This is a genomic window from Pseudomonas sp. C32, assembly GCF_030417915.1.
Lineage (GTDB): Bacteria > Pseudomonadota > Gammaproteobacteria > Pseudomonadales > Pseudomonadaceae > Aquipseudomonas.
Genome location: NZ_JAUHUK010000027.1, coordinates 1 through 57,671 on the forward strand (window position 1 = coordinate 1; position 57,671 = coordinate 57,671).

Consider the following 57,671-nt stretch of genomic DNA (forward strand, 5'->3'; position numbering starts at 1 on the left):
GGTGGCGAGCAATGCCCAGAATGTGCAGGTGGCCTAGGCCGAAACACCGAGGTATCTCTTTGTTGCGGGGCGGCTGGTGGCTTCAGTTACAAAAAAGCCGACACTAATGTCGGCTTTTTTGTGGGCGTTTTCTGCATTAAAAGCCGCGGATGACTCGGGACTTGAGGTCGGCGTGAAAGCGATCCGCATTGGATTTGTTAACGCTGCGCACCGACTCGCTACCAGTCACCGAATCCAGTGACATCGAGCGCTTGAGCATCGACTCGTTGCGATAGGCATCGATGAAGAACTCGATGTCCCGGTCGCTGGTCAGCTTCGGCCATTTGTCGAGGTACAGCGGCAGCTCTGTCGGGCCGGTCTTGAATGAGCAGATGCGCCGGTTGGTGATGGTCGCTTCGCCGATTTCGAACGGCACCCACCAGGACAGTGCGGTTTTCTCCGACACCACTGCCAGCAGGTGTGTGCATTCGCTGATGTTGCGGGTGATCACCCCGGTGATGTCGTCGGTGGTCTGGGATTCGGCATCCAGTACGTCGAGATAGGTCTTGATGTTGGCCTGCATCAGGCGCGTGTTGATGTTGATCGCGTGGGCGCGGTCCATGTGGCGGTAGCTGATAAACACTGGCATCAGAAATGTCCCTTGATCGCGAGTTCGCGGTAATAGGCGCCGAGGGCGGTGAGGCGGCAGCCGGTGGAGTGGATGGCGGCGTAGTACATGTGTTCGGCGTCCACCGGTTCGACCAGGCTGTGGCGGTTGCACTTTTGCAACTGGGCGAAGACCTCGCCCTGTTCCGGGTTGAACTCGGGCTCGGTGGGCTCAAAGCTGGGGGCGAGGGGGTACACCGACTCTGCTTCGGCAAACCATTCGGGGAGTTTGCGAAGGATTTCCTTGGGGATCAGCGGTGACACTTCGCGCAGGGAAATGAACTGCGAGACATTGGTCTTGAACACCGGACGCTGTTCCCAGGCATCAAGGGCATTGTCGACAAACGAATAGAGGCTTCCGGGGGTGATCTTGCCCAGGATGTTCGCGGCTCCGCCGTGCAGGGCCTGGAGCAGCAATCCGGTGAACACGCCGTGCTGCATGCCCTCCATCGCCGGCTCTTCCTTTTTACAGGCGGTCAGAATGGTCATGCCTTCGCCGACCACGCTGCCTTCGCTGCGCAAGGCGCGCAGTTCGCCGGCCGAGCCGCTCTGGCAACAATCGAGAATGATCACTTTGTTTTTGATCTTGGTGGCCTTGCTCGCCCAGTTGAGGATGTCGCTGAGGCGAATCCCGTCCTTGGCGCTCTTGTAATCCTGCGGGATCAACATGCCTTCGTCGGTGTCGGTGTCGAAGCTGCCGTGACCGGCGAAGTACAGTAGCGCGACGTTGCAGTCACCGGAAAACAGCTCGCGAATCTGGTCTTCGAGTTTTTCCCTGCTCAGGAACTCCTCGGCGGAAGTCAGCACGATGTTCTTGAAGTTAGGATCGCCATTGGCGTCGGTTTTCAGCACGGAGGCCATGGCCATGGCGTCATTGCTGCAACCGCTCAGGCGTGACACATGGGTGTAGTCGTTGATGCCGATAAACAGTCCTTTGCGCATGATCAGGCCGCCGTATACAGGCGAATCGCCTTGACGATACTGCTGGTGTTCCACGCGCATTCGGCGTGGGCGGCGTCAGATTCCATCGTGCAGGGGCCGTTCCACGAGTGGCTGTTGGACAAATGACAGGTTTGCATGGGTGACCCTCGATGTCGCAGGCGTGCGAAGAGGGTTTGAACTTAGGCAATTTGACGACAGCCACAAGGGACTGGGACTTAAAGAGAAATGCCCTACAAGGGGGTGTGCAGGCGCCTACAGAAAGGTCTGACGTTCCAGTGGAGAGGGGAGGTTGCAGCAGAACCGCCGACCCACTGCCCGGTTGGGTTCCGGGCGGTGGGTGCAGCTGTTTAGTAGCCGTTTTCCGGCAGGCTGGCGATGATCGAGCGGTAGCTGTTCATCCGTTGTTGCTGAACGCGGCCATCTTCCAGGGCCTTGAGCAGGGCGCAACCGGGTTCGCGGTCGTGCTTGCAGTCGCGGAAGCGGCAGGTGCCGAGCAGGTCGTTGAACTCGATGAAGCCGGCCTCGACATCGGCGCGGCTGACGTGGCCCAGGCCGAATTCGCGGATGCCCGGGGAGTCGATCAGCTCACCGCCACCGGGGAAGTGGAACAGGCGCGCGGTCGTCGTGGTGTGAGTGCCCTGGCCGGATAGCTCGGAAAGCGGGCCGACGCGGGTTTCGACTTCCGGCAGCAGGCTGTTGACCAGCGACGACTTGCCGACGCCGGACTGACCGACGAACACGCTGATGCGGCCGTCCAATTGCCTCTGCAATTGTTCCATGCCGTTGCCGTGGTGGGCCGACACTTCGAGCACCGGGTAACCCAGCGTGCGGTAAACCGCGAGCAAGGCATTCAGCGCTGGCGCGTTGTTTTCATCGATCAGGTCGAATTTGTTCAGCAGCAACAGCGGCTTGATGCCTGCGTGCTCGGCAGCCACGAGGTAGCGGTCGATCAGGTTGGCATGGGGCTCGGGCAGCGGCGCGAAGACAATGACGATCATGTCGACGTTGGCCGCCACCGGCTTGAGCTGACCACGGCTGTCCGGGCGACACAGCTCGGTGTTACGCGGCAATTGCGCCACGATCACGCCGATGCCCTGGTTGCCGGCACGCCAGACCACCTGGTCACCGGTCACCAGTGCCGGGAGGTTGGCACGCAGGTGACAACGGAACACATGGCCGGCCAGCTCACCGTCGCGAGCCTCGACTTCGACCTGCACACCGAAGTGCGCGATCACCAGACCGTGCTGTTCCGGGCCCAGATCGCCGCCCTCAAGCGCCTCGACAGCCGAGGACTCGCGTTTGGCGGCGCGGGCAGCGCGTTCGCCCTGAATCTTTTCGATGCGCCAGTTTTGACGACGATTGAGTTGGCGTTTGGCCATGGGTGTTCCGTATATAGAATGCAGCGATTAGGTAAAACGGCCGCGAGTTTAGCACGCCCGGCCACTGGCCTAGGCTAAACTGCGCAGCATTGCCTAGGAGCCGACACATGCAAAATTCGCAGAACCTGATCTGGATCGACCTGGAAATGACCGGTCTGAGCCCGGACACCGACGTCATCATCGAAATGGCCACTATCGTCACCGACAGTAATCTGAACACCTTGGCCGAAGGTCCTGTGATCGCCATTCACCACAGCGATGCAGTGCTGGCCACCATGGACGAGTGGAACACCCGCACTCACGGCAACTCGGGCCTGACCCAGCGAGTGCGCGACAGCCGCATCAGCATGGCCGAAGCCGAAGCGGAAACCATCGCCTTTCTGGAAAAGTGGGTGCCCAAGGGCAAGTCGCCGATCTGCGGCAACAGCATCTGCCAGGACCGTCGCTTCCTTTATACGCACATGAAATCCCTGGAAAGCTACTTCCACTATCGCAACCTCGACGTGTCTACGCTCAAGGAACTGGCCGCGCGCTGGGCGCCGGACGTGCGTGACAGCTTCAAGAAGGGCAGTACCCACCTGGCGCTGGACGACATCCGCGAATCGATCGCCGAGTTGCAGCATTACCGCCAGCATTTCATCAAGTTCTAAGCCTGGAATCCGATCTGTAGGAGCCGGCTTGCTGGCGATGGCGCCATTGAGGACGCCATCGCCAGCAAGCCGGCTCCTACAAATGATGTCGCCCTCTTTTGGTGCTTGGGTGAAGTGAGTAGACTGCGCGCCTTTTCTGCAAGGACCGCCCCCCATGTTACTGATGCTCTACCTGATCGCCATTACCGCCGAAGCCATGACCGGCGCCCTGTCTGCCGGGCGTCGGGGCATGGACTGGTTTGGCGTGGTGTTGATCGCCTGCGTCACGGCGTTAGGCGGCGGTTCGGTACGCGATGTGCTGCTCGGTCACTATCCGCTGACCTGGGTCAAACACCCGGAATACCTGGTCCTGACAACCATCGCGGCGATGTTCACAGTCTTCACTGCTCGCTGGATGCGTCATCTGCGCTCACTGTTTCTGGTGCTTGATGCCGTTGGCTTGGTGGCATTCACCCTGATCGGCTGCATGACTGCCCTGGAAATGGGGCATGGCATGTTGGTCGCATCAGTCAGCGGTGTGATCACCGGTGTGTTCGGCGGCATCTTGCGGGATATCTTCTGCAACGATATCCCGCTGATCTTCCGACGAGAGCTGTACGCCAGCGTCTCGTTCGCGGCGGCGTGGTGTTACATGCTTTGTCTTTACCTGAACTTGCCGGGTGAACAGGCGATTCTGATCACACTGTTCGGCGGCTTCCTGTTGCGCTTGCTGGCGATCCGTTTCCACTGGGAAATGCCCAAGTTTGTTTACAATGACGAGCATTAAAGCTTGTCGCGTTGTCATTGTTTTCAGGGCGCGTGCGGTAGTTATGTAGTGCCTTGATGAGTAGTTGTTTTTATAAGCTGATTTTTTACTTCGGCTTATAGGCAATTCCCATGGCAATTCATGAAAAGTTCATAGAAGAAAGAATACCTGGCTGGCTGACCCACGCGTCGCCAGCCCGGCGCCAGGCGTTGCGACGTGTTGCGGTCAAGATTCCTGAATGGAGCCGAAACGCCGCTGCGGCGGCTCATGCGGAGCTGGCGCAAGCGGTCAAGGCCCGTTGGTCCTCGCAGGCGAAGGTAGATCGCTTGTTCGAGCGGTTGAGCGATGTCCGTCGGTTTGCCGACCCATTGCTTCGACAGGCGCTAAAAAACCGTTTTGGCGTTGAGGTTGATGTCAACCGAACTTACCTGCGGCTCTATCTACCCACCGGTATCGCCGTGGGCTATCAAACTAAAACCCTTTCCTTGCTTGATGCGGCCTTGCATAACTTCGAGAGCAAGGAATCGGGCGCTCACTACTTTGATAGCGCGTCCTGCTTTATCGATGAGCCCAGTACGCTTGGCCACTTCAACGTGCTGGCAATTAATGACCGCATCAGCGTCAGTGCATTTGTTTCCCTGTGCCGCGAGCTGGATATCGGCGGCCAATACGCACAGCAACTTGAAACATTGTTGCTGCCTACGGATGCCTTGGCCAAAGCGGTCTTGGCGTCCAAGGTCAAGACCAGTCAACAGGATGCATTCAGGGCCGCGGTGCTGCTTGCGCGGATGAAAGGGGATATCGGCTCTGATTGCCAGGCCTCGCTTTTGCAGTTACTCGATGACTCTGGCTCTGGGCCAACGCAGTGCTGCCAGTTGCAGATCTTTGAGGCGAGGCTGACGGGGATCATGGTGCTGGCGGGGGATTTTGAGCGTGCTTCCACGGTTATGCCGTTGGTCGTATACATCCCGGACGATCCGCAGCACCCGGTCAAGGAATATCCGTCGACGCTGGCGTTCAAGTCAGCTTTGACGGAGCGATTGCGCTCAACGGACTACCAGCGTTTTTTTGCCCGGTTTGTCGCACATGAGCATCGCGGTTCATTTTTTGCCGCCCTCGACCAGCATTTGCATGTTGTGATGTGGCATCCACCGCAACCTGGTGACCCGCGGCCTGCCTGGCGGCGTGCGCGAGTGGACAATCCCGCACTGCGATTTGATATGCACAGGATTCAGGGTGATCCGTGGCAATGGTTGTATCAGGAGAGCCTCAACAAGATTCTCAATGATGCTCGCGCCATTGCCGTGCCCACGGCGGACGCCGACCGCAAGTCGCGTTGGGCGCTGTGGGACAGCATTGTGAACGTGGCCTCTATCGTGCTGCAGGTGGCCAGTCTGGTCGCGATGCCGTTTGTGCCCTTGATGGGCGAATTGATGTTGGCTTACGCCACGTATCAACTGCTGGACGAAACGTTTACCGGCATTCTCGATTGGGCTGAAGGACAGGTCTCCGAAGCCGCCGATCATCTGCTGGCCATCGCGGAAAATCTGGCTCAACTGGCGACCTTCGGAGCGGCGGGAGCTGTGGCGGGGAAAATGCTGGCGATCAAACCTTCAGGATTTGTCGAAGGGCTCAAACCGGTGGCGCTTCATGATGGCCGCACACGGTTGTGGAATCCGGATTTACAACCTTACGAAGCACCCCTCTCGCCACCTTCGGAAGGTGCACAGGACGCATTGGGTCTTCGGCTCCACGCCGGCAAGACTGTCCTCACGCTTGAAAGTCGCACCTACGAAGTCGCTGCCAATCCTGAAAGCGGCGTCTACCACGTACGCCACCCGAAACGGCCGAACGCCTACCGACCTCGCCTGACCCACAACGGAGCCGGCGCCTGGGCGCATGAGGTCGAGCGACCAATGGAATGGCAGGGCGCGCAATTGTTCCGGCGGTTGGGCCATTCGGTCGCGGAGTTTTCCGACGAGACGGCACGCCGCATCCTCGCCGTCAGCGGTGTCGACGACGCCATGTTGCGGCATTTGCACGTTCACGCCCGGCGCCCACCGGCCTTGCTGGAAGACACGATTCGCCGGTTCAAACTCGATCAGCGCATCCAGGTTTTTCGCGAACAAATGCTCAGCCCCGATCCGGGCGTTTATGCCAAGGCCGATGTTCAACTGCAAAAACACCTGTTGCAGATGCAGCAGGTCAATCTGCCAGAAGTTCGGTTGCGTGCAGACCAGTTGATGGAGACCCTTTGGGATGTCTTTGGCGAGCGCGAGCAGAAGCAGCTGTTGGGATTGAGCCCTGCACCGGGTGACGCGCTGCCAGCGCGGCATGTCCGAACCGCCCTGCTGCGCGGCAGGATGGCTCGATGGGCAGAGGAAAACCGGGGACCATTGTTCCGCGTTCTTGAGGAATCGTTCGAATCGGCTGCAAGCGCCGAAACGCAGCAGATGCGCAGAACCTTCCCCGGTCTGCCTCGAACCGTCGCAGAAGAACTGTGGCGTGAAGCCAGTGCTGCCGAGCGACTGCTCCTGCATAACAGTCCAGGAATGCCGCGGCGAATGGCGCAAGAGGCGTTGTTTTATTTGCGTGAGTTACGCCTCACTCGCGCTTATGAAGGGCTGTACTTGCAGGCGGTATCCAGCGCAGACAGCGACAAGCTGGCCTTGCACATGCTCGAAACCCTTGAAGGCTGGAAAGCCGATATACGGCTGGAGGTGCGCGAAGGTCACTTCGAAGGCGCGTTGTTGGACAGTGTCGGGCCCATCGACGCACCCATTCGCAAAGTACTGGTCAGGCAGCAAAATCAATACGAGACGTTTGACGAGCATGGGCTGCACCTGCACGGCCGAGACGAACTGTTTGCCGCTATCCAGCGCGCGCTGCCGCAGGCACAACGCGAGGCGCTGGGGTTGCCACATGTCGGTCAGGTTCGCGAGCTTGAGCAAAAGCTCAGGCAGCAGGCGCTTTTGCCTCGTCCAGAACTGAGAGAGCTGTTCGGGCAACCACCGTTGGAGCCCCGTGCTCGTTCACCGATGGGGCTCGCTGTCAGGCGTTCTGGTTACTTATTGGGGGGAGGTGACCTCGAACCGCCCGAAGCACGACCGCTCGCACAACGCTTTCGAGCGCTTTTCCCGACGCTTTCCGAGGAGAACCTGGCAGCGTTGCGCCATGAGCGATTGACCGGGGATCCGTCGCTGGCCATGGCCCATCTGGAAATCGAGTACCTCTCGTTGGTCAATGATCTTGAACTGTGGGTCAAAGACGTACCCTCTCGGCACCCCGTGACCGGTGCGTTATTGGATGCCGGCACCGTTGAAGAGCAACGTTTCAACCGACAAGCGTTCATGGAAGAGCTAAAGGCCAGTTGGTCGCGTAAACAAACGTTGGCGAGCCCCTATGAGCCCCATCACTTTTACTTGTACCTGGACGTAATGGGGACGCTTCCCGAACTGTCTGCCAGCTTTGGGCACGTGACCGAATTGGTGCTGGGCAGCCGCACCCAGCCTTTGCGTGGACATGGTTTTCTAAAGAGTTTTACCGGGCTGCAGTTTCTTACGCTGGAGGGCGTCAATTTAGGCACTTTTCCTGAAGAAATTTACCAGATGCGAAGTCTGCAATCCTTGACCCTGAACGATTGCGCTGTCCAGCTCACCGACGCTACGGCGGAAGGCCTGTCTCGAATAGAAAGTTTGAAGTTGTTGAGTCTGAATGACAATCCACTCGGGCAAAGTCCACATGTGGGTTTTATGAAAGAATTACGCGATCTCTATTTGCGTAATACTCAATTGACCGAAGTCCCATCCGGCTTATCCGATTTAGAATGTTTGTCGAGGGTTGATTTGACATTTAATGCAATAGTCGAGTTGCCTGAGGAGCTTTTTGAGGTGCCGGATACTCGTGATGTCGACTTTAACTTAAGTGGGAATCCGTTGAGTCTGGTTAGTTTGCGTCAAATCGGAGCTTATCTCGATGGGTCGGGCCTTGATCGCAAAGTTTCGATTCGATTTGACGGACTGATTCCTGATGTCGAAGTCGTAGAAAGTGATTCTGAGGGTCCGTCTTCAGACAGTGCGTTAGGCAGTGAGGAGGGAAGCGACGAAGAACTGGATTGAGTTTTTGATTTTAGAGGTTGTCTACATATATTGACTCTTTTTTTGATGTGCGACTTTAGAGTGGGTGTTGTAGTTTCTTCAATTGGTGGGTCTGTCATGAACCTGGAATTGATCGATCAAAAGCACTGATCAAAAATAATCTAAAAGAGTCAATATTATGTCTGTGGAAAGTGGAAAACCTGCGCGGTTGTCGGTTTTTAAAGTTCAATTTGACGGAGGGGCCGCTCTCACGTCAAAAAAAATATATGCCAACGGAAAAATGCAGGTTCGAGTGCGGGTGATTCTTGCAGCGGTAGACGGAGGGGGGAAGCTTGCCATTTTAACGCCGTCTATCTATCACTCGTTGAGGTTGATCGACTATAAAACAGGAAAATTACTAGCGGACGGTTGGGTAGCAAGTGAACGGCCGAACGAGTATGCACAGGCGCTGTATGGCGTCTCGGCGGATTGGAAGGAAGAAGTCTCGGTCAATCCCTATACCCACATCAAGGAACTGTGGGTTAGCAGTTCAGTGGCGACAGATGCCCAGATAGGCGCAGTGGTAACGTTCAATGACAAGTCGATACGCTCAAATAATACGACTCTCGGCGCTAAGTTTGACAGCAGCGTAACGCTGGAGGCAGAAAATCCGGTGATTTATGAGCGCTCCAAATTTCGCCTGGACGCTGTTGAAAACAAGCTCGCTCATGAACGTGTGCTCACACATTTCTATTTGAGCTTATATGTTGCAGAGCGGCAGATTAAGCTAGTGAATTGGGCTGAGAAGGTGGCGGCTGCGCAGGGGGTCGTTTCTGGAAATCACACGGTATTTGATGCGCATGGCTATTATCCAGATAACGACTATTGGTGGCGTTCAGTCTGTATTTTTGCAGGTGTTGAAGAACAAGAAGTTGTCGTGAAGCTTCCACAGGAGCGGGGCTCGAATCAATCGCGATTTTTTCCTGTCAGGGTCAATGATCGAAACGGCGCGTTATCCATTATTCAAGGGGTGGCTCTGGAGTTTTCTGCGGATACGACTAACAGGCGCGGTGTGTTTTACTTTACGGCGTTCGATATTTACGGCACAGGGCACGATTTGTGTTTGCGCTTTAATGAGTCTGTTTTTCCAGGTGGTTTTATTCTTGAGAAGGCTTAGGGCTTTCAGTGTGCTGTAAGAACGGATATCTAATTAGAACTTAAAGTCAAGGAGAGTGGCATGCCCAAGGAGGCAGTTGTGTCGATATATTCCAGTGCCTGTAATTTTGAAGAATTTCTGAGTGGTGGTGTGGACCCTCGGACCGGACAGTACACGTTCAAATTGTCTATAGGCGGAATCAACTCAGTGGCACTGAACGGGCCGTCGTTGGGTTTTAATCTGCAATTCAACCCCCTCAATACCGTCGACTCCGGGTTGGGTGCCGGTTGGGCGTTGCCTTTGACTCGTTATGATTTGTTGCAGCAATCCTTGTCGTTATCGAGCGGCGACATCTACAAAGTGATACCGGTCAGCGGGGGGCTCAAATTTCCCGAACAACATGTGGAAAACTTTAAAGTGTTCAGTTCCGCTCCAGGTCACTATCAACTGAGTCACAAAAGTGGTTTACGAGAGGAACTTGAGACATTCCAGTCCAGTGACTATGCGGTACCCACACGAATTCTGGCAGCCAATGGTACAAGCATCACGCTTGATTACACCCTGCACCAGGGGAATCCCAGGTTGACTGAGGTCAAGGATGCCGAGCGGTCTTTGCTGAAGGTTACTTACGACGATGCGCAGGTCATCTTCACGAAATTCCCGGATACGACGTGCGAAGCCAAATTCATATTGACCCTTGCCAATGGTCGGGTAGGCAGTATCAGCTTGCCTACAGGGGATGAATGGCATTTTACCTACGAAAACAACGGGGGGCTGGTTTGCCTGACTCAAGTCGACTCGGCAATGGGCTCAAGCGAGTCGATTCAATATGTTGCAGATGGGCACGCGTTTCCGTCGGCGTCGCCTTTCTCAACCTTACCTCATGTGACTGCTCACACGTTGTTCCCAGGTGGTGACCAGCCAGCCATTGTTACGGAGTATGAGTTTTCCCAGCAGAACTTTCTGGGTTTCAATGGCGCAATGGGATGGTCGGAGGAACTGGACAATCTGAGTGCCGCGCCGGATGACTACCGCTACACCTCTACCGTGAATCTGATGCGCGGTTCAGAAGTTCACCGCAGTACGGTTCGGACCTACAACAAGTATCACCTGCTGCTCTGCGAAGAAACTCGGTGCGGGCAGGCCACTCACTCGCTAATGACTCAATATCATCTATCGCCCGGCAAGCACATCACCGATCAACCGCCGCAGTTTCGTTTGCCGTTGGTTCAAACCCGTCGCTATAAAAACCACAGTACCGGTACACATCGGGACGAAGTTACTCGCACGGAGTTTGATGAGTACGGCAATTTGCTCCGACAGGTCGACCCTAGCGGTGTGACTACCGTCAGTGAGTTTTTCCCTGTATCGAAAACCGATGACTGCCCTGCCGATCCCCTGGGTTTTGTCCGGTTCGAAAAACAGCGGACGGTTTATCCGGCCAAGGAACTTGCGGCGGCTCCGATAACCGTAACCCGATATGGGTACAAGCTGCTGGACGGTGTTGTCGGTAGCAAGGTGAAGCATGTCCTGCCTGTGAAAGAGCAGTTTTATGAGCGCACAACGGATGGCGAGACGTTATGCCTGCAGTCGGATCTGCAGTACTTCGAACTACCTGACAAGCCTCATCTGCACGGTCAGTTGAAGAAGCAGACGCGTACCTGCCAGACACTTGAAACCCATTGCGAATTTTCCTACTCACTCCAAGATGAGACCCGGAGTGTACAAACCACAGTCTCTGGGTTCGATGGCATTCAAACGGCGGAATTACGAGCGTATTCGACCTTGAGCGGGGCACTGTTGTCGGCCAAGGACGAAGAGGGTGTCAGCACCGATTTCGATTATGACGCTATTGGGCGGCCATTGACTGAAACCGTCGCGCCGGGGACCAAATTCGAGGCCAAACGTCATTCGAGCTACACGGTTGCGACGTCGAAGTCGCCCACGACCCTGCTCAATACTGATGCTAATGGCGTCCAGCAGCGAGTGACCTATGACGGCATCGGGCGGGTGGTGAAAGTCGAGGAGCAGGACAGCGATGCTTCAGCGGATGGTCCACTACGAGCTGTTTATTCGGCGCGATACGATTCGATCGGTCAGCTTGTGGAAGAAACTCGTACCGATTGGCTGGAAGGTGTCGCCTTACCCCTTAAGCAAAGTTTTATCTTTGATGACTGGGGGCAGTTGTTGACGACGGTTAGCGAGAAGGGACGGCGGCAACATGTTCACTTCGATCCAGTCTCCCGGAAGGAATCGCGCTGGACCGAAGGTGGCGGCAAGACTGTAACGCTCAGCAATGATTTCGCACACCCGGTCAGCGTCGAAGTGTTTGATCGCAAGGGGCAAAGCCTGGGCAAGACAGTAAACGTCTATGACGGCTTGGGCCGTACTGTCAGCCAGACCGATCCTGTCGGAAACACAACCACTTATTCCTATGACGTTTTCAGTCGCTTGAAACGCAGCGTGTTACCCGACGGCGCCTCTGTCGAGACCCAATACGCGGCTCACAGTCATTTGCCATTGCCCATTGAGGTCAAAGTTGGGGCTCACCCTTTGGGTAAGCAAACATTCGACGGCCTTTCACGCTTGACTCGAAGTGAGGCAGGTGGGCGGCAGACAGTCCTGCAGTACGAGGCGAGCGCAAAGCGCCCCTCCATTGAAGTCAAGCCTGACGGGGAGCGCGTTCAGTACAGCTATGAGCCAAACCTTGGCGGTAAAGTCGTCCGGCGTCAGATATTAGGCCCGCAATCCTCGCCACTGAAAGGCACGGGGCTGCGTGCTGATTACTCCTATGATTCCCGGCTGGGTGCGCTGATCAGTTGCAGTGAGCAAGGGTATGAGTCTCGCTTCGAGTACAGCCGCTCGGGCAAGCTTCAGCGTGAAATATCGACGCTGGGAGATGAAGCGCGGACTGCAACGTACACGCACTCGTTGGCCGGGCGGCCTTTGCTGTACACCGATGTGCTCGGCAATGAGCACAAGACGACTTATGACGACCAGGGACGTCCCAAGTCGTTGATGCAAAACCAGGTAGAGGCGGATTTTGACTACAACTCCCTAGGCCAGTTGGAGGCTATCCATACCCACGATCGCGCCAAGGGTCATTCGTTGGTTACTCGTTTGCTCTATGACGACCTGGGGCGTGAAGTTTCGCGTAGTTTTGATTCAGGTGGTGCGGATCTGGAAGCGTTGACGTCACGCTATACCCTGGCCAACAAGCTGGCACAGCGGACCTTGAAAGCTGGCGATAAGGTGCTTCGTGATGAGCTGTTCAGCTACGACGTGCGTGGCCGGCTCAAGGAGTATCGATGCGAAGGAACGCAAAAAGCGCGAGATTTTCAGGGCAACGAGATCATCAGGCAAACCTTCGTATTCGATGAACTGGACAATGTTCTGACGCTGGAAACAGAATTTCCGGGTTCCACAAACCTGGCTACATACACGTACAGCCCCATCGATCCGACCCAGTTGGTCGAGATCGCACATAGCCATGAAGACTATCCGGCCACGGTCACTCTGCAGTATGACGCCAACGGTCAACTTGTCCGGGATGAGCAAGCCCGTACGTTGACTTACGATTCGCTGGGGAGGTTGAAGCAGGTTGCCGCTGCGCAAGGCGCCGTTTTGCGTGGCTTTGGTTATGACGCGCTGGACCAGTTGGTCAATTTGTCATCGCCAGAGAAGTTGGCTACGCAGCGTTACTATCGTGCCGGGCAGGTCGCGCATGACGTGTGCGGCAGTGAGACGACCACTCGCTTGTGCGAGGCAGGCGTTTTGTTGGGGCACGCTCAATCGGGCCAAAACGCCAGCGTCAGGTTGTCGGTCATTGATCAGCAGCAAACGGTGTTGGGCGAAGTCATTGGAGACAAGCGCAATGCTATTGCCTACAGCCCTTACGGCCACAGTCAGGCCACAGATGGAATGTCCAGTTTGTCGGGGTTTAACGCTGAACCGTTTGATCCGCTGACAGGTTTGTATCTATTGGGAAATGGATATCGCGCTTACAGTCCAGCCTTGATGCGCTTTCATAGTCCGGACAGCTTGAGTCCCTTCGGTGCCGGGGGGTTGAATCCCTACGCATATTGCCTGAGTGATCCGATCAATCGTATCGATCCCACAGGTCACTTTTCCTGGCAGAGCATTCTGGGTATTGCTCTGTCTATCGTGGGGGTAGTAGCCAGCTTTGCCACTTTCGGCGCCGCGACACCACTTGCCATTCTCGGGATTGGACTGGGTACGGTTTCTGCTTTGACCGGGATCGCCGGCATGGTTGCAACGGAGGTGATGCCATCCTCCGTTGTGGGAGAAGTGTTGGGCTGGGTCAGTGTCTGGACCGGGCTGGGCGCTTTCACCTCAGGTGGGCTCGCGGCCAGTAAGGCATTCACCCAGTGGGGGAGTAAGTTACTCACTTCTCCCCCTACCAGAGTTTCTCAATTCGGCTATCGACCTGGGGCCCTTGCTGGCGGTGGACGAAGTTCAGCAAAAAGCGCAAAGGGCGCAGGTCGGGGTTCGCAAGCACCGTCCACCTCTGCACAAGCGGCTCGGCCTGAGAGGTGGACACTGATTGATGAGATTGGTGGAAGCGATTTAACGCCGAACGGAAAACCCGGAAATGTTGCCCGTGGCAAATTTGCTGATTTCAAAAGTGGGATAGAGAGCGGTATGAGCCCCCATGAGTCGTCAAGAGCTCATTTGGGCAACAGTTACGACCCGTATCCGGGTTACAGCGGTTACAACCGGATTGTCAGTGACATCAAGGCGCAAAACCAGGCTGCCGTGAGTGCCGCGAAAAAGGCCAAGGAAGTCCCGACGCTGATTTCCGAGCCCGCTCATGTCCATGCACGCCTGGGTGGATTCGATCGCGTTTTTTTTCTGGAATACAGAACTGAAATGAGAGTGGTCATAAAGCAGATAGGAGGGCACGATCCTCAATGGTAAAAGTCGGACTGGCAGGGTGACGAGCAACAGGCGCTAAACTTCACGCAATGCATGCTGCTTCAGCGCCCACTCCACATGCTCTCTAACCACCTGCGACGGAGAGTCCCGTCGCGCCTTCAGCGCTTCCAGCACCGGAATCGTTGAAGGCGCATTTCCCAAGCCCACCGCCAGGTTGCGCAACCAGTTTTCATAACCCGTCCGGCGCAGCGGCGAACCTTCGGTGCTGCTCAGGAACTTCTCTTCATCCCACATGAACAGATCCGCCAACTGCGCGTTGTCCAGGTTGTGCCGTGGCTTGAAATCGCTTTCATCGGTCGGTCGGGCGAAACGGTTCCACGGGCAGACGATCTGGCAGTCATCGCAACCAAACACCCGGTTACCGATCAGCGGCCGCAGATCTTCGGGAATGGCACCTTTCAATTCGATGGTCAGGTAGGAAATGCAACGCCGGGCGTCGAGCACGTAAGGGCCGACGAAGGCGTTGGTCGGGCAGATGTCGAGGCACGCGCTGCAGCGACCGCAGTGTTCGGTGGTGTGGGGTGGGTCCACCGGCAGCGGTAAGTCGACGAACAGTTCGGCGAGGAAAAAATAGCTGCCGGCCTTGCGGTTCAAGACCAGGGTGTTTTTACCGATCCAGCCGAGGCCCGCCTGTTCGGCGATGGCTTTTTCCAGCACCGGCGCACTGTCAACGAAGGCGCGGTAGCCAAACGGACCGATCTGCGCCTGAATTTTTTCTGCCAATTGTTGCACGCGCTTACGGATTAGCTTGTGATAGTCGCGGCCCAGGGCATAACGCGAGACGTAGGCCTTTTCCGGTTGAGCCAGCACTTTCGCCATTTGGGTGTCGCCAGCCAGGTAGTCCATGCGCAGCGAAACCACGCGCAACGTGCCGGGCACCAGTTCTTCGGGGTGCGAGCGTTTGCTGCCGTGGGCGCCCATATAGTCCATTTCGCCGTGGTAGCCAGCGGCGAGCCAGCGCTCCAGGTGCTGCTCATGCTCGGCCAGGTCGAGGCCGCTGATGCCGACTTGCTGGAAACCCAGCTCACGGCCCCAATCCTTGATGGATTGGGCGAGGGCGGGCAGGTCTGGGGTAATTGCGGGCATGAGGCGAGAGAAACCGGAGCTGAGGTGCGTATAATTCTGCCAGACATCGGAGCCCATAGACGCATGCCGCACACTAAAGATGAATTACCCGACGCGCTGTACAGCGCTGCGCAGGTGCGAGCGCTCGATGCGAGCCTGATCGCGGCCGGTACTCCGGGCTTCGAATTGATGCAGCGTGCGGCCCGGGCGATGTGGCGGGCGCTGGTGCGCCAGTGGCCGACAGCGAGCGAACTGAGCGTGCTGACCGGTCACGGCAACAATGCCGGGGACGGCTATCTGGTGGCGGTGCTGGCTCAGCGGGCCGGGTGGTCAGTCCGGGTGCTGGCGGTCGGCGATCCACAGCGCTTGCAAGGCGATGCAGCGTTGGCCCATGCCGAGGCAGTGTCCGAAAAGGTGTCCATTGAGTCCTGGGCGGCGCAGTCCGAATTGCGTGGCATCGTGGTGGATGCACTGCTTGGCACTGGCCTGACTGGCGATGTGCGCGATCCGTACGCTTGTGCCATTGCCTCGATCAATGCCAGCGAACTGCCGGTGGCAGCGGTGGATATTCCTTCCGGGCTGTGCACCGATACGGGCCGCATTCTCGGTTGCGCAGTGCGGGCCGATCTGACGGTCACGTTCATCGGTTTGAAACTGGGGTTGCTCACTGGCGATGCCGCGGATGTCGTGGGTGAGCTGGTATTCAATGACTTGCACGCCGACCCTCAGCTACTGCTGGGAACGCCGAGCAGTGCCCGGCGCCTGTCGGCCGGCAACCTGCCGCGTCTGCCTTCCCGGGCGCCGACTGCCCACAAAGGCACGTTCGGCCATGTATTGCTGATGGGCGGTGATCGTGGTTTCGGTGGCGCGATTTTGCTGAGTGCGCAAAGTGCGCTGCGCAGTGGTGCCGGTATGGTGTCGGTGGCGACCCGTAGTGAACACGTCTCGGCTGTGTTGGCCAGGATTCCCGAAGCGATGGTGCTGGGCACTTCGTCGGCGAATCAGTTGATGGGATTGCTTCAAAAAGTTTCCGTATTGGTCGCCGGGCCAGGCCTGGGGCAAGCTGCCTGGGGTCGCAGTCTGCTGTCGGCGGCCGCCCACGCCCCGCTACCGCAAGTCTGGGACGCCGATGCGTTGAATCTGTTGGCTGCGGAGCGTGTCAGTCTGCCCAAGGATTGCGTGATCACCCCGCATCCGGGTGAAGCCGCGCGGTTGCTCGGGACCAGCACGGCCGAAGTGCAAGTCAATCGCCCGGCGGCGGCCCATGCGCTGAGCAAAAAATATACGGCGGTCGTGATTTTGAAGGGTGCCGGCAGCCTGATCGCCCATCCCGACGGGCGGCTGGCGCTGTGTCATCAAGGCCACCCGGCCATGGCCACTGCGGGTTTGGGCGATGTGCTGGCCGGGCTGGTCGGCGCACTGTTGGCCCAAGGCATGGAAGCGTTCGACGCGGCCTGTCTGGCGGTCTGGCTGCACGCCAATGCCGGTGAGCAACAAGGTAAATCGGGCCGTGGGCTGGCGGCCAGTGATCTGATTCCAGCCATTCGTCAGTTGTTGGAGGAGCAAGCACCGTGTCTGAAGTAACCCTGTACCTGGCCGATGAACAGGCCATGAGCGACTTTGGCGCGCGTATTGCCCGTATCACCGAAGGCCACGGCCTGATCTTCCTCGAGGGCAACCTGGGGATGGGGAAAACCACGCTGTCCCGGGGCATTATTCGCGGGCTGGGGCATGTCGGGGCGGTAAAAAGTCCGACGTTTACCTTGGTGGAGCCCTACGAGATCGGCGACATTCGCGCCTTCCATTTTGATCTGTATCGACTGGTCGATCCGGAAGAGCTGGAATATCTCGGCATCCGCGACTACTTCGAGGATGATGCCTTGTGCCTGATCGAGTGGCCCGATAAGGGTGCAGGCTTTTTGCCAAAGCCCGACCTGACCATTACCATTAGCCCGCAAGACAGCGGACGTTCGCTGAAAATTTTATCCCAGGGCTCGCGTGGCGAGATCTGGTGTGCCGCTTTGGCATTGGAATCCAATTAGATGATGGGGTTAGGTATGCGCTTTCGCGCGTTGGTGGCTGCCGTAGGAATGTTGTTTTTGGCGGTGACCGTCGACGCTGTGGCCGATTCGAAGGTCAACAGCGTTCGCCTGTGGCGGGCGCCGGACAACACACGACTGGTGTTTGACCTGACCGGCCCGGTGCAGCACAGCGTCTTTACCCTGACGGCCCCGGACCGCCTGGTCATCGACATCAATGGTGCGACCCTCGGCGCGCCGCTGAACGTCAACACCTCGAACACCCCGATCACCGCCATGCGCTCGGCCCAACGCACGCCGACGGATTTGCGTGTGGTCATCGACCTGAAAAAAGCGGTCACGCCGAAAAGCTTCTCCCTGGCGCCAAATGCCCAGTACGGCAACCGACTGGTGGTCGACTTGTTCGATAATCCGGCCGATGCCGCGCCGCCTCCAGCGCCGACGCCGTCGGTCGCCACGGTGCCGGCTGTACCGGTCACGCCGACAAAACCTGAAATCAAGTTGCCGCCGGCCCCGGCAGGCAAGCGCGACATCGTTGTGGTGATCGATGCCGGTCATGGCGGTGAAGACCCGGGTGCTTCCGGCTCTCGCGGTCAGCGCGAAAAAGACGTGGTGTTGCAGATTGCTCGCGAAACGCAGCGTCAGGTCAACGGCATGAAAGGCTTCCGCGCCGAACTGACCCGTACCGGTGACTACTTCATTCCATTGCGTGGCCGAACCGAAATCGCCCGCAAGAAGGGCGCCGACCTGTTCGTCTCGATCCACGCTGACGCTGCACCTTCGGCTGCCGCGTTCGGCGCCTCGGTGTTCGCTTTGTCGGATCGTGGCGCGACTTCGGAAACTGCCCGTTGGCTGGCCGACAGTGAAAACCGTTCCGACTTGATCGGTGGTGCCGGCAACGTCAGCCTCGATGACAAAGACCGCATGCTCGCAGGCGTATTGCTCGATTTGTCGATGACGGCGTCCCTGACGTCCAGCCTGAACGTCGGCCAGAAAGTCTTGAGCAACATTGGCCGCGTCACGCCATTGCACAAACAACGCGTTGAGCAAGCCGGGTTCATGGTACTGAAATCGCCGGATATTCCGTCGATTCTCGTGGAAACCGGGTTTATCTCCAACGCCAACGAAGCGTCCAAGCTCGCAGCGTCGGGTCACCAGCAGGCGCTGGCGCGTTCCATCAGCAGCGGCGTGCGCCAGTTCTTCCAGCAGAACCCGCCACCGGGCACTTACATTGCCTGGCTGCGTGATTCCGGCAAAATCGCCCAGGGTCCTCGTGACCATCGGGTTAACCCGGGCGAGACATTGGCGATGATTGCCGTGCGTTACCAGGTTTCGCCGGCCATCTTGCGCAGCGCCAACAAACTGTCGGGTGATGAACTCAAGGTGGGTCAACACTTGACCATTCCAGGCACCGAACTGGCGGCCAAAGAATGAATGAGGTGGTGAACAACAGCGCTCGCATCGAGCTGCTCAGCCCGCGCCTGGCGAACCAGATTGCCGCGGGTGAGGTGGTTGAGCGCCCGGCTTCGGTGATCAAGGAACTGTTGGAAAACAGCCTTGACTCCGGCGCCAGACGCATCGACGTCGATGTGGAGCAGGGCGGCGTCAAGCTGCTGCGGGTTCGCGACGACGGCAGCGGCATTTCCGCCGACGACCTGCCACTGGCCTTGGCGCGTCACGCCACCAGCAAGATTCGCAACCTGGAAGACCTTGAGCAAGTCATGAGTCTGGGCTTCCGGGGGGAGGCACTGGCGTCGATCAGCTCCGTTGCGCGCCTGACCCTGACCTCCCGCACCCGTGACGCCGATCAGGCCTGGCAGGTGGAAACCGAGGGCCGTGACATGGCGCCGCGTGTGCAGCCCGCGGCCCATCCGGTGGGTACCTCGGTGGAAGTGCGCGACCTGTTCTTCAACACCCCGGCTCGGCGCAAGTTTCTCAAGACCGAAAAAACCGAATTCGATCACCTGCAAGAAGTGATCAGGCGTCTGGCCTTGGCGCGTTTCGATGTGGCGTTCCATCTACGCCACAACGGCAAGACTATCCTCAGCCTGCATGAGGCCCATGATGATGCGGCCCGTGCCCGGCGTGTGGCGGCAATCTGTGGCCCGGGTTTCCTGGAGCAGGCGCTGCCGATTGAAATCGAGCGCAACGGCTTGCACCTGTGGGGCTGGGTCGGTTTGCCGACGTTCAACCGCAGCCAGGCGGATTTGCAGTATTTCTTCGTCAACGGCCGTGCCGTGCGCGACAAACTGGTGGCCCACGCGGTACGCCAGGCTTATCGCGACGTACTGTTCAATGGTCGGCATCCGACCTTTGTGCTGTTTTTCGAGGTCGATCCGACAGGCGTCGACGTCAACGTGCACCCGACCAAGCACGAAGTGCGGTTCCGTGAGGGGCGCATGGTTCACGATTTCCTTTACGGCACCTTGCACCGTGCCTTGGGCGATGTGCGGCCGGACGATCATCTGGCAGCTCCGGTGGCAACGGCGATTGTCCGGCCCACCGGGCTTGATGCGGGCGAGTTCGGTCCTCAGGGCGAAATGCGTCTGGCAGCCAATGCGCTGCTGGAGCAGCCTCAGGCTCAGCCGTCGTTCAATGCCCCGGCCGGTACCGGTGCGGGTGCCGGTTATCAATACCAATACACCCCGCGTCAGCAGTCGGCTGTTCCGGCGGCTGAAGCGCAGGCGGCGTATCGCGAGTTTTTTGCGCCGTTGCCAGAAGCCAACGCGGTCGCGCTGCCGGCAGGGCAAGACGACATCCCGCCGCTGGGTTATGCGCTGGCACAACTCAAGGGTATCTACATTCTTTCGGAAAATGCCCAGGGCCTGGTGTTGGTGGACATGCATGCCGCCCACGAGCGCATCATGTACGAACGCCTCAAGGTTGCCATGGCGAGCGAAGGCCTGAGCGGCCAGCCGCTGTTGGTGCCGGAGTCCCTGGCGGTCAGTCAGCGCGAAGCCGACTGCGCCGAGGAACACGTCGCCTGGTTCCAGCGCCTGGGCTTTGAATTACAACGACTGGGGCCGGAAACCCTGGCGATCCGGCAGATCCCTGCGCTGCTCAAGCAGGCTGAAGCCAACCGACTGGTCGCGGATGTGTTGGCTGACCTGATGGAGTACGGCACCAGCGATCGCATTCAGGCGCACATCAACGAATTGCTCGGGACCATGGCCTGCCACGGCGCGGTTCGGGCGAATCGACGCCTGGCCTTGCCGGAAATGAACGGTCTGCTGCGTGACATGGAAAACACCGAGCGCAGCGGTCAATGCAACCATGGCCGACCGACCTGGACCCAATTGGGCCTGGACGATCTGGACAAACTGTTCTTGCGCGGTCGTTGATGAGCCAGCTCCCACCTGCGATTTTCCTGATGGGCCCGACCGCCGCCGGCAAGACCGACCTGGCAATCGAACTGACCAAGGTCCTGCCTTGCGAGCTGATCAGTGTCGATTCGGCATTGGTTTACCGAGGCATGGACATCGGCACGGCCAAACCGTCCAAAGATCTGTTGGCGCAGTATCCCCATCGTTTGATCGATATTCTCGACCCGGCCGAGAGCTATTCGGCTGCGGATTTTCGCCGCGACGCCCTCGAAGCCATGGCCGAGATCACCGCACGGGGAAAAATTCCGCTGCTTGTAGGCGGCACGATGCTCTACTACAAGGCTCTGGTCGAAGGCCTGGCAGAAATGCCCGCAGCCGATCCAGAGGTCCGCGCGCAAATCGAAGAAGAGGCTGCGCGCCTTGGCTGGCAAGCCTTGCACGACCAGTTGGCGTTGATCGATCCGGTTTCCGCGGCGCGTATTCACCCGAACGATCCACAGCGTCTGAGTCGAGCGCTGGAAGTTTATCGTGTCAGCGGTCAAAGCATGACTGAGCTGCGTTTGAAACAATCTACGCAAAGTACTGAAGCAGCGGCTTCGGGGCGGCAACAATTGCCCTATACTGTCGCGAACTTGGCCATTGCTCCGGCAAATCGGCAGGTACTTCACGAGCGAATTAAACAAAGATTCACTTTAATGTTGGAACAGGGATTCATTGACGAGGTCGTAGCCCTGCGTAAGAGAAGTGACCTGCATGCCGGGTTGCCGTCTATACGTGCGGTAGGTTACCGACAAGTCTGGGACTACCTGGATGGCAAGCTGACGTCAGCCGAGATGCAGGAGCGTGGAATCATTGCCACGCGCCAGTTGGCGAAACGCCAGTTCACCTGGCTGCGCAGTTGGGCTGATTTACACTGGCTGGACAGCCTGGATTGCGACAATCTGCCGCGCGCCTTGAAATACCTTGGGACCATCTCCATATTGAAGTGAGTCCTTGCAATTGCCGTCTATCCTTGGGGGTGTGACGGCTAAAGCCATCTGATTACCTATTTTTTATATTGAATCCTTAAAGGAGTGCGGCACATGTCAAAAGGGCATTCGCTACAAGACCCTTACTTGAATACTTTACGTAAAGAGAAAGTTGGGGTGTCTATCTACCTGGTCAACGGTATCAAACTGCAAGGCACGATCGAGTCTTTCGACCAGTTCGTAATCCTGCTGAAAAACACCGTCAGCCAAATGGTTTACAAACACGCTATCTCTACAGTGGTGCCGGTTCGTCCAATTCGTCTGCCTAGCGCAACCGAATCCGAAGCAGGTGACGCTGAGCCAGGTAACGCCTGATAGGAGTCTCCTTTGTTCTTTGAGCGCCACGGTGGTGGTGAACGAGTCATCCTCGTTCACTTGGATGGACAGGACCCTGAGGCGCGCGAAGATCCGCAGGAGTTTCAGGAGTTGGCTAATTCGGCCGGCGCCGAGACCGTTGCGTTTTTTAACGTGCCGCGTCATCGGCCAACCGCCAAATTCCTGATCGGCAGCGGCAAGGTCGAGGAGCTGCGCGACCTGGTCAAGGCCGAAGAAGCCGATCTGGTGATCTTCAATCACATCCTCACGCCCAGTCAGGAACGTAACCTCGAACGTGTTTTCGAGTGTCGCGTGATCGACCGTACCGGTCTGATTCTCGATATTTTCGCCCAGCGCGCCCGTACCCATGAAGGCAAGCTCCAGGTCGAACTGGCCCAGCTTGACCACATGAGCACCCGGCTGGTTCGCGGCTGGACTCACCTTGAGCGTCAGGGCGGCGGCATCGGCATGCGTGGCCCGGGTGAAACCCAGCTGGAAACCGACCGCCGTTTGCTGCGGGTTCGCCTGCGCCAGATCAAGGGCCGACTGGAAAAGGTACGCAGCCAGCGCGAGCAGTCGCGACGCGGTCGCTCGCGTGCGGATATTCCTACCGTATCCTTGGTGGGGTACACCAACGCCGGTAAATCCACGCTCTTCAACAACGTGACGAAGTCCGACGTGTACGCGGCTGATCAGTTGTTTGCCACGCTGGACCCGACCTTGCGTCGTCTGGAACTGGACGACCTGGGGCCGATTGTCCTGGCGGACACTGTGGGCTTCATTCGTCACTTGCCCCACAAGCTGGTTGAGGCATTTCGGTCTACCCTCGAAGAGTCGAGCAACTCCGACCTGTTGTTGCACGTGATCGATGCGGCCGAACCGGATCGCATGTTGCAGATCGAGCAGGTGATGGTGGTGCTGGGCGAGATTGGTGCCCAGGACTTGCCGATCCTCGAGGTCTATAACAAACTCGATTTGCTTGAAGGCGTTGAGCCACAAATCCAGCGCGACGAAAACGGCAAGCCCCAGCGGGTCTGGTTGTCGGCGCGTGATGGCTCGGGGCTGGAATTGCTTGAGCAAGCCATTGCCGAGTTACTTGGCAGTGATTTGTTTATCGGTACCCTGCGCTTGCCGCAACGATTCGCTCGACTGCGTGCGCAGTTTTTCGAACTCGGTGCGGTGCAGAAAGAAGAGCACGACGAAGAAGGCATCAGTTTGCTGGCCGTTCGTTTGCCCCGGGTCGAGTTGAATCGACTGGTAAGCCGCGAAGGATTGCAGCCGATGGAATTCATCGAGCAACACACTTTGCAATAAAAGCCTGAGAAAGCGGTTGTGCCGTGGTGACAGGCATTCTGTAGCATTGGTCGGCGCGCCGTGGGTGCGTCTTTGCTTTATCAGATGGAGAGCGCTATGGCTTGGAATGAGCCGGGTGGCAACTCGAATAATCAGGACCCTTGGGGTGGCAAACGTCGTAATAACGGCGACCGCAAGGGACCACCGGATCTCGACGAGGCCTTCCGAAAGCTGCAGGAAAGCCTGAACGGGTTGTTCGGTGGTGGTAAGAAACGTGGCGGTGACGACGGCGGTGGTTCGGGCAAGAGTGGCGGCTTTGGCGGCCTGCTCGGCATCGGCCTGGTCGTCCTGGCGGCCGTATGGCTGTACAGCGCAGTCTATGTCGTCGACGAGCAGGAGCAAGCCGTGGTGCTGCGCTTCGGCAAGTACTACGAAACCGTCGGCCCCGGCCTGAATATCTACTTCCCGCCGATCGACAAGAAGTACATGGAAAACGTTACGCGTGAGCGTGCGTACACCAAGCAGGGCCAGATGCTGACTGAAGACGAGAACATCGTCGAAGTGCCGCTGACCGTGCAGTACAAGATCAGCAACCTGCAGGACTTCGTGCTGAGCGTCGATCAGCCGGAAATCAGCCTGCAGCACGCGACCGACAGTGCCTTGCGCCACGTGGTGGGTTCCACCGCAATGGACCAGGTGCTGACCGAAGGTCGTGAATTGATGGCCAGCGAGATCAAGGAGCGTCTGCAACGCTTCATGGATACCTATCGCACCGGCATCACCGTTACCCAGGTCAACGTTCAGAGCGCTGCGGCACCGCGTGAAGTCCAGGAAGCCTTCGATGACGTGATCCGTGCCCGTGAAGACGAGCAGCGTTCGCGTAACCAGGCTGAAACCTATGCCAACGGCGTCGTGCCGGAAGCTCGTGGTCAGGCTCAGCGTATCCTCGAAGACGCCAACGGCTACCGTGACGAAACCGTCTCGCGTGCCAAGGGTGAGGCTGATCGCTTCACCAAACTGGTCGCCGAGTACCGCAAGGCACCTGAAGTCACCCGCCAGCGTCTGTACCTGGACACCATGCAGGAAGTCTTCAGCAACACCAGCAAGGTGCTCGTGACCGGCAACAAAAATGGCCAGAGCAACCTGTTGTACCTGCCGCTGGACAAAATGGTCGAAAGTGGCCGCAGCACCAGCACTCCGGTGAACAGTGCGGCAGCCACCAGCAATGAAGCGAATGCGCGTGCCGCAGCTGATCTGCAGCAACAGCAAGCACGTACCAGGGAGAGTCGCTGATGAGCAATAAATCGCTGATCGCCCTTATTGTCGGCGTCGTCGTGGCGATCGCTGCCTGGAACTGCTTCTACATCGTGGCTCAGACCGAGCGCGCGGTGTTGCTGCAGTTTGGTCGCGTGGTTCAGGCCGATGTTCAGCCGGGCCTGCATGTGAAAGTGCCTTACGTTAACCAGGTGCGTAAATTCGACGCACGCCTGATGACGCTGGATGCACCGACGCAGCGCTTCCTGACGCTGGAAAAGAAAGCCGTGATGGTCGATGCCTACGCCAAGTGGCGTGTGAAGGACGCAGAGCGTTTCTACACCGCAACTTCCGGCCTCAAGCAGATTGCCGACGAGCGTTTGTCCCGTCGTCTGGAATCGGGCCTGCGTGACCAGTTCGGTAAGCGCACCTTGCACGAAGTGGTGTCCGGTGAGCGTGATGCGCTGATGGCGGATATCACGGCTTCGCTGAACAAGATGGCTGAAAAAGAACTGGGTATCGAAGTTGTCGATGTCCGGGTCAAGACCATCGACCTGCCGAAGGAAGTGAACCGCAGCGTGTTCGAGCGTATGAGCACCGAGCGTGAGCGTGAAGCTCGTGAGCACCGCGCCAAGGGTAACGAGCTGTCCGAAGGCATCCGTGCCGACGCCGATCGTCAGCGCCGCGTTCTGCTGGCTGAAGCCTATCGTGAATCTGAAGAGGTTCGCGGTGACGGTGATGCCCAGGCCGCAGCGATTTACTCCAAGGCGTACGGTCAGGACCAGGAGTTCTACGCGTTCTACCGTAGCCTGCGTGCTTACCGTGAAAGCTTTGCAAGCAAATCCGACGTCCTGGTCCTCGACCCAAGCAGTGACTTCTTCCACTACCTGGAAAAAGCCAAGCCTTGACACGGCGTTAGCCTGAATTATCCCGCCGGGCGGCTAAAACCTCTGGCGGGGTGATCCTTTGGGAAAACGTGTGTATGATGCGGCAGCCGGGAAATTCCCGGCTTTTTTGCGTCTGCATGTTTGATTGCGGTTTTTTGAGCAGGCGACGGGCTGAATGGCCCGACAGTTTTTCGAGGAAAGTGATTGGCGAAGCCGGTTAGAGGGCTTTTCGCTCCGTCGCTCATGCGCGTGGTTTGTGCGCAAGCTGATCATTTTCTGCTTCACTCAAGGCTCGCCGACAGGCTGGTCGCCCGGAGATAGGGGAAGGCGTAATGGCAACGGTAGACCGCTGGCTTCTGCCAGATGGCATCGAAGAAGTACTGCCACCGGAAGCTGCGCGCATTGAAGTTGCGCGTCGTCAGGTGTTGGATCTGTTCCAGAGCTGGGGTTACGAGTTTGTCGTGACTCCCCATATCGAGTACCTGGAATCCCTGCTGACCGGCGCGGGCCAGGATCTGGATCTGCGCACCTTCAAGGTCATCGACCCGCAATCGGGCCGGCAGATGGGTTTCCGTGCTGACATCACGCCGCAAGTGGCGCGCATCGACGCGCACACCTTGCGTCGCGAAGGCCCAAGCCGTCTGTGCTATGCCGGTAGTGTTCTGCACGCTCAGCCTCGCGCCTTGTCGTCCTCGCGCAGCCCGATTCAACTGGGTGCCGAGTTGTACGGCGACGCGAGTCCGAGCAGCGACGTAGAAGTCATCAGCCTGATGCTGGCCATGCTGCAACTGGCCGATGTGCCGGATGTGCACATGGACCTCGGTCATGTTGGTATCTACCGTGGCCTGGCCCGTGCCGCCGGTTTGTCCGGTGAGGTCGAGCAGCAGTTGTTCGATGCGCTGCAACGCAAGGCCATCGACGAGGTCATTACCTTGACCGAAGGTTTGCCTGCCGATCTGTCGGGCATGCTGCGTGCGCTGGTCGACCTGTGTGGCGGTCGTGAAGTGCTGAGCGCTGCCCGCGAGCGTCTGGCCAAGGCGCCGGCTCCGGTATTGGCTGCGCTGGATGACTTGCTGGCAATTGCCGAGCGTTTGTCCGTGCGTTTCCCGCAATTGCCGCTGTACTTCGACCTGGGCGAGTTGCGCGGCTATCACTACCACACCGGCGTCGTGTTCGCGGTGTTTGTACCGGGTGTTGGCCAGTCCATTGCCCAGGGCGGTCGTTACGACGACATCGGCGCCGACTTCGGTCGCGCTCGTCCGGCTACCGGCTTCTCCACCGATTTGAAAACCCTGGTGACCCTGGGGCGTGCTGAGATCGAGCTACCGTCTGGCGGTATCTGGATGCCTGACAGTACGGATGCGGCACTCTGGCAGCAGGTTTGCCAGTTGCGCAGTGAGGGTCAGCGTGTCGTTCAGGCATTGCCTGGGCAGCCATTGGCCGCCGCCCGTGAAGCGGACTGCGACCGGCAATTGATCCAGCAGAACGGGCTTTGGCAAGTATCGCCACTGGCTTCTTGAGTTTTCCTGCCGGCTGCCGCCGGCACCAAGTTTGCGCGAATGAGGACAAGTGTTATGGGTAAGAATGTCGTAGTCCTGGGCACCCAATGGGGTGATGAGGGCAAAGGCAAGATCGTTGATCTGCTGACCGAACATGCTGCCGCCGTAGTGCGCTACCAGGGTGGCCACAACGCTGGCCACACGCTGGTGATCGACGGCGAAAAAACCGTCTTGCACCTGATCCCGTCGGGCGTGCTGCGCGAAGGCGTGCAGTGCCTGATCGGCAACGGCGTGGTGGTTGCACCTGACGCCCTGCTGCGCGAGATCATCAAGCTGGAAGAAAAAGGTGTGCCGGTGCGCGAGCGTCTGCGCATCAGCCCGTCCTGCCCGCTGATTCTGTCCTTCCACGTTGCGCTGGACCAGGCCCGTGAAAAGGCCCGTGGCGAGCTGAAGATCGGTACTACCGGTCGCGGCATCGGCCCGGCCTACGAAGACAAGGTTGCACGTCGTGGCCTGCGTGTGGGCGACCTGCTCAACATGCCGCGCTTTGAAGACAAGCTGCGTGAACTGGTGGATTACCACAACTTCATGCTGGTGGGTTACTACAAAGAGCCGGCCATCGAATTCGACAAGACCCTGGCCGAATGCAAAGAATACGCTGAGCTGCTCAAGCCGCTGATGCTGGACGTGACTGCCGAGCTGCACGACCTGCGTCGCGCTGGCAAAGACATCATGTTCGAAGGCGCTCAAGGTTCGTTGCTGGATATCGACCACGGCACCTACCCGTACGTGACCAGCTCTAACACCACCGCTGGCGGCGTTGCTACCGGTTCGGGTGTTGGCCCGATGTTCCTGGACTACATCCTGGGCATCACCAAGGCCTACACCACGCGTGTAGGTTCGGGTCCATTCCCGACTGAGCTGTTCGACGAAGTCGGTGCGCACCTGGCCAAACAAGGTCACGAGTTCGGCGCGACGACCGGCCGTGCTCGTCGTTGTGGCTGGTTCGACGCCGTCATCCTGCGTCGCGCTATCGATGTGAACAGCATCTCGGGCATCTGCCTGACCAAGCTGGACGTGCTCGACGGTCTGGAAACCATCAACATCTGCGTCGGCTACAAAGATGCAGAAGGCAACGCGGTTGCCCCGACTGACGCTGACAGCTACGTGGGCCTGCTGCCTGTGTACGAAGAAGTGCCGGGCTGGACCGAGTCGACCGTGGGTGCCAAGACCCTGGAAGAGCTGCCGGCTAATGCCCGTGCTTACATCAAGCGCGTCGAAGAGTTGATCGGCGCGCCGATCGACATTATTTCGACGGGCCCGGACCGCAACGAAACCATCGTTCTGCGCCATCCGTTCGCTTGATAAGCTGTTGATGTAAAACACAAAGGCCCCTTAATCGGGGCCTTTGTCGTTTATGCCTGTCGGGCGGCATGACCTTTGCTGTTAGCTTTGCCTAAACGTCACTTTTGGCGTGCCATCAATTTAATGGCGTTTAAGCAGAGGGATATCAAGTGTCGGCCGTTCTCTCATTGTTACAGAGCCGTTTGTTGCGGCCCGTGTTCGTTACCCTTGGTATCGCCCTTTTGGTGCAGGTGCTGGTCGCTGTTGCGCTGACCCGGAGCACGGTGACGGCGCTTGAAGCCGATCTGGGCATGCGCCTGGGCGCCGATAGCCAAAAACTTTCCGGGGAGCTTGAGCAGGCGGGGCGCGAAGTCACGTCGAGCCTCGACAGCCTCTCCACCAGTACGCGTCAACGCCTGACGGCCGGCTTGTCCGCGCGACTGAAGGACGAGCAGGCGCAGTTGCGCGCAACGCTGGAAAAAGACCTGAAGGACTCCGCCAACGACATGGCGCAGCTGTTGGCCTCTGTCGCGCCTCGCGCCATGTGGGACAACGACGTTCCGACCCTGTCCGAATTCGCTAGACGTGCCCAGCGCAATCCGAACGTGCTGTTCGTGGTCTACGACGACGCCACTGGCCAGCATCTGACGCGCTACCTCAACCGGGAAAACCCGATCAACAAGGCCCTTTTGGAAAAAGGCCAGGGCGAGCGTGCGTTGGACAAGGTGCTGGATGCGGCGAAAAACGACCCGTTGGTTTTCTATATCGAGGCCTCGATCAATCCTAACGGCGTGGAAATCGGCAAGGTCTTGATGGGTGTCTCGACCGCCTCGGTGGAAACCGATCTGGCGGCGCTGGACAAGCGTTTTTCCGCGTTGATTGCCAGCAGCGACCAGCTCGTGGGCGACAGCCTGAAAGGCGCGGCAGCTGACAGTGCGGCGGCCATGGGCGCGCGACTGCAATCGGCTCAGGCCACGGCATCTGAAATGAAGGTCAATACCACCAGTACCGTGCAGGAGGCTGCGGCCACCTTGCGTTGGCGCATTGGTTTGAGCCTGGCGCTGGTCGGCTGTGGCGTGCTGTTGTTGCTGGCAGTAGTGCTCGGTCGTCGAGTGGTCAATCGCCTGAAAATGCTGATTGTGGCCATGGATGATCTGGCGGCAGGCGAGGGTGATCTCACCAAGCGTGTGCAGATCAGCAGCAAAGATGAAATCGGCGACATGGCGTCGGCAGTCAATCGCTTTGTGGATAAGTTGCAGCCGATCGTGCGCGAGGCGGGTGATGTGGCCCAGCGCACCGGTGTGGAAATCGGTGCCATGACCTTGCGCAATGCCGGAGCCGATGCGGCGGCGGGCATGCAGCGCGATGAAGTCGCTGAAAGTCTGCGCGCGTTGTCGCAAATGGCCGATGAGGCCCAATCTGAAAGTCATGCGATGCAGGCTGCGTTGAAGCAGGTTGTCGAAATCCGACAGGCCACCGATGAAAACACTCGGACTGCGGCGAAAGTCGGCGGTCTGATCGAAGCGCTGGCGGGTCAGGTCGGTACCGGGGCGCAAGTCATCGAGCGTCTGGCGCAACAAAGTGAGCAAATCGAAGTGGTGCTGACGGTGATCCACGGCATCGCCGAGCAGACCAATCTGCTGGCGTTGAACGCGGCCATCGAAGCGGCGCGGGCGGGTGAGACCGGGCGCGGATTTGCCGTGGTGGCGGATGAGGTGCGGGCGTTGGCGAGCAAGACCCAAAGCTCTACGGGTGATATTCAGGCGCACATCGTGGCGTTGCAGCAAGGTGCGCGGGAAGCGGTGGCGGCGATTGGTCAGGCTGGGCGTCAGGCTAACGAAGGGTTGCTGGTGTTGCGTGACAGTGCGCGGTTGCAGCAGTCGGTGCAGGCGTCGGTCGAGCAGGTTCACGCGGCGATAGGCCTGGCGACTCAGGCAGCCGAGCATCAGGCAAGAGGGGCGCAAGCTGTGCGCGGTCGGGTCCAGACCATTCATGCGCAGGCCGAGAAGGCCGCTCAGGCAGTGGTGGAAACCACGGTCAGCGGCAAGGTGCTCGATGGCTTGGCGGCGCAACTTAAAGCCAGTCTGGGGCAGTTCAGGGCTTAAAAGATCAAAGATCGCAGGCTGCGATCTTTTGCTAGCGACTCAAATACATCCGGGTTGTCAGCAAATAAACCGGCAACCCTGACACCACAATCAACAACGCCGCATAAGGCGCCGCCGCCGCAAACTCCACATTTGCGGTATGCGCCCACACTTCCGTTGCCAGTGTATTCAGCCCTGTCGGACTCAACAGCAGCGTCGCCGTCAGCTCCTTCATTGCATCCAGAAACACCAGCGCGAACGCCGCACCCAGCGCCGGAAAAATGATCGGCAGCGTCACTCGGCAAAAAGCGCTGAACGACGAAGCGCCCAGCGTTCGCGCGGCTTCTTCCAGTTGCGGCGCGGCCTTGGTCAGGGCGGTGCGAATCGGCGCCTGCGCCAGCGGCAGAAACAGCAACGCATAAGCGATCAGCAGTAGCGCCGAAGTCTGGTACAGCGCCGGCACATAATGCAGGGAGAAATACACCAGGGTCAGCGCGATCACCAGTCCCGGCAGCGCATGCAGCAGGTAGGGCAGGCGTTCGGCCCAGATCGCCAGTTGGCCTTTGTAGCGCACCACCAGCAATCCTACTGGCACCGCCAGCACCAGGCACAACGCAGCGCCGCCCAGAGACAGCGCGAGGGATGAAAGCAATGCTTCGCTGATTGCTGCCACCGGAAACGCCGCCGATGAACCCACAGCCAACCAGTAAGCCAGCATGCCCAGCGGAATCCCGCTGCCGATGATTGCCAAAAACAGGCAGTAAAGTTGTCCGGCGACCACCCACGGCCCCAATTGAACCTGCTCCGCCTGTCGCGCCGCGCCCTGGCCAGTACGTACATGCCGACCCTTGCCGCGAACGCGCAGCTCCAGCCACAACAACATCAGGCACAGCGCCAGCAGGACCGCTGACAACATGGCTGCGTTGGCGTTGCTGAATTCCAGCTCGAACTGTTGATAGATCGCCGTGGTGAAAGTTTGCAGGCCGATGATCGACAGCGCGCCAAACTCCACCAGCATGTGCAGCGCAATCAGCAGTGAACCGGCGAGTAACGAAGGCCAGAGCAGGGGCAGAGTAACCTTGAAGAATACGCCCCAACGATTCTGCCCCAGCGTACGCGCGGACTCTTCGAGAGCTGGGTCGAGGTTGCGCAGGGTGGCCGCCACCGGCAGGAAAATCAGCGGGTATTTGGACAGGCTCATCACCAGGATGGCCCCGCCGAGTCCCTCGAAATGTGCGCTCAGTGAAACCCAGGTGAAGCTGCTGACAAAAGCCGGCACGGCGAACGGCAGGCAGAGAATCACGCCCCACAATCGTCGGCCCGGCAGATTGCTGCGCTCCAGTAGCCAGGCCAGCGACAAACCGATTACCCCGCAAGTAACGGTGACACCGATCATCAAGGCGAGGGTGTTGCGCAACAAGCCGAAGACATAAGGTCGCCACAGCAAGTGCAGCGCTTCTGCCCAGCCGGCTTGCCAAGCCTTAAGGCCGACATACAGCAGAGGCAGCAAGCTAAGCGCAACCAGCAGCAGTACGGGCAACATCAGCCAGATAGAAGGCCGCTTGCGGCGCGGTACATATCCCGTGTGCGTAGAAAGTGAAGCGCCCATCAATTCAGGCCAACGTCGCGTTCCAGATCCAGCGCCTCTTCAGCATTGCCGAGATCGGCGGGGGTGACTTTCGGTGCTTCCAGTTCGCTGAACGGCTTGAGCCCACGATCCGACTCCATGCCTTTGTGCAAAGGATATTCGGCGGTGGTCTGGGTGATTACGCGCTGGCCTTCTTCACTGGCCATGTAGGCGAGCAATTGCTGGGCTTCTTTTGGGTGTTTGCTGGATTTCAGGACGGCAGCGCTGGACACGGTGATCAACCCGCCGACGTCGCCGCCGGTGAAGTAATGCAGTTTCGAATCGAGCTGGCCTTTTTCCCGTTGCAGGGCAAACCAGTAGTAGTTGTTCACCAGTACAGTGGCCACTTCGCCATTTTCCACGGCTTTGAGCGCGACCATGTTGTTGCTGTAAGTCTTGCCGAAAGCGCGCAGGCCGGTCAGCCATTCTTCGGCTGCATCCATGCCGTGCACTTTGATGATTGCCACGGCTTGTTCCTGGAAGGCGCCGCTGGTGGGTACGAAGCCGACCTTGCCTTGCCATTTTGGATCGGAGAACTCCATCACCGATTTTGGCAGGTCTTTTTCGTCGATCAGTTTGGGGTTGAATGCCACGACGCGAACCCGGGCGGTGACGCCAATCCAGGTACCGTTGCCGGCTACGTATTCTTTGGGCAGAACCGCCAGGGTGGCGTCATCGGTCTTGGCCAGCAAGCCTTGCTCGCCGAGTTTATTCAGTGGTGGCGATTCTTCGGTGTAGATCACGTCGGCGGGGGAGCGGTCGCCCTCTTCGACAACCTGGCTGGCGAGTTGATTGCTGCTGCCTTTGCGGACATTGACGTGAATGCCGGTTTTGGCTTCGAAAGCTTTGGCGACTGCGTCGCCGACTTCTTTGTGCTGACCGTTGTAGAGCGTCAGGGCAACCGGGTCGGCGGCTTGGGTGAAGGGAGTGGCGAGTGCCAGGCCGAGGAGGGTGGTGATCAGGCCGCGGCGCAGGGTATTTCGAAACATCATTCGCAGGGTTCCTCACTGTCACATTGCAAAAACTTGTAACAATGATAAACGATATTGTTTCTCAAATGCGGACGCTGATTCCTGTAGGAGTGAGCTGGCTCGCGATGGGCGTGAACGATGACGCATTCTATCTGCTGGCAAACGTTAACCTCGAGTGCATCGCGAGCAAGCTCGCTCCTACAGAAGAGGGTGGTTTAATTTTCAAATACCAGAAACGCAAAAACCCGCTTTCGCGGGTTTTTGTGAAATCCAAGGCCGTAACCTTGAATTTGAATTGGTGCCCAGAAGAAGACTCGAACTTCCACGACCTTGCGGTCACCAGCACCTGAAGCTGGCGTGTCTACCAATTTCACCATCTGGGCATTCATCTTCAGCGTTGCCGCTGTTGATGTGGCGCACTATACGGAGCGTGTTTTGATCTGTAAACCCCTGATTTTAAAATTAATAAATCAGAGCTCCAGAATGCAAAAAACCCGCTTTCGCGGGTTTTTGTGTGAGCCTTGAAATTGATCTAATCTCAAGCTCGAAATTGGTGCCCAGAAGAAGACTCGAACTTCCACGACCTTGCGGTCACCAGCACCTGAAGCTGGCGTGTCTACCAATTTCACCATCTGGGCAGTATCGGCAACGTCTCCGTCGTCGATGGCGCGCACTATACGGAGCGTCTTTTTAACTGTAAACCCCCAGGCTCAAAAAAAACTGGAAAATTTCGCCAGCGGTCTTCAAAACAGCTTTGCGGTGTCGATATGGGGCTTTAGATGGGGGGTCTTAGCCTGAAATTTCCCGTTTCATTACGCCTATGCCAAACTAACCCGTATATAGACAAGGTGAAAACTCTCTAATGGCCGATTGGCAGTCCCTCGATCCCGAGGCCGCTCGTGAAGCGGAAAAATACGAAAACCCTATTCCTAGCCGCGAACTGATCCTTCAGCACCTTGCTGATCGGGGTTCGCCTGCTAACCGCGAGCAGCTGGTCGAAGAGTTTGGTCTGACCACAGAAGACCAGATCGAAGCCCTGCGCCGCCGCCTGCGCGCCATGGAGCGCGATGCTCAACTCATCTATACCCGTCGCGGCACGTATGCGCCGGTGGACAAGCTTGACCTGATCCTGGGCCGCATCAGCGGTCACCGTGACGGTTTCGGCTTCCTGGTGCCGGACGACGGCAGCGACGACCTGTTCATGAGCCCGGCGCAAATGCGTCTGGTGTTCGACGGTGACCGTGCGCTGGCCCGAGTGTCTGGCCTGGATCGTCGCGGTCGCCGCGAAGGCATGATCGTCGAAGTGGTGTCCCGCGCTCACGAAACCATCGTCGGCCGCTACTTCGAAGAGGGCGGCATCGGTTTTGTAGTTGCCGACAATCCGAAGATCCAGCAAGAAGTGCTGGTGACGCCGGGTCGTAACGCCAATGCACAGGTAGGTCAGTTCGTCGAAGTGAAGATCACTCACTGGCCGACACCACGCTTCCAGCCGCAAGGTGACGTGGTCGAAGTCGTGGGCAACTACATGGCGCCGGGCATGGAGATTGATGTCGCCCTGCGCACCTACGACATTCCTCACGTCTGGCCTGACGCCGTACTCAAGGAAGCCGCCAAGCTCAAGCCGGAAGTCGAAGAGAAAGACAAAGAGAAGCGCATCGACCTGCGCCATCTGCCGTTCGTCACCATCGACGGCGAAGATGCTCGCGACTTCGATGACGCGGTCTACTGCGAAGCCCGTCCGGGCAAGCTGCGCCTGTTCTCCGGCGGCTGGAAGTTGTACGTGGCGATTGCCGACGTTTCCAGCTACGTGAAACTCGGTTCGGCGCTGGATGCCGAAGCCCAGGTTCGCGGCAACTCGGTGTACTTCCCTGAGCGCGTGATCCCTATGCTGCCTGAGCAGCTGTCCAACGGTCTGTGCTCGCTGAATCCGCAAGTCGATCGCCTGGCCATGGTTTGCGAGATGACCATCTCCAAATCCGGCGAAATGACTGACTACTGCTTCTACGAAGCGGTGATCCACTCCCATGCCCGCCTGACCTACAACAAAGTCAGCGCGATGCTGGAAACGCCGAAAGCCACCGAAGGGCGCAAACTGCGTGGCGAATACACCGACGTGGTGCCGCACCTCAAACAGTTGTACTCGCTGTACAAGGTGTTGCTGGCGGCCCGTCACGTGCGTGGTGCGATCGATTTCGAAACTCAGGAAACCCGGATCATCTTCGGTTCCGAGCGCAAGATCGCCGAAATCCGTCCGACCGTGCGCAACGATGCGCACAAGCTGATCGAGGAATGCATGCTGGCGGCCAACGTGGCCACCGCCGAATTCCTGAAAAAGCACGAAATCCCGGCGCTGTACCGCGTTCACGATGGTCCGCCACCGGAGCGTCTGGAAAAACTGCGCGCGTTCCTCGGTGAGCTCGGTCTTTCCTTGCACAAAGGCAAGGACGGCCCGTCGCCGAAGGATTACCAGGCATTGCTGGCTGGTATCAAGGATCGTCCGGATTTCCACCTGATCCAGACCGTCATGCTGCGTTCGTTGAGCCAGGCGGTGTACAGCGCTGATAACCAGGGCCACTTCGGCCTGAATTACGAGGCGTACACCCACTTCACCTCGCCGATCCGCCGCTACCCGGACTTGCTCACGCATCGGGCGATCCGCAGCGTGATCCATTCGAAGCAGGACACCCCGCACGTTCGCCGTGCTGGTGCGATGACCATTCCGAAGGCGCGCATCTATCCGTACGACGAAGCGGCCCTGGAACAGCTCGGCGAGCAGTGCTCGATGAGCGAGCGCCGTGCCGACGAAGCGACCCGCGACGTAGTGAACTGGCTCAAGTGTGAGTTCATGAAAGACCGCGTGGGCGAATCGTTCCCGGGTGTGATCACCGCAGTAACCGGTTTTGGCCTGTTCGTCGAGCTGACCGACATCTACGTCGAAGGCCTGGTGCACGTCACTGCGCTGCCGGGCGATTACTACCACTTCGATCCTGTGCACCACCGCTTGGCCGGTGAGCGTACCGGCCGCAGCTTCCGCCTTGGCGATACCGTAGAAGTGCGGGTCATGCGCGTCGATCTCGACGAGCGCAAGATCGACTTCGAGATGGCTGAAAACACCATCAACGCGCCAATCGGTCGCAAGAAGCGTGGCGCCGAAACTGCGGCACCTGCCTCCAAGTCCGCCGCAGAACCGGCGCCGGCGAAAACCGGTCGTCGTCCTGCAAAGGAAAAGACTGCCGAAGCCTATCGCCCAAGCGATGCAGCGGCAAAAAACGCCGAAGTGCGCAAAAGCCGTGAAATGAAGCAGGCGTTGCTCGCCGGTGCGAAAAGCGGCGGTAAAGCGGCGTCTGGGGGAAAGACCAGTCGGTCGGCGGCTGACAACGCTGTCGGCGGCAAGCCAGCCAAACCGAGCAAACATCGTAAAGGCCCGCCAAAAGCGGGCTCGGCCCCAGCCAAAAGCGGCGGGGCGCGTAAACCTAAGGCCAAGTCATGAGTCAGTTGGAAAAGATCTACGGTGTGCATGCTGTAGAAGCGTTGCTGCGCCACCACCCGAAACGCGTCAAGCAGATCTGGCTGGCCGAAGGTCGCAGTGATCCGCGGGTTCAGACCCTGATTGAGCTGGCCAACGAAAATCGTGTTCAGGTCGGCCAGGCCGAGCGTCGCGAAATGGATGCCTGGGTCGAAGGCGTGCACCAGGGCGTGGTTGCGGACGTCAGTCCGAGCCAGGTCTGGGGCGAGGCAATGCTCGACGAGCTGCTGGATCGCACCGATGGCGCACCGCTGCTGTTGGTGCTCGACGGCGTGACCGATCCGCACAACCTCGGCGCCTGCCTGCGCTCTGCCGATGCGGCAGGTGCGCTGGCGGTGATTGTGCCGAAAGACAAGTCAGCAACCCTGACACCGGTTGTACGAAAAGTCGCCTGCGGCGCCGCGGAAGTGATTCCGCTGGTTGCCGTCACCAACCTGGCGCGCACTCTGGAAAAACTCCAGCAGCGCGGTTTGTGGGTAGTGGGCACGGCGGGTGAGGCCGAGGTCAGCATTTATGACCAGGACCTGACCGGCCCGACGATCCTGATCATGGGCGCCGAAGGCAAGGGCATGCGTCGTTTGACCCGCGAGCATTGCGACTACCTGGTGAACCTGCCGATGGCCGGTAGCGTCAGCAGTCTCAACGTTTCCGTGGCGACTGGCGTATGCCTGTTCGAGGCGCAGCGTCAGCGCAGTGCCAAAGCCAAGGCTGCCACCAAGAAGTCCTGATCCAGCCTGTAGGAGCCAGCAAGCCGGCTCCTACGGGTGTGTGGTAAATGGTGGCTGTTCAAATAATCACCAATTACCTTGCGCCTCTCTCGCCCCTTCTCTACAATTGCGCCCCTTGCTGTGATGGCAGGCACCTACGTGTCTAGCGTCCGCAAGTCCATAAGTGTCATTCACTCCTTGTCTGACCGCTTTTGAGCGGCAGGCTACAACCCGTAAGGAGCATTCATGCGTCATTACGAAATCATCTTTTTGGTCCACCCGGATCAAAGCGAGCAAGTCGGCGGCATGGTTGAGCGTTACACCAAGCTGATCGAAGAAGATGGCGGCAAAATCCACCGTCTGGAAGATTGGGGCCGTCGTCAACTGGCCTACGCAATCAACAATGTTCACAAGGCTCACTACGTGATGCTGAACGTTGAGTGCACTGGCAAGGCCCTGGCCGAGCTGGAAGACAACTTCCGCTACAACGATGCAGTGATCCGTAACCTGGTCATCCGTCGCGAAGAAGCCGTTACCGGCCAATCCGAGATGCTCAAGGCTGAAGAAAACCGCAGTGAGCGCCGTGAGCGTCGCGACCGTCCTGAGCACGAAGGCGCTGAAAGCGCTGATAGTGATGACAGCGACAACAGCGATAACGCTGACGAGTAATCCACGGACCTTTTAAGGAGCCTATCAAATGGCACGTTTCTTCCGTCGTCGTAAATTCTGCCGCTTCACCGCTGAAGACGTGAAAGAGATCGATTACAAAGATCTCAACACTCTGAAAGCTTACGTATCCGAGACCGGCAAAATTGTTCCAAGCCGCATCACCGGTACCAAAGCTCGTTATCAGCGTCAGCTGGCCACCGCTATCAAGCGCGCCCGCTTCCTGGCCCTGCTGGCCTACACCGACAGCCACGGCCGCTGAGACCGGGCAGTCGACACGTAGCAAAGGATTGAATGCATGCGTGCCATAGCTGAGTTCATCATGCGCGGCCGTATGCAGGCCACTCTTGTAGTGGCTGGATGCGCGGCATTGCCGTTGTTGTATTGGTTGGGTGCTGCCGCTGGATGCCTTGTGCTCCTGCGGCGCGGATTGAAGGACGCCATAGGCGTTCTTGCTCTGGGAATGCTGCCGGCCTTGGCCTGGTGGCTCTACTCCGACGACCCACGGGCACTTCTGGTGCTGCTGGGGTCTGCGAGCCTTGCGTTGGTTTTGCGCGCAAGCGAGTCCTGGAACCGCGTGCTGCTGGTCAGCATAGCGATGGGAGTGGTGTTTTCAGTGGTGCTGGGGACGGCTTTTGGTCCCCAGATCGAGATGCTGGCGCAGGCTTTGATCAAAGTCATGCCGTCGCTACTCGGTGATGTCTACCAGAAGTTGTCGGTAGACGAGCAAGCGCGTTTCGCGTCCCTGATTGCACCAGTCCTGACCGGCCTGATTGCGGCCTTGTTGCAAATCGTCAGTGTGCTGAGCCTGCTTGCCGGGCGCTACTGGCAGGCGTTGTTGTACAACCCGGGCGGTTTTGGTCGCGAGTTTCGCGCCATCCGCTTCCCGCTTTTGCCGGCGATGTTACTGCTGGCGTGCATGCTTCTGGGGCCGAATCTCGGTTCGCAGATGGCCATGTTGACGCCGTTGTGCAGTGTACCGCTGATGTTTGCCGGGCTGGCCCTGATTCACGGGCTGGTGGCGCAAAAGCGACTGGCCAGGTTCTGGTTGGTGGGGTTGTACGTCACGCTGTTGCTGTTCATGCAGCTGATCTATCCGTTGCTGGTGGTCCTGGCCATCGTCGACAGCCTGATTGATTTTCGCGGTCGTTCGGCACCGAAAGATGCCGATAGCGCGAACGGTGAAGGTTAAAAGTTAAGAGGATTTTCACATGCAACTGATCCTTCTGGAAAAAGTCACCAACCTGGGCAACCTGGGTGACAAAGTGAACGTTAAGGCTGGTTACGGTCGTAACTACCTGCTGCCTTACGGCAAAGCTACCGCTGCGACCCCAGCCAACCTGGCTGCGTTCGAAGAGCGTCGTGCTGAGCTGGAAAAAGCAGCAGCAGATCGTAAAACGTCGGCTGAAAGCCGCGCTGCCCAACTGGCCGAGCTGGAAGTGACTATCACTGCCACCGCTGGCGACGAAGGCAAGCTGTTCGGTTCGATCGGTACTCACGACATCGCTGACGCACTGACCGCCTCCGGCGTTGAAGTGCAGAAGAGCGAAGTTCGTCTGCCGAACGGCACCATCCGCAACGTAGGCGAATTCGACGTAGCCGTGCACCTGCACGCCGAAGTTGAAGCCACCGTACGCGTTGTCGTGGTAGCAGCTTAAGCAGCACTTGTCGGCTGGCACCCTCGGGTGCTTGCCGGTAACATCGGGCACGATCCTGTTTACAGGTCGTGCCCTTTGTCTTTCTGATTCCTCCAATTTCAAGTGGCCATGAACGATATCTCCGCTCCTGAGCAATACGATCTGCAAACCGCCGCGCTGAAAGTGCCGCCGCATTCCATCGAAGCCGAACAGGCTGTACTCGGTGGTCTGATGCTGGACAACAACGCCTGGGAGCGTGTGCTCGATCAAGTCTCCGACGGCGATTTCTATCGACATGACCACCGCCTGATCTTCCGTGCGATCGCCAAACTGGCCGATCAGAACTCCCCGATTGACGTCGTGACCCTTGCCGAACAACTGGACAAGGAAGGTCAGACGTCTCAAGTGGGTGGCCTCGGTTATCTTGGTGAACTGGCGAAAAACACGCCGTCCGTCGCCAACATCAAGGCCTATGCGCAGATCGTCCGTCAGCGCGCGACGTTGCGCCAACTGATCGGCATCAGCACCGAGATCGCCGACAGCGCCTTCAACCCGGAAGGTCGCACTGCTGAAGAGATCCTCGACGAAGCGGAACGCCAGATCTTCGCGATTGCCGAGGCCCGGCCGAAAACCGGTGGCCCGGTGGGTGTGAATGATTTGCTGACCAAGGCCATCGATCGCATCGACACGCTGTTCAACACAGACAACGCCATTACCGGCCTGTCCACTGGTTACACCGACCTTGATGAAAAGACCAGCGGCCTGCAGCCGGCTGACTTGATCATCGTCGCCGGTCGTCCGTCGATGGGTAAAACCACCTTCGCGATGAACCTGGTGGAAAACGCCGTACTGCGTAGCGACAAAGCTGTTCTGGTGTATTCCCTCGAGATGCCAGGCGAATCGCTGATCATGCGTATGCTGTCGTCCCTCGGTCGGATCGACCAGACCAAGGTGCGCTCCGGTCAGTTGGAAGATGACGACTGGCCGCGCCTGACTTCGGCGGTGAACCTGCTCAATGACCGCAAGCTGTTCATCGACGACACCGCCGGGATCAGCCCGTCGGAAATGCGTGCGCGTACCCGGCGCCTGGCGCGTGAGCACGGTGAGATCGGCCTGATCATGATCGACTACCTTCAGTTGATGCAGATTCCAGGTTCCGGCGGCGACAACCGAACCAACGAGATTTCGGAAATCTCGCGTTCCTTGAAAGCCTTGGCCAAGGAGTTCAACTGCCCGGTGGTGGCGCTGTCCCAGCTCAACCGTTCCCTCGAGCAGCGGCCGAACAAACGGCCGATCAACTCCGACCTCCGGGAATCCGGAGCGATCGAGCAGGACGCCGACGTGATCATGTTCGTTTACCGCGACGAGGTGTATCACCCGGAAACCGAGCACAAAGGCATCGCCGAAATCATTATCGGCAAGCAGCGTAACGGGCCTATCGGCTTTATTCGTCTGGCCTTTATCGGTAAATACACCCGCTTCGAGAACCTGGCACCGGGTAGCTACAATTTCGATGATGACGAGTAAGGTATTTAGTGTCCTGAAAGGCCCCATCGCCGGCAAGCCAGCTCCTACAGGGGGGGGCGTCGTACCTGTAGGAGCAAGCTTGCTCGCGATAGGGGCGACGCAATTTCCGACCATAGCCGTCGGAATTGGTCAAAAAATGTGCTATATTCCGCGCCCGCGAAATTCAATGAAAGCCAACACCGGTTATCGACATGCAAGCAGCCAAGCCGTTATTTGACTATCCCAAGTACTGGGCCGAATGTTTCGGGCCAGCGCCGTTCCTGCCCATGAGCAGGGAGGAGATGGATCAGCTCGGCTGGGATTCCTGCGACATCATCATCGTGACCGGTGATGCGTACGTCGACCACCCGTCGTTCGGCATGGCGATCATCGGCCGGCTGCTGGAGTCCCAGGGCTTCCGCGTCGGGATCATCGCCCAGCCTAACTGGCAGTCCAAAGACGACTTCATGAAACTCGGCGAGCCGAACCTGTTCTTCGGCGTCGCGGCCGGCAACATGGATTCGATGATCAACCGCTACACCGCCGACAAAAAAGTCCGCTCCGATGACGCCTACACTCCGGGCGGCATGGCGGGTAAGCGTCCGGACCGCGCCAGCCTGGTTTACAGCCAGCGCTGCAAGGAAGCCTACAAGCACGTGCCAATCGTGCTCGGCGGCATTGAAGCGTCCCTGCGCCGCATTGCACATTACGATTACTGGCAGGACCGGGTTCGCAACTCGATCCTGATCGATGCCTGCGCCGACATCCTGCTTTACGGCAACGCCGAGCGTGCGATTGTTGAAGTCGCCCAGCGCCTGTCGTTCGGTCACAAGATCGAAGACATCACCGACGTGCGCGGCACCGCGTTCATCCGCCGTGATACGCCAAAAGACTGGTACGAAGTCGACTCCACGCGCATCGACCGTCCGGGCAAGATCGACAAGATCATCAACCCGTACGTGAACACCCAGGACACCCAGGCCTGCGCCATCGAGCAGGAAAAAGGTCCGGTTGAAGATCCGCAGGAAGCCAAGGTCGTGCAGATTCTGGCCAGCCCGCGCATGACTCGCGACAAGACCGTGATCCGTTTGCCGTCGGTGGAAAAAGTCCGTGGCGACGCTGTTCTCTACGCCCACGCCAACCGTGTGTTGCACCTGGAAACCAACCCGGGCAACGCCCGTGCGCTGGTGCAGAAGCACGGCGAAGTCGACGTCTGGTTCAACCCGCCGCCGATTCCGATGACCACCGAAGAAATGGACTACGTGTTCGGCATGCCTTACGCGCGCATTCCGCACCCGGCGTACGGCAAGGAGAAAATCCCGGCCTACGACATGATCCGCTTCTCGGTGAACATCATGCGTGGCTGCTTCGGCGGCTGCACTTTCTGCTCGATCACCGAGCATGAAGGCCGGATCATCCAGAACCGTTCCCACGAATCGATCATTCGCGAAATCGAAGAGATTCGCGACAAGGTCCCGGGCTTTACCGGCGTGATCTCCGACCTCGGCGGCCCGACCGCGAACATGTACCGCATCGCCTGCAAGAGCCCTGAAATCGAATCCGCGTGCCGCAAGCCATCCTGCGTGTTCCCCGGTATCTGCCCGAACCTGAACACCGACCACTCGGCGCTGATCCAGTTGTACCGCAGCGCCCGTGAGTTGCCGGGTGTGAAGAAGATCCTGATCGCTTCCGGCCTGCGTTACGACCTCGCGGTCGAGTCGCCGGAGTACGTTAAAGAGCTGGTGACCCACCACGTCGGTGGTTACCTGAAGATCGCCCCGGAACACACCGAGGAAGGTCCGCTCAATCAGATGATGAAACCGGGCATCGGCAGCTATGACAAGTTCAAGCGCATGTTCGAGAAGTACTCCAAGGAAGCGGGCAAGGAGCAGTACCTGATTCCTTACTTCATCGCCGCCCACCCGGGCACCACCGATGAAGACATGATGAACCTGGCGCTGTGGCTCAAGGGCAACGGTTTCCGTGCCGACCAGGTGCAGGCGTTCTACCCGTCGCCGATGGCCACCGCCACCGCGATGTATCACTCGGGCAAGAACCCGCTGCGCAAGGTCACCTACAAGAGTGATTCGGTAACTATCGTCAAGAGCGAAGAGCAGCGTCGTCTGCACAAGGCGTTCTTGCGTTATCACGACCCGAAAGGCTGGCCGATACTGCGTGAAGCGTTGACCCGCATGGGCCGCGCCGACCTGATCGGGCCGGGCAAGAACCAGTTGATCCCGCTGCACCAGCCGTCCACCGACAGCTACCAGAGCGCTCGTCGCAAGAACTCGACGCCGGCCGGCAGCCACAAGGTTGCAGGGGAAAAGACCACCAAGATCCTGACCCAGCACACGGGCCTGCCACCACGTGCCAGCGATGGCGGCAATCCGTGGGACAAGCGCGAACAGGCCAAGGCGGCGGCGTTTGCCCGCAACCAGCAGGCCGCCAAGGAACGCAAGGACGCCGCCAAGGGCAAAGGCCCCAAGCCGACCCGCAAGCCGGTCGTGCCGCGCTAAACCGCGCTTGAGCTGAACAGAACGCCAACCTTCGGGTTGGCGTTTTGCATTTTCAGGCATAGGAAATCTGTTGAAGCCATAGGCCTCATCGCTGGCAAGCCAGCTCCCACAAGGATCTTCAATGGCCACAGTATTGTGAATGGCAGATAAACCTGTGGGAGCTGGCTTGCCAGCGATGAGGCCGGCTCAACCTTTCAGCAACTGCTCGCCACATTAAGGCGCAACTACCTCAATCCATTTCCTCGCATCGCCCGATTTTGGTGCTGTACTGCCTCCAGTAACCGGAGAAAGCGCCAGCACTGCTGGGTGGCATAAGTTTTGCGCGCTTTCGAATACGCTTAGGGCTCGCAGGAGGCACGCCGTGTCGATTCATGTCGCATTGCACCACGTCACGCATTACCGCTATGACCGCGCTGTCGAGCTCGGCCCGCAGATCGTTCGACTGCGTCCCGCCGCCCACAGTCGCACGCGGATTCTGTCCTATGCGCTGAAGGTCTCGCCCGAGCAGCACTTCATCAACTGGCAGCAAGACCCGCAGGGTAATTACCTGGCGCGGCTGGTGTTCCCGGAGAAAACCGAGGAACTGCGCATCGAGGTCGATCTGCTGGCCGAGATGGCGATCTTCAATCCGTTCGATTTTTTCCTTGAGCCCTACGCAGAAAAAATCCCCTTCGCGTATGCCGCCGATGAGCGCAAGGAATTGGCTCCGTATCTGGAAACCTTGCCGCTGACGCCGGCGTTCAAGGCCTATCTGGACGGAATCGACCGTACCCCTTTGCCAGCCGTGGATTTCCTCGTCGCGCTCAATCAGCGCCTGAGCGATGACATTGATTACCTGATCCGCATGGAACCGGGCGTGCAAACGCCCGAGCACACCCTCGCGCAGGCGTCCGGTTCCTGCCGCGATTCCGCGTGGCTGTTGGTTCAGTTGCTGCGCAATCTGGGATTGGCGGCGCGTTTCGTCTCCGGTTACCTGATCCAGTTGACCGCCGACGTCAAAAGCCTCGACGGTCCATCGGGTACCGACGTCGATTTCACCGACCTGCATGCCTGGTGCGAAGTCTATTTGCCCGGCGCTGGCTGGATCGGCCTGGATGCGACCTCCGGGTTGTTCGCCGGTGAAGGACATATTCCGTTGGCCTGTAGTCCCGATCCGTCATCGGCGGCACCGATCAGTGGCCTGGTGGAACCTTGCGAGTGCGAATTCAGCCACGAAATGTCCGTAGAGCGGATTTGGGAAGCGCCGCGGGTTACCAAGCCCTACACCGACGAACAATGGCTGGCGATCCAGGCCCTGGGTCGGCAGATCGATGCCGACCTGCTGGAAGGCGATGTGCGCCTGACCATGGGCGGCGAACCGACGTTCGTGTCCATCGATGACCCGGATGGTGCCGAATGGAATACAGCGGCACTGGGGCCGAACAAGCGGCAGCTGTCCGCCGAACTGTTCCAGCGCATGCGTAAGCGTTATGCACCGCAAGGCCTGGTGCATTTCGGTCAGGGCAAATGGTATCCGGGCGAGCAACTGCCGCGCTGGTCGCTCAATTGCTATTGGCGCCGTGATGGCGTGCCGATCTGGCAAAACAATGCGTTGGTCGCCGATGAGCAAGAAGATTACGGCGCCGATGGGGTGCTGGCCGGGCGTTTTCTGGCGAGCGTTGCCGAACGCCTGAAAATTCCGACACGCTTTGTATTCCCGGCCTACGAAGACAATTTCTATTACCTCTGGCGCGAAGGGACGTTGCCGCAGAACGTCAGCGCCGAAGACTCACGCCTGGAAGAACCGCTGGAACGTGCGCGTCTGCGCAAAGTCTTCAGCCAGGGCCTGGACAAGGTCATCGGTCAGGTCTTGCCGCTGGCTCGCACGGCCAAGGGCGATCAATGGCAGAGCGGTCGCTGGTACCTGCGGGACGAGCATTGCCGATTGGTGCCTGGGGATTCTGCGCTGGGCTATCGCTTGCCGTTGGGTTCGCAGCCCTGGGTGAAAGCGGCGGAGTATCCGTTCATTCATCCGCAGGATCCGAATCAGGCATTCCCGCCGCTGCCGGATACGGCGCAACTTCAAAACCAGGGCGCAGCTGCCGAAACTGAAGATCGAGCGCCAAAGATCGATGAGTCGGCAGACTGGCTGACCCGCACCGCGCTGTGTGCCGAAGCCCGGGAAGGGCGGTTGTACTTGTTCATGCCGCCGCTGGAACGGGCCGAGGACTATCTCGAACTCGTCACCGCCATCGAAGCCACCGCTGAAGAACTGCGTTGCCCGGTGTTGCTGGAAGGTTACGAGCCGCCGAGCGATCCAAGATTGGGTAACTTCCGTATCACGCCGGACCCCGGTGTGATCGAGGTCAACGTGCAGCCATCCTCGTCGTGGGATGAATTGGTGGAGCGCACCGAATTTCTCTACGAAGAAGCACGCCAGACCCGCCTGACCACCGAGAAATTCATGATCGACGGCCGGCACACCGGAACCGGTGGCGGTAACCATTTCGTACTGGGTGGCGCGACACCGGCTGACTCTCCGTTTCTGCGTCGTCCGGATTTGCTGCGCAGCCTGATCAGCTACTGGCATAACCATCCGTCCCTTTCCTACCTGTTTTCCGGATTGTTCATCGGCCCGACGTCCCAGGCGCCGCGTGTCGATGAAGCGCGCAACGATGCCTTGTATGAACTGGAAATCGCGTTTGCGCAGATGCCCGAACCGGGCGAGGAGTGTCCGCCATGGTTGGTGGATCGACTGCTGCGCAACCTGCTGATCGATGTCACCGGCAATACTCATCGGGCCGAATTCTGCATCGACAAACTCTACTCGCCGGACGGCGCCACCGGCCGACTCGGGCTGCTGGAGTTGCGCGCTTTTGAAATGCCACCCCATGCGCGCATGAGTCTGGCCCAGCAATTGTTGCTGCGAGCGCTGGTTGCACGATTCTGGCGTGAACCCTACGCGCCGCCGACACTGGCGCGCTGGGGCACGGAGCTGCACGATCGTTTCCTGTTGCCGCACTTTATCGAACAGGATTTCGCCGACGTCATCGTCGAGCTCAACACAGCGGGTTATCCGCTGCGGGCCGAGTGGTTCGCGGCGCACCTTGAGTTCCGCTTTCCCAAGGTCGGCGATTACGCCGTCAGTGGCATCGCGCTGGAGCTGCGTCAGGCGCTTGAACCGTGGCATGTGCTGGGCGAAGAGGGCGCGGTCGGTGGCACGGTGCGTTATGTGGATTCCTCGCTTGAACGTTTGCAGATCAAACTCAGCGGTCTGCCGCCCCAGCGTTATCTGCTGACCTGCAACGGCATTCCCGTGCCCTTGCAACCCACCGGGCGTGTAGGCGAATTCGTAGCTGGAGTGAGATTTCGCGCCTGGCAACCGGCGAACTGTCTGCAACCGACTATTCCGGTGCATGCGCCGTTGGTATTCGACTTGCTCGACACCTGGATGCAGCGTTCGCTGGGTGGTTGCCAGTACCACGTTGCCCATCCGGGGGGACGCAATTACGACAGCCTGCCGGTCAATGCCAACGAGGCCGAGAGCCGCCGTATGGCGCGTTTCTTCCGTATCGGACACACGCCTGGGAAACTTCCTATACCGAATCTGGAAATAAACGACGAGCTACCGATGACTCTCGATTTACGACGTTTCTAAACCGTACGCGACGCTCGGATTTTTCGTCTATCCGGGCGTCATAAGCCTGCGTTAGTCTGACCGTTCATTGCTGTCTGCCGAGCTTTCCATGCCTGACCTGCTAGACCGCTACCCGCTGACGGCGGGCACCTATCACGAACTGCTCGACGACAGCGGCGCTGTGCGCCCGCACTGGCGCCGGCTGTTCGACCAATTGCAGCGCAGCACACCGGCGCAACTGGTGCAGCGTCAGGCATTGTTGACCCGGCAGATTCAGGAAAACGGTGTCACTTACAACGTCTATGCCGATCCCAAGGGCGCAGACCGGTCGTGGGAACTGGATCTGCTGCCCCATGTGATTGCGGCTGATGAGTGGCAGCAATTGTCTGCGGGCATTGCTCAGCGAGGGCGATTGCTCAATGCGGTTCTGGCAGATCTGTATGGCCCGCAACGGCTGATCGCCGAAGGGCTGTTACCGGCCGAACTGGTGTTCGGGCACAACAACTTCCTCTGGCCCTGTCAGGGTGTAAAACCGCCTGACGGGGCCTTTCTGCATCTGTATGCCGTGGATCTGGCGCGCACACCTGATGGACGTTGGTGGGTGACCGCGGACCGCACGCAAGCGCCGTCCGGTGCGGGGTATGCGCTGGAAAACCGCACCATCGTGTCCCGGGCGTTTCCCGAGTTGTACCGTGATTTGAAGGTGCAGCATCTCGCTGGATTTTTCCGCACGCTCCAGGAAACCCTGGCCCGGCAGGCGCCGTGTGGTGATGAGGCACCCTTGGTGGTGTTGCTGACGCCGGGGCGCTTCAATGAAAGCTATTTTGAACATTTGTACCTGGCTCGCCAGCTCGGCTATCCGCTGGTGGAAGGTGGTGACCTGACGGTTCGCGATGCCACGGTCTACCTGAAAACGTTGAGTGGCCTGCGCCGTGTGCACGCCGTCATGCGTCGGCTGGATGACGATTTCTGCGACCCGCTGGAGCTGCGTACCGACTCGGCCCTCGGCGTGCCGGGCCTGCTTGAAGCCGTGCGGCAGGGGCGGGTGCTGGTGGCCAATGCCCTCGGTAGCGGCGTGCTGGAGTCGCCGGGGTTGTTGGGTTTTTTGCCGAGGATCAATCAATTCCTGTTCGGCGAAGACCTGATTCTGCCGTCCATCGCGACCTGGTGGTGCGGCGAAGCGCCGGTGCTGGCCGAGGCGTTGGAAAAACTCCCCGAATTGTTGATCAAACCGGCGTTTCCCTCCCAGAGCTTCGCTCCGGTGTTCGGCCGTGATTTGAGTGAAAAGCAGCGCCAGGAGCTCGCCGAGCGCATGCAGGCACGACCTTATGCCTATGTTGCGCAAGAACTCGCGCAATTGTCGCAAGCGCCGATCTGGCAGGCTGACGACGGTCAGCTGCAACCCCGAGCGATCGGCATGCGCGTGTATGCGGTGGCGAGTCGCGAGGGCTATCGGGTTCTGCCGGGCGGTTTGACCCGGGTGGCCGCCGAAGCGGATGCCGAAGTGGTGTCCATGCAGCGCGGTGGTGCGAGCAAAGACACTTGGGTGCTGGGTGATCGCCCACCCAGTGGTGAGCAGTGGAAGGCGCAACGCAACATCGGCGTGCACGACCTGGTGCGACGGGATCCGTATCTGCCCTCTCGGGTGGTGGAAAACCTGTTCTGGTTCGGACGTTATTGTGAGCGTTGCGACGACAGCGCCCGATTGCTGCGCATCATGCTCGCCCGTTATGTCGATGGTGATGACCCGCAGGCCTTGCAGGCAGCGGTCGATCTGGGCGAACGCCTGATGTTGTTGCCGGATGAAGGCGAGCTTCCGGAACGACTACTGGCCGCACTGCTGGGCGATGACTGGCCGTTCAGCCTGCGTTCCAACCTGCAGCGCTTGCAATGGGCGGCTTCGCAGGTGCGCGGCAAGCTTTCCCGGGAAAACTGGCAGGCACTGGTGGAGTTACAGCGCGAGGCCATGGAACTGGAAACTGAAGAGCCTGACTTCGGCGAGCTGTTGGACTTTCTCAACCGCTTGGTGATGTCCCTCGCGGCACTGTCCGGTTTTGCCCTGGATGACATGACTCGTGACGAAGGCTGGCGATTCCTGATAATTGGCCGGCGAATAGAACGCCTGCAATTTCTCAGCGGCAGTCTGGCGGCGTTCCTGCGGGGAACCGAGACGTTTGATCAAGTCGGGCTGGAATGGCTGCTGGAACTGGGGAACAGCAGCATCACCTACCGTTCACGGTATCTGGCGGTGGCGCAATTGATCCCGGTGCTCGACCTGTTGCTGCTCGACGAACAGAACCCCCACGCCGTGTTGTTTCAGTTGAAACTGGTGACCCGGACCGTCAAGCGCCTGAACGACGACTTTGGCGCCCCGCGTGAAACGGGGCTGCGGCAACTGGTGGAGCGTCTGGCGCGGTTCGACCTGAGTTGTCTGGAGCATTCGCTGTTCGGTGACGCCAGCGTTCGCGCCGCCATCGAGGGGCTGGCCGGGCTGCTGCAGGAAATCGCCGACGCCAGCAGCCAGGTCTCGGATCGCCTCGCGCTGCGGCATTTCGCCCATGTCGATGATGTCAGCCAGCGCACGGTGTCCGTCTGATGAGTGCCCGCTACCAGATTTTCCACGACACCCACTATCACTACGACAGTCCGGTGTCCCTTGCCCAGCAACTGGCCCATCTGTGGCCACGTGATTGTGCGTGGCAGCGCTGCACCGACCGGCAATTGCAGATCAGCCCCGAGCCGACGTCGCGTCGCGATGAGCTGGATGTCTTCGGTAACCCGCTGACACGGCTGGCATTCGAGCGGCCCCATGATGAATTGCTGGTCAATGCGAGCCTCACGATCGAAGTGCTTCCCCGGCCGGTGCTGGATTTCAACCGGTCTGCGGCATGGGAAGACACCCGCAGCGCATTGACCTACAACAGCCAGCCTTTGTCGCCCGAACGGATCGAAGCGTGCCGTTATCGGTTCGAATCACCGTATGTGCATTTGAAGCGCAACTTCGTCGAGTTTTCCGAGAGCTGTTTCCCGGCGGGGCGGCCGCTGCTGCTGGGCGTTCAGGCCTTGATGGAGAAAATCTTCAGCGAATTCACCTTCGATGCCGAAGCGACTCAGGTGGCGACGCCGCTGGTTGAAGTGCTGGAGCGTCGGCGCGGGGTCTGTCAGGACTTTGCTCACCTGATGCTCGCCTGCGTGCGTTCTCGTGGTTTGGCGGCGCGGTACATCAGCGGTTACTTGCTGACTCAGCCACCGCCGGGGCAACCACGCTTGATTGGCGCTGATGCGTCCCATGCCTGGGTGTCGGTGTTTTGCCCGGAGTTGGGCTGGGTGGACTTCGATCCGACCAACAACGTGCAGCCAGCGCTGGAGCACATCACTTTGGCGTGGGGGCGGGATTTTTCCGATGTGTCGCCGTTGCGGGGGGTGATTCTGGGCGGGGGCAACCATGACCCGGAAGTACGCGTCACCGTGATGCCTATTGAATAAGCACGCCCCTCGTAGGAGCAGCCTTCGGCAGCTCCTACAGGGTCGGCAGCAAAACCGCCGACCCTGGACACAGATCCGGTGGGCCTGATCAGGTTATCGGGTCCGGAGGGTCTCAGGCGTCGGGCGCCTGATCTTTCGGTGCATCAACATCATCTTCTGCGGCTACTTCACCCTCAGGGTTCAGTTCCGTCTCTTCAGCTGTAGCTTTCTTGCGCTGAAGCTTTTCCTCTTTCTTCTGCTCCTTGGCCAAGTCTCTCTGACGTTTGGCGAAGGAATAATTAGGTTTAGCCATGGGCGATCCTCTGGGGTCGAAGGTGAGGTTGAGCGGCGCATATTCTGCCCTGTATCGGGGCCGAGCCGTTAGCTGGGTTTTTGCTCGGCCCATTTAGGCGCTACGCAAGGTTGCCAGGCATCCAGTGCGTCGAGCAGGGTTTGCGGCGATTCGCTCATTTGCAGCATGTCACGGTGCTGCCCGCGAACGAAGCCTTCGCCGACGATATGATCGAGAAAAGACGTCAACTTGTCGTAGAAACCGTTCACCTCGAGCAAACCCAGCGGTTTACCGTGGTAGCCGAGTTGGCCCCAGGTCCAGACTTCGAACAATTCTTCCAGCGTTCCCAGGCCACCGGGCAGGGCGATGAAGGCGTCGCTGAGTTCAGCCATCCGCGCTTTGCGTGCGTGCATGCCATCGACCACTTCCAGGCGAGTCAGGCCGCTGTGGCCGATTTCCTTGTCCTTGAGGCTTTGCGGGATGATGCCGATCACTTCACCACCGGCCGCCAGGGCCGCATCGGCGACGATGCCCATCAGCCCCACGGCGCCGCCGCCATACACCAGGGTCAGCTTGCGTTCGGCCAAGGCCTGGCCCAGGGCAATGGCGGCTTCACGATAAGCCGGGTTGGTGCCGGTACTGGCACCGCAAAATACACAAACGGACGCTAAAGACATGCCTTACTCCATGCTCGATCAGGGCCACAGAGTAAAGGCAGGCGCGCGACGCTCCAAGGGCTAAACTTCGAAATCGGGTGTTTCGTACGAACCGCTGGCGCCACAGGCATAGGCGGCCAGCAAACTGCACAACAGGCTATTGATGGACATGACAGACGCTCCGCTAAGTGATGACGGTCTGATCATAGGGCCGGGCTAGACGCTTGGCTGGTAGATTGTTTCGATGGGCGCCATAGCCCGAAAGTTGTATACAATTTTTGATTCAAGTCATATGAACTTGCGAGCTTTTCAGGCAGTCTTCTGTCCATTCACGTTTTCGTTAACCCTGCCTTGGAGATTCACCATGTTTGCCAAACTTGTTGCGGTATCCCTGTTGACACTGGCCAGCAGCCAACTGATGGCTGCCGAGTGCAAGACCACCGTTGACTCCACCGATCAAATGTCCTTCAACACCAAGGCCATTGAAATCGACAAGAGCTGCAAGACGTTCACCGTCGAACTGACCCACTCCGGCAGCCTGCCGAAAAACGTCATGGGTCATAACTGGGTACTGAGCAAAGAAGCCGACATGCAGCCGATCGCTACTGACGGCCTGAGCGCCGGCATCGACAAGAACTACCTGAAAGAAGGCGACACCCGCGTGATCGCCCACACCAAGGTCATCGGCGCCAAGGAAACCGATTCGGTGACCTTCGACGTGTCGAAGCTCGCGGCCGGTGAAAAGTACGGGTTCTTCTGCTCGTTCCCGGGCCACATCTCGATGATGAAAGGCACGGTTACCCTGAAGTAATCAGGCACACCGCGTCACCGTTCATCGCTGGCAAGCCAGCTTGTGAACGACACAAATCACTGTAGGAGCTGGCTTGCCAGCGAATGGGCCAAAAGCATCAATGCATGTGTTGGCCAAAAAAAAAGCCCGCTGAAGCTCAACACTTCAGCGGGCTTTTTCATTCATTCACGCCTCAAGGCGCAAAGGGCATCACACGTTTGTGGCGCGTCTTGTTGAACGTGTCGACGATGATCTTGAACGCTTCCTCGCGCACCGGTTCGCCGTGCAGGAAGGCATCGATCTCGGCGTAGGTCACGCCATGGGATGCTTCGTCCGGTTTGCCGGGGGACAGGTCTTCAAGGTCGGCGGTCGGGATTTTTTCCACCAGCGATTCTGGCGCACCGAAACTGCGGGCAATCGCGCGGACCTGGTTTTTCACCAGGCCACTCAGTGGTGCCAGGTCGCAGGCGCCATCACCGAACTTGGTGAAGAATCCCATCACCGCTTCCGCCGCATGATCGGTGCCGATCACCAGACCGTGGGCCGCGCCGGCGATGGTGTACTGGGCGACCATGCGCATCCGCGCCTTGGTGTTGCCAAGTACGAAATCCACCGAGACCGCATGCTTGCCTTCAAACGCGGCCACTTCATTGGCCAGGGATTTGACGGCCGGGCCGATGTTCACCGTGTGGCGCTCGTCCGGTTTGATGAAATCCACCGATGCCTGGGCGTCGTGTTCATCGAACTGGGTTTCGTAGGGCAGGCGCACGGCAATGAACTTGTAGCTGTCTTCGCCCGTGCGTTGGCGCAATTCACGCATGGCACGTTGGGCCAGCAGGCCGGCGGTCAGGGAGTCGACGCCGCCACTGATGCCCAGCACCAGGGTTTTCAGCCCGGAATTGACCAGGCAATCCTGGATGAAAGTCACTCGCCGGGCGACTTCGGCCTCAAGGGCGGCCTCATTGGCGAACGGCGGTTGGACCTTGAGCTGTTCAGCAATCTCACGCTGTACGGCTTGCATGAATTCACTCCTTGCTTGATGGACTGGAAAGGGCGGCAGGAACCTGGAAAACGTGTCGCAAGTAAGCGACGAAATTCGGGTCTTTGCAGTGAGTCTTGCCGGGCTCGTCGGAGATCTTCGCCACCGGTTGGCCGTTGCAGGCGGTCATTTTAAGCACGATGCTCATCGGTTCGACACCCGGAATGTCACACGTCAGGTTGGTGCCGATACCGAAGCTGACATTGATCCGACCGCGCAGCGCCCGGAATATCTCCAAAGCCCTGGGCAGGGTCAGGCTGTCGGAGAATGTCAGCGTCTTGCTCATCGGGTCGATGCCGAGCCGGTGGTAGTGAGCGATGGCTTTTTCCGCCCAAATCACCGGATCACCGGAGTCATGGCGCAAGCCGTCGAAGAGCTTGGCGAAAAACAGATCGAAATCGCCGAGGAAAGCATCGCTGGTGATGCAGTCGGTCAGGGCAATCCCCAGCAGACCCCGGTACTCACGGACCCAGCAATCGAGGGCGGCAATCTGGCTGTCGATCAGCCGTGGGCCGAGTTGCTGGTGGGCCATGATCCACTCATGGGCCATGGTGCCCAGCGGTTTCATGTCCAGTTCCCGCGACAAATGCACATTGCTGGTGCCGACGAAACGGCCCGGGAAATCATGCTTGAGCACGTTCACCACTTCTTCCTGAACGCGGTACGAAAAGCGACGGCGCGTGCCGAAATCGGCTACCTGCAATTCCGCCAATTCGTCACTGCTGGCGTTGGCGCTCAGCCAGTCGAACTTGCGATAGAGCTGTTCGCGGGCCTGTTCCAGGACGATTTCACGGTAGCGATAGCGGTTGCGCACCTCGCTGACCATTGCCAGCAGCGGTACTTCGAACAGGATCACATGCAACCACGGGCCCCGCAGGCGGATAAACAACTCGCCGTTCTCGATGCCGGTGTGGATATAGCGCAGGTTGAAGCGAAACAGTCCGAGAAAGCGCAGGAAGTCCGGTTTGAGGAAACTGATGCGCTCCAGAAAACTCAACTGGTCGGCGCTCAGGCTCAGCTCGGCGAGACGTTCGATCTGAAAACGGATCTCCGCCAGGTACGGGCGCAGATCCTCACTGTTACGGCAACGAAACTCCCATTCGACTTCCACGTTCGGGTAGTTGTGCAGCACCGCCTGCATCATCGTCAGTTTGTAGAAATCGGTGTCGAGCAGGTTCTGCACGATGCGATCGGCAAACACACTCTCGCTCATAACGGGAATCTCCAGCGTTGCAGCGGTATTGATCAGTGGCGCTAGTGGCGCATATCCCAGACAGGGATTACCAGCATTTTTTCGACAAGCGCAGACCCTTGTAGGAGCTGGCTTGCCAGCGAAGAGGCCGGCACATCCAATATGAATGTCGATTGAAAGACCGCCTTCGCTGGCAAGCCAGCTCCTACAAGGCGATGGCGCCCATCAGGTTGCTTCCGGGCTATCGATCTGCTCCAACATCCACTTCACAAAATCCCGCACCTTGGGCACTTCCGCCGAGTGCTCCGGGTAGGCCAGGTAATACGCATCGCTGCTGGACATTGCATGCTGCCAGGGAATGACCAGTTTGCCGTCGGCCAGTTCCTCTTCCACCAGAAACCGCGGCAGCAACGCCACGCCGCAGCCGACCTGAGCGGCACGGATGCACATATAAAAGGTTTCGAAACGCGGGCCGTGGTAGCTGTGCTCGGTGTGGTAGCCCTGATGTTCGAACCAGTCGTGCCAGGCCTGGGGGCGGGAGGCGTTTTGCAGCAGCACCAGGTCGGCCAGTTGCGTCGGATCGGTGAACGGTGTGTCCGGCAAACTGCCCGGGGCGCACACCGGCACCAGCTCTTCGCCGAACAGTTTCAGGCATTCGGTGCCCGGTCGTGAGCCCTGGCCGAAGTAGAACGCCAGATCGCTGCGCCCTTGCAGCAGATCATCGGCCTCCTGCTCGCTGCACAGGTCCAGGTGAATCGACGGATGACGCAGGCGCCAGCCTTTCAAGCGAGGCACCAACCAGCGTGCGCCGAAGGTCGGTGGCGTCGAGACGCGCAGGACTTCCGTCTCGCCGCCGTAGGAACGCAGGTAATGGGTCGACATCTCGACTTGTGTGAGGATTTTTCGTACTTCCACCAGATACAAATCCCCGGCCGGGGTCATTTGCAGGCGACGGCGTACCCGGCGAAACAGCAGGTGTTGTAGCAGCTCTTCGAGTTGCGCAACCTGCTTGCTGACCGCGCTCTGCGTCAGGTTCAGTTCTTCGGCGGCCCGGGTGAAACTCAAATGTCGGGTCACGGCTTCGAAACACTGCAACGCAGCAATCGATGGCAAGTAGCGTTTATTGAGCATGGGCGGTCCTTTGTTCTTGTCTCTTTATTGCCAGCAATGCACAGCATGAATAAACGGAATGATATCTCTCTTAAAGGTCGTTTGTTGAGTAACCTCCGGGAGGCTAAAACTACAGGTCTGATCAGCCGTGATTTTCCGGCTGCACCTGTTCCGTTTTTTGCTTGAGGAGTGACCCATGGTTGCCGCATTGCTTGATCGTCTTGGTGTGAACCCTGCCCTGTACCAGAACGGCAAAGTGCCGGTGCATTCGCCGATCGATGGCAGCAGGATCGCCGCCGTGAACTGGGAAGGCGCCGCTGAAGTCGAGCAGCACATCAGTCGCGCAGATCATGCGTTCGAACTGTGGCGCAAGGTTCCGGCACCGCGCCGTGGTGAACTGGTGCGGCAACTGGGTGACATCCTGCGCGAATACAAGGCCGACCTCGGCGAACTGGTGTCCTGGGAAGCTGGCAAGATCACCCAGGAAGGTCTGGGCGAAGTTCAGGAAATGATCGACATCTGTGACTTCGCCGTCGGCCTGTCCCGCCAGTTGTACGGTTTGACGATTGCTTCCGAGCGTCCTGGCCACCATATGCGTGAAACCTGGCATCCGCTGGGTGTCGTCGGCGTGATCAGCGCGTTCAACTTCCCGGTCGCGGTCTGGGCGTGGAACGCCACGCTGGCGCTGGTCTGCGGCAACCCGGTGATCTGGAAACCGTCGGAAAAGACCCCGCTGACCGCGCTCGCATGCCAGGCATTGTTCGACCGTGTTTTGAAGAACTTCAGCGACGCACCGCCTCACCTGAGCCAGGTGATCATCGGTGGTCGCGACGCCGGTGAAGCGTTGGTCGATGACCCGCGTGTCGCGCTGGTCAGCGCCACCGGCAGTACCCGCATGGGCCGTGAAGTGGCGCCGAAAATCGCCGCGCGTTTCGCCCGCAGCATCCTCGAACTGGGCGGCAACAACGCGATGATCCTCGGCCCAAGCGCCGATCTGGACATGGCCGTTCGCGCCATTCTGTTCAGCGCCGTCGGCACCGCCGGCCAGCGTTGCACCACCCTGCGCCGCTTGATTGCCCATGAGTCGGTGAAGGAAGAAATCGTCACCCGCCTCAAAGCCGCTTACTCCAAAGTGCGCATCGGTCATCCGCTGGAGGGCAACCTGATCGGCCCGCTGATCGACAAACAAAGCTTCGACAACATGCAGGACGCACTCGAGCAGGCACTGAGCGAAGGCGGCCGGGTGTTCGGCGGCAAGCGTCAGATGGAAGACAAGTTCCCGAACGCCTATTACGTATCGCCAGCCATCGTCGAAATGCCGGAGCAGAGCGAAGTGGTCTGCCACGAAACCTTCGCACCGATTTTGTACGTGGTCGGTTACAGCGATTTCCAGGAAGCCCTGCGCCTGAACAACGCCGTGCCACAAGGCCTGTCGTCGTGCATCTTCACCACCGACGTGCGTGAAGCCGAGCAGTTCATGTCGGCCGTGGGCAGTGATTGCGGCATCGCCAACGTCAACATCGGCCCGAGCGGTGCGGAAATCGGTGGTGCGTTCGGCGGTGAAAAAGAAACCGGTGGCGGCCGTGAATCGGGCTCCGATGCATGGCGCGGCTACATGCGTCGCCAGACCAACACCGTGAACTACTCGCTGGAGTTGCCGTTGGCGCAGGGCATT

General features: G+C 58.9%; 42 protein-coding genes and 2 tRNA genes (1 of these 44 running past the window's edge). 30 read left to right on the plus strand and 14 right to left on the minus strand.

Annotated features, from left to right (window positions below; all coding sequences use genetic code 11):
• Positions 1 to 136: 136 nt before the first annotated feature.
• From QYH43_RS24205 to rsgA, 4 genes are all read right to left on the minus strand, one after another.
• On the minus strand, positions 137 to 628 hold the full coding sequence (locus QYH43_RS24205) for a toll/interleukin-1 receptor domain-containing protein (RefSeq protein ID WP_095152973.1): 492 nt from the start codon (positions 626 to 628) through the stop codon (positions 137 to 139).
• Entirely contained in the window at positions 628 to 1,587 is a 960-nt protein-coding gene (locus tag QYH43_RS24210; protein ID WP_095152974.1) for a caspase family protein, read from the minus strand. The genes QYH43_RS24205 and QYH43_RS24210 overlap by 1 nt, the downstream gene beginning before the upstream one ends.
• A 2-nt stretch (positions 1,588 to 1,589) precedes the next feature.
• Complete coding sequence (locus QYH43_RS24215; protein ID WP_256583279.1) at positions 1,590 to 1,724, minus strand: hypothetical protein; 135 nt, start codon at positions 1,722 to 1,724, stop codon at positions 1,590 to 1,592.
• 210 nt (positions 1,725 to 1,934) lie between these two features.
• Positions 1,935 to 2,966, minus strand: coding sequence for a small ribosomal subunit biogenesis GTPase RsgA (rsgA, locus tag QYH43_RS24220; RefSeq protein ID WP_301158261.1), 1,032 nt, complete (start codon positions 2,964 to 2,966; stop codon positions 1,935 to 1,937).
• 107 nt (positions 2,967 to 3,073) lie between these two features.
• On the opposite strand from rsgA, the gene orn reads away from it, so the two are divergent.
• From orn to QYH43_RS24245, 5 genes are all read left to right on the plus strand, one after another.
• Positions 3,074 to 3,616: an oligoribonuclease gene (gene orn / locus QYH43_RS24225; protein WP_301158262.1), complete on the plus strand. Its 543-nt coding sequence runs from the start codon at positions 3,074 to 3,076 to the stop codon at positions 3,614 to 3,616.
• 154 nt (positions 3,617 to 3,770) lie between these two features.
• Positions 3,771 to 4,382, plus strand: a complete 612-nt coding sequence (locus tag QYH43_RS24230) for a trimeric intracellular cation channel family protein (protein ID WP_095056375.1) — start codon at positions 3,771 to 3,773, stop codon at positions 4,380 to 4,382.
• Positions 4,383 to 4,492: 110 nt separating this feature from the next.
• Positions 4,493 to 8,479: a DUF6543 domain-containing protein gene (locus QYH43_RS24235; protein WP_301158263.1), complete on the plus strand. Its 3,987-nt coding sequence runs from the start codon at positions 4,493 to 4,495 to the stop codon at positions 8,477 to 8,479.
• Between the two features lie 157 nt (positions 8,480 to 8,636).
• Entirely contained in the window at positions 8,637 to 9,614 is a 978-nt protein-coding gene (locus QYH43_RS24240) for a hypothetical protein (protein WP_301158264.1), read from the plus strand.
• Positions 9,615 to 9,674: 60 nt separating this feature from the next.
• Positions 9,675 to 14,531 carry an RHS repeat-associated core domain-containing protein gene (locus tag QYH43_RS24245; protein ID WP_301158265.1) on the plus strand — a complete coding sequence of 1,619 codons (4,857 nt, stop codon included), beginning with the start codon at positions 9,675 to 9,677 and terminating at the stop codon, positions 14,529 to 14,531.
• A 33-nt stretch (positions 14,532 to 14,564) separates the two neighbouring features.
• Here QYH43_RS24245 and queG read toward each other — a convergent pair whose 3' ends face one another.
• Positions 14,565 to 15,635 carry a tRNA epoxyqueuosine(34) reductase QueG gene (gene queG / locus QYH43_RS24250; protein WP_095056512.1) on the minus strand — a complete coding sequence of 357 codons (1,071 nt, stop codon included), beginning with the start codon at positions 15,633 to 15,635 and terminating at the stop codon, positions 14,565 to 14,567.
• 63 nt (positions 15,636 to 15,698) lie between these two features.
• On the opposite strand from queG, the gene QYH43_RS24255 reads away from it, so the two are divergent.
• The 12 genes from QYH43_RS24255 (at position 15,699) to QYH43_RS24310 (ending at position 30,701) form a co-directional block, all read left to right on the plus strand.
• Complete coding sequence (locus QYH43_RS24255) at positions 15,699 to 17,198, plus strand: NAD(P)H-hydrate dehydratase (protein ID WP_301158266.1); 1,500 nt, start codon at positions 15,699 to 15,701, stop codon at positions 17,196 to 17,198.
• Complete coding sequence (gene tsaE / locus QYH43_RS24260; RefSeq protein ID WP_095056372.1) at positions 17,186 to 17,656, plus strand: tRNA (adenosine(37)-N6)-threonylcarbamoyltransferase complex ATPase subunit type 1 TsaE; 471 nt, start codon at positions 17,186 to 17,188, stop codon at positions 17,654 to 17,656. The genes QYH43_RS24255 and tsaE overlap by 13 nt, the downstream gene beginning before the upstream one ends.
• A 3-nt stretch (positions 17,657 to 17,659) precedes the next feature.
• Positions 17,660 to 19,087: an N-acetylmuramoyl-L-alanine amidase gene (locus tag QYH43_RS24265; RefSeq protein WP_218232042.1), complete on the plus strand. Its 1,428-nt coding sequence runs from the start codon at positions 17,660 to 17,662 to the stop codon at positions 19,085 to 19,087.
• 8 nt (positions 19,088 to 19,095) lie between these two features.
• A complete protein-coding gene (mutL, locus tag QYH43_RS24270) occupies positions 19,096 to 20,994 on the plus strand; it encodes a DNA mismatch repair endonuclease MutL (RefSeq protein WP_177450600.1) in 1,899 nt (632 codons plus the stop codon).
• Positions 20,994 to 21,965 carry a tRNA (adenosine(37)-N6)-dimethylallyltransferase MiaA gene (gene miaA, locus QYH43_RS24275; RefSeq protein WP_095056369.1) on the plus strand — a complete coding sequence of 324 codons (972 nt, stop codon included), beginning with the start codon at positions 20,994 to 20,996 and terminating at the stop codon, positions 21,963 to 21,965. Before mutL ends, miaA begins: the two co-directional genes overlap by 1 nt.
• A 93-nt stretch (positions 21,966 to 22,058) precedes the next feature.
• Positions 22,059 to 22,319 carry an RNA chaperone Hfq gene (gene hfq, locus QYH43_RS24280; protein WP_007902656.1) on the plus strand — a complete coding sequence of 87 codons (261 nt, stop codon included), beginning with the start codon at positions 22,059 to 22,061 and terminating at the stop codon, positions 22,317 to 22,319.
• Between the two features lie 12 nt (positions 22,320 to 22,331).
• A complete protein-coding gene (gene hflX, locus QYH43_RS24285; protein ID WP_095056368.1) occupies positions 22,332 to 23,633 on the plus strand; it encodes a ribosome rescue GTPase HflX in 1,302 nt (433 codons plus the stop codon).
• Positions 23,634 to 23,729: 96 nt separating this feature from the next.
• The gene (hflK, locus tag QYH43_RS24290; protein WP_053153689.1) at positions 23,730 to 24,905 is read left to right on the plus strand and encodes an FtsH protease activity modulator HflK; all 1,176 of its coding nucleotides are present in this window, start codon (positions 23,730 to 23,732) and stop codon (positions 24,903 to 24,905) included.
• Positions 24,905 to 25,774, plus strand: a complete 870-nt coding sequence (gene hflC, locus QYH43_RS24295) for a protease modulator HflC (protein ID WP_095056366.1) — start codon at positions 24,905 to 24,907, stop codon at positions 25,772 to 25,774. The genes hflK and hflC overlap by 1 nt, the downstream gene beginning before the upstream one ends.
• Positions 25,775 to 26,085: 311 nt before the next feature.
• Positions 26,086 to 27,273, plus strand: coding sequence for an ATP phosphoribosyltransferase regulatory subunit (locus tag QYH43_RS24300; RefSeq protein WP_095056365.1), 1,188 nt, complete (start codon positions 26,086 to 26,088; stop codon positions 27,271 to 27,273).
• Between the two features lie 54 nt (positions 27,274 to 27,327).
• Positions 27,328 to 28,617 carry an adenylosuccinate synthase gene (locus QYH43_RS24305; RefSeq protein ID WP_095056364.1) on the plus strand — a complete coding sequence of 430 codons (1,290 nt, stop codon included), beginning with the start codon at positions 27,328 to 27,330 and terminating at the stop codon, positions 28,615 to 28,617.
• Between the two features lie 149 nt (positions 28,618 to 28,766).
• Positions 28,767 to 30,701 (plus strand): methyl-accepting chemotaxis protein, encoded by a 1,935-nt coding sequence (locus QYH43_RS24310; protein ID WP_301158267.1) that lies wholly within the window; start codon positions 28,767 to 28,769, stop codon positions 30,699 to 30,701.
• A 31-nt stretch (positions 30,702 to 30,732) separates the two neighbouring features.
• On the opposite strand, the gene QYH43_RS24315 is transcribed toward QYH43_RS24310, so the two are convergent.
• The 4 genes from QYH43_RS24315 to QYH43_RS24330 form a co-directional block, all read right to left on the minus strand.
• A complete protein-coding gene (locus QYH43_RS24315) occupies positions 30,733 to 32,289 on the minus strand; it encodes an iron ABC transporter permease (RefSeq protein ID WP_301158268.1) in 1,557 nt (518 codons plus the stop codon).
• The gene (locus QYH43_RS24320; protein WP_095056361.1) at positions 32,289 to 33,299 is read right to left on the minus strand and encodes an extracellular solute-binding protein; all 1,011 of its coding nucleotides are present in this window, start codon (positions 33,297 to 33,299) and stop codon (positions 32,289 to 32,291) included. The genes QYH43_RS24315 and QYH43_RS24320 overlap by 1 nt, the downstream gene beginning before the upstream one ends.
• A 275-nt stretch (positions 33,300 to 33,574) precedes the next feature.
• Positions 33,575 to 33,661 (minus strand) — tRNA-Leu (locus QYH43_RS24325).
• Between the two features lie 168 nt (positions 33,662 to 33,829).
• Positions 33,830 to 33,916 (minus strand) — tRNA-Leu (locus QYH43_RS24330).
• Positions 33,917 to 34,140: 224 nt separating this feature from the next.
• Between QYH43_RS24330 and rnr the strand changes: the two genes are divergently transcribed.
• The 11 genes from rnr (at position 34,141) to QYH43_RS24385 (ending at position 50,938) form a co-directional block, all read left to right on the plus strand.
• Complete coding sequence (gene rnr, locus QYH43_RS24335) at positions 34,141 to 36,768, plus strand: ribonuclease R (RefSeq protein ID WP_095152255.1); 2,628 nt, start codon at positions 34,141 to 34,143, stop codon at positions 36,766 to 36,768.
• Positions 36,765 to 37,532, plus strand: coding sequence for a 23S rRNA (guanosine(2251)-2'-O)-methyltransferase RlmB (rlmB, locus tag QYH43_RS24340; RefSeq protein WP_095056359.1), 768 nt, complete (start codon positions 36,765 to 36,767; stop codon positions 37,530 to 37,532). The genes rnr and rlmB overlap by 4 nt, the downstream gene beginning before the upstream one ends.
• A gap of 225 nt (positions 37,533 to 37,757) precedes the next feature.
• The gene (gene rpsF, locus QYH43_RS24345; RefSeq protein WP_003217491.1) at positions 37,758 to 38,180 is read left to right on the plus strand and encodes a 30S ribosomal protein S6; all 423 of its coding nucleotides are present in this window, start codon (positions 37,758 to 37,760) and stop codon (positions 38,178 to 38,180) included.
• Positions 38,181 to 38,208: 28 nt separating this feature from the next.
• Entirely contained in the window at positions 38,209 to 38,439 is a 231-nt protein-coding gene (gene rpsR, locus QYH43_RS24350) for a 30S ribosomal protein S18 (RefSeq protein WP_002551829.1), read from the plus strand.
• Positions 38,440 to 38,475: 36 nt separating this feature from the next.
• The gene (locus tag QYH43_RS24355; RefSeq protein ID WP_053153717.1) at positions 38,476 to 39,369 is read left to right on the plus strand and encodes a hypothetical protein; all 894 of its coding nucleotides are present in this window, start codon (positions 38,476 to 38,478) and stop codon (positions 39,367 to 39,369) included.
• Positions 39,370 to 39,388: 19 nt separating this feature from the next.
• Positions 39,389 to 39,835, plus strand: coding sequence for a 50S ribosomal protein L9 (gene rplI / locus QYH43_RS24360; RefSeq protein WP_046039839.1), 447 nt, complete (start codon positions 39,389 to 39,391; stop codon positions 39,833 to 39,835).
• A gap of 108 nt (positions 39,836 to 39,943) precedes the next feature.
• Positions 39,944 to 41,341, plus strand: coding sequence for a replicative DNA helicase (dnaB, locus tag QYH43_RS24365; RefSeq protein WP_095056358.1), 1,398 nt, complete (start codon positions 39,944 to 39,946; stop codon positions 41,339 to 41,341).
• Between the two features lie 191 nt (positions 41,342 to 41,532).
• Positions 41,533 to 43,836 carry a YgiQ family radical SAM protein gene (locus QYH43_RS24370; protein WP_301158269.1) on the plus strand — a complete coding sequence of 768 codons (2,304 nt, stop codon included), beginning with the start codon at positions 41,533 to 41,535 and terminating at the stop codon, positions 43,834 to 43,836.
• Between the two features lie 361 nt (positions 43,837 to 44,197).
• Positions 44,198 to 47,473 carry a DUF2126 domain-containing protein gene (locus QYH43_RS24375; RefSeq protein ID WP_095056356.1) on the plus strand — a complete coding sequence of 1,092 codons (3,276 nt, stop codon included), beginning with the start codon at positions 44,198 to 44,200 and terminating at the stop codon, positions 47,471 to 47,473.
• Between the two features lie 88 nt (positions 47,474 to 47,561).
• Entirely contained in the window at positions 47,562 to 50,048 is a 2,487-nt protein-coding gene (locus QYH43_RS24380; protein ID WP_095056355.1) for a circularly permuted type 2 ATP-grasp protein, read from the plus strand.
• Positions 50,048 to 50,938, plus strand: coding sequence for a transglutaminase family protein (locus tag QYH43_RS24385; protein ID WP_095152257.1), 891 nt, complete (start codon positions 50,048 to 50,050; stop codon positions 50,936 to 50,938). The genes QYH43_RS24380 and QYH43_RS24385 overlap by 1 nt, the downstream gene beginning before the upstream one ends.
• Before the next feature lie 112 nt (positions 50,939 to 51,050).
• On the opposite strand, the gene QYH43_RS24390 is transcribed toward QYH43_RS24385, so the two are convergent.
• Entirely contained in the window at positions 51,051 to 51,230 is a 180-nt protein-coding gene (locus tag QYH43_RS24390) for a hypothetical protein (protein ID WP_095056353.1), read from the minus strand.
• A 68-nt stretch (positions 51,231 to 51,298) separates the two neighbouring features.
• Positions 51,299 to 51,886, minus strand: a complete 588-nt coding sequence (locus QYH43_RS24395; protein ID WP_095056352.1) for a TIGR00730 family Rossman fold protein — start codon at positions 51,884 to 51,886, stop codon at positions 51,299 to 51,301.
• A 343-nt stretch (positions 51,887 to 52,229) separates the two neighbouring features.
• Between QYH43_RS24395 and azu the strand changes: the two genes are divergently transcribed.
• On the plus strand, positions 52,230 to 52,676 hold the full coding sequence (gene azu / locus QYH43_RS24400) for an azurin (protein WP_095056351.1): 447 nt from the start codon (positions 52,230 to 52,232) through the stop codon (positions 52,674 to 52,676).
• 172 nt (positions 52,677 to 52,848) lie between these two features.
• Here azu and nadE read toward each other — a convergent pair whose 3' ends face one another.
• The 3 genes from nadE to QYH43_RS24415 all read right to left on the minus strand — a co-directional run bounded on the left by nadE (position 52,849) and on the right by QYH43_RS24415 (position 56,017).
• Positions 52,849 to 53,676, minus strand: a complete 828-nt coding sequence (gene nadE / locus QYH43_RS24405) for an ammonia-dependent NAD(+) synthetase (protein ID WP_095056350.1) — start codon at positions 53,674 to 53,676, stop codon at positions 52,849 to 52,851.
• Positions 53,677 to 53,680: 4 nt separating this feature from the next.
• A complete protein-coding gene (gene pncB / locus QYH43_RS24410) occupies positions 53,681 to 54,907 on the minus strand; it encodes a nicotinate phosphoribosyltransferase (protein WP_301158270.1) in 1,227 nt (408 codons plus the stop codon).
• Positions 54,908 to 55,111: 204 nt separating this feature from the next.
• Entirely contained in the window at positions 55,112 to 56,017 is a 906-nt protein-coding gene (locus tag QYH43_RS24415; RefSeq protein WP_095056348.1) for a LysR family transcriptional regulator, read from the minus strand.
• 175 nt (positions 56,018 to 56,192) lie between these two features.
• On the opposite strand from QYH43_RS24415, the gene QYH43_RS24420 reads away from it, so the two are divergent.
• On the plus strand, positions 56,193 to 57,671 hold the 5' portion of the coding sequence (locus QYH43_RS24420) for an aldehyde dehydrogenase family protein (RefSeq protein WP_095056347.1). The gene runs 12 nt beyond the window's last position; the window shows 1,479 of its 1,491 coding nt (coding positions 1-1,479); it begins with the start codon at positions 56,193 to 56,195; its stop codon lies beyond the right edge, outside the window.

What these genes read in the sequence shown, in the direction of transcription:
- QYH43_RS24205 (WP_095152973.1), bottom strand. Translation starts at nt 628, where the DNA reads ATGCCAGTGTTTATCAGCTACCGCCACATGGACCGCGCCCACGCGATC.
- QYH43_RS24210 (WP_095152974.1), bottom strand. Translation starts at nt 1,587, where the DNA reads ATGCGCAAAGGACTGTTTATCGGCATCAACGACTACACCCATGTGTCA.
- QYH43_RS24215 (WP_256583279.1), bottom strand. Translation starts at nt 1,724, where the DNA reads ATGCAAACCTGTCATTTGTCCAACAGCCACTCGTGGAACGGCCCCTGC.
- rsgA (WP_301158261.1), bottom strand. Translation starts at nt 2,966, where the DNA reads ATGGCCAAACGCCAACTCAATCGTCGTCAAAACTGGCGCATCGAAAAG.
- orn (WP_301158262.1), top strand. Translation starts at nt 3,074, where the DNA reads ATGCAAAATTCGCAGAACCTGATCTGGATCGACCTGGAAATGACCGGT.
- QYH43_RS24230 (WP_095056375.1), top strand. Translation starts at nt 3,771, where the DNA reads ATGTTACTGATGCTCTACCTGATCGCCATTACCGCCGAAGCCATGACC.
- QYH43_RS24235 (WP_301158263.1), top strand. Translation starts at nt 4,493, where the DNA reads ATGGCAATTCATGAAAAGTTCATAGAAGAAAGAATACCTGGCTGGCTG.
- QYH43_RS24240 (WP_301158264.1), top strand. Translation starts at nt 8,637, where the DNA reads ATGTCTGTGGAAAGTGGAAAACCTGCGCGGTTGTCGGTTTTTAAAGTT.
- QYH43_RS24245 (WP_301158265.1), top strand. Translation starts at nt 9,675, where the DNA reads ATGCCCAAGGAGGCAGTTGTGTCGATATATTCCAGTGCCTGTAATTTT.
- queG (WP_095056512.1), bottom strand. Translation starts at nt 15,635, where the DNA reads ATGCCCGCAATTACCCCAGACCTGCCCGCCCTCGCCCAATCCATCAAG.
- QYH43_RS24255 (WP_301158266.1), top strand. Translation starts at nt 15,699, where the DNA reads ATGCCGCACACTAAAGATGAATTACCCGACGCGCTGTACAGCGCTGCG.
- QYH43_RS24265 (WP_218232042.1), top strand. Translation starts at nt 17,660, where the DNA reads ATGGGGTTAGGTATGCGCTTTCGCGCGTTGGTGGCTGCCGTAGGAATG.
- miaA (WP_095056369.1), top strand. Translation starts at nt 20,994, where the DNA reads ATGAGCCAGCTCCCACCTGCGATTTTCCTGATGGGCCCGACCGCCGCC.
- hfq (WP_007902656.1), top strand. Translation starts at nt 22,059, where the DNA reads ATGTCAAAAGGGCATTCGCTACAAGACCCTTACTTGAATACTTTACGT.
- hflK (WP_053153689.1), top strand. Translation starts at nt 23,730, where the DNA reads ATGGCTTGGAATGAGCCGGGTGGCAACTCGAATAATCAGGACCCTTGG.
- hflC (WP_095056366.1), top strand. Translation starts at nt 24,905, where the DNA reads ATGAGCAATAAATCGCTGATCGCCCTTATTGTCGGCGTCGTCGTGGCG.
- QYH43_RS24300 (WP_095056365.1), top strand. Translation starts at nt 26,086, where the DNA reads ATGGCAACGGTAGACCGCTGGCTTCTGCCAGATGGCATCGAAGAAGTA.
- QYH43_RS24305 (WP_095056364.1), top strand. Translation starts at nt 27,328, where the DNA reads ATGGGTAAGAATGTCGTAGTCCTGGGCACCCAATGGGGTGATGAGGGC.
- QYH43_RS24315 (WP_301158268.1), bottom strand. Translation starts at nt 32,289, where the DNA reads ATGGGCGCTTCACTTTCTACGCACACGGGATATGTACCGCGCCGCAAG.
- QYH43_RS24320 (WP_095056361.1), bottom strand. Translation starts at nt 33,299, where the DNA reads ATGATGTTTCGAAATACCCTGCGCCGCGGCCTGATCACCACCCTCCTC.
- rnr (WP_095152255.1), top strand. Translation starts at nt 34,141, where the DNA reads ATGGCCGATTGGCAGTCCCTCGATCCCGAGGCCGCTCGTGAAGCGGAA.
- rlmB (WP_095056359.1), top strand. Translation starts at nt 36,765, where the DNA reads ATGAGTCAGTTGGAAAAGATCTACGGTGTGCATGCTGTAGAAGCGTTG.
- rpsF (WP_003217491.1), top strand. Translation starts at nt 37,758, where the DNA reads ATGCGTCATTACGAAATCATCTTTTTGGTCCACCCGGATCAAAGCGAG.
- rpsR (WP_002551829.1), top strand. Translation starts at nt 38,209, where the DNA reads ATGGCACGTTTCTTCCGTCGTCGTAAATTCTGCCGCTTCACCGCTGAA.
- QYH43_RS24355 (WP_053153717.1), top strand. Translation starts at nt 38,476, where the DNA reads ATGCGTGCCATAGCTGAGTTCATCATGCGCGGCCGTATGCAGGCCACT.
- rplI (WP_046039839.1), top strand. Translation starts at nt 39,389, where the DNA reads ATGCAACTGATCCTTCTGGAAAAAGTCACCAACCTGGGCAACCTGGGT.
- dnaB (WP_095056358.1), top strand. Translation starts at nt 39,944, where the DNA reads ATGAACGATATCTCCGCTCCTGAGCAATACGATCTGCAAACCGCCGCG.
- QYH43_RS24370 (WP_301158269.1), top strand. Translation starts at nt 41,533, where the DNA reads ATGCAAGCAGCCAAGCCGTTATTTGACTATCCCAAGTACTGGGCCGAA.
- QYH43_RS24380 (WP_095056355.1), top strand. Translation starts at nt 47,562, where the DNA reads ATGCCTGACCTGCTAGACCGCTACCCGCTGACGGCGGGCACCTATCAC.
- QYH43_RS24385 (WP_095152257.1), top strand. Translation starts at nt 50,048, where the DNA reads ATGAGTGCCCGCTACCAGATTTTCCACGACACCCACTATCACTACGAC.
- QYH43_RS24390 (WP_095056353.1), bottom strand. Translation starts at nt 51,230, where the DNA reads ATGGCTAAACCTAATTATTCCTTCGCCAAACGTCAGAGAGACTTGGCC.
- QYH43_RS24395 (WP_095056352.1), bottom strand. Translation starts at nt 51,886, where the DNA reads ATGTCTTTAGCGTCCGTTTGTGTATTTTGCGGTGCCAGTACCGGCACC.
- azu (WP_095056351.1), top strand. Translation starts at nt 52,230, where the DNA reads ATGTTTGCCAAACTTGTTGCGGTATCCCTGTTGACACTGGCCAGCAGC.
- nadE (WP_095056350.1), bottom strand. Translation starts at nt 53,676, where the DNA reads ATGCAAGCCGTACAGCGTGAGATTGCTGAACAGCTCAAGGTCCAACCG.
- pncB (WP_301158270.1), bottom strand. Translation starts at nt 54,907, where the DNA reads ATGAGCGAGAGTGTGTTTGCCGATCGCATCGTGCAGAACCTGCTCGAC.
- QYH43_RS24415 (WP_095056348.1), bottom strand. Translation starts at nt 56,017, where the DNA reads ATGCTCAATAAACGCTACTTGCCATCGATTGCTGCGTTGCAGTGTTTC.